This is a genomic window from Variovorax atrisoli (genome assembly GCF_014195185.1).
GTDB classification, from domain to species: domain Bacteria; phylum Pseudomonadota; class Gammaproteobacteria; order Burkholderiales; family Burkholderiaceae_C; genus Variovorax; species Variovorax atrisoli.
Window position 1 is genome coordinate 444,453 of sequence record NZ_JACIBG010000005.1, and the last position, 54,097, is coordinate 498,549.

57 protein-coding genes (2 of these 57 only partly in view) are annotated in these 54,097 nt (G+C 69.4%); 37 read left to right on the forward strand and 20 right to left on the reverse strand.

Translation table 11 applies throughout. The features are described from left to right. The 3 genes in view from FHY06_RS19855 to FHY06_RS19865 are tightly spaced (at most 34 nt apart) and all read right to left on the reverse strand, a layout consistent with a single transcriptional unit that may run on beyond the window. Positions 1-118, reverse strand: the 5' end (the start) of a protein-coding gene (locus FHY06_RS19855; protein ID WP_019653899.1) for a Smg family protein. 401 nt of this gene lie to the left of the window's left edge; only the first 118 of its 519 coding nucleotides appear in the window; the start codon lies at positions 116-118; its stop codon lies off the left edge, out of view. Between the two features lie 34 nt (positions 119-152). Beyond that, entirely contained in the window at positions 153-1,304 is a 1,152-nt protein-coding gene (dprA, locus tag FHY06_RS19860) for a DNA-processing protein DprA (RefSeq protein WP_019653900.1), read from the reverse strand. 34 nt (positions 1,305-1,338) lie between these two features. Then, positions 1,339-2,556: a LysM peptidoglycan-binding domain-containing protein gene (locus FHY06_RS19865; RefSeq protein WP_019653901.1), complete on the reverse strand. Its 1,218-nt coding sequence runs from the start codon at positions 2,554-2,556 to the stop codon at positions 1,339-1,341. Positions 2,557-2,715: 159 nt separating this feature from the next. Between FHY06_RS19865 and def the strand changes: the two genes are divergently transcribed. The 5 genes from def to FHY06_RS19890 all read left to right on the forward strand — a co-directional run bounded on the left by def (position 2,716) and on the right by FHY06_RS19890 (position 5,971). Further along, positions 2,716-3,234 carry a peptide deformylase gene (gene def / locus FHY06_RS19870; RefSeq protein WP_184606119.1) on the forward strand — a complete coding sequence of 173 codons (519 nt, stop codon included), beginning with the start codon at positions 2,716-2,718 and terminating at the stop codon, positions 3,232-3,234. A gap of 5 nt (positions 3,235-3,239) precedes the next feature. Next, positions 3,240-3,755 carry a hypothetical protein gene (locus tag FHY06_RS19875; protein WP_184606120.1) on the forward strand — a complete coding sequence of 172 codons (516 nt, stop codon included), beginning with the start codon at positions 3,240-3,242 and terminating at the stop codon, positions 3,753-3,755. Next, on the forward strand, positions 3,752-4,717 hold the full coding sequence (fmt, locus tag FHY06_RS19880) for a methionyl-tRNA formyltransferase (RefSeq protein ID WP_184606121.1): 966 nt from the start codon (positions 3,752-3,754) through the stop codon (positions 4,715-4,717). The genes FHY06_RS19875 and fmt overlap by 4 nt, the downstream gene beginning before the upstream one ends. Next, the gene (locus FHY06_RS19885) at positions 4,717-5,457 is read left to right on the forward strand and encodes an AzlC family ABC transporter permease (protein ID WP_019653905.1); all 741 of its coding nucleotides are present in this window, start codon (positions 4,717-4,719) and stop codon (positions 5,455-5,457) included. Before fmt ends, FHY06_RS19885 begins: the two co-directional genes overlap by 1 nt. 166 nt (positions 5,458-5,623) lie before the next feature. Beyond that, positions 5,624-5,971 (forward strand): branched-chain amino acid transport AzlD family protein, encoded by a 348-nt coding sequence (locus tag FHY06_RS19890; RefSeq protein WP_132754309.1) that lies wholly within the window; start codon positions 5,624-5,626, stop codon positions 5,969-5,971. A 100-nt stretch (positions 5,972-6,071) separates the two neighbouring features. Here the strand turns inward: FHY06_RS19890 and FHY06_RS19895 are convergent, their stop codons facing one another. The 6 genes from FHY06_RS19895 to FHY06_RS19920 are packed head-to-tail and all read right to left on the reverse strand — an operon-like array spanning position 6,072 to position 11,602. Next, on the reverse strand, positions 6,072-7,046 hold the full coding sequence (locus FHY06_RS19895) for a Bug family tripartite tricarboxylate transporter substrate binding protein (RefSeq protein WP_019653907.1): 975 nt from the start codon (positions 7,044-7,046) through the stop codon (positions 6,072-6,074). Between the two features lie 47 nt (positions 7,047-7,093). Then, entirely contained in the window at positions 7,094-8,056 is a 963-nt protein-coding gene (locus FHY06_RS19900; RefSeq protein WP_184606122.1) for an MBL fold metallo-hydrolase, read from the reverse strand. Beyond that, on the reverse strand, positions 8,053-8,265 hold the full coding sequence (locus FHY06_RS19905; RefSeq protein WP_019653909.1) for a DUF2783 domain-containing protein: 213 nt from the start codon (positions 8,263-8,265) through the stop codon (positions 8,053-8,055). The genes FHY06_RS19900 and FHY06_RS19905 overlap by 4 nt, the downstream gene beginning before the upstream one ends. After that, a complete protein-coding gene (locus FHY06_RS19910; protein WP_184606123.1) occupies positions 8,262-9,914 on the reverse strand; it encodes an FAD-dependent oxidoreductase in 1,653 nt (550 codons plus the stop codon). Before FHY06_RS19910 ends, FHY06_RS19905 begins: the two co-directional genes overlap by 4 nt. A gap of 13 nt (positions 9,915-9,927) precedes the next feature. Beyond that, on the reverse strand, positions 9,928-11,049 hold the full coding sequence (locus FHY06_RS19915) for an alpha/beta hydrolase family protein (RefSeq protein ID WP_184606124.1): 1,122 nt from the start codon (positions 11,047-11,049) through the stop codon (positions 9,928-9,930). Continuing rightward, positions 11,042-11,602: a VOC family protein gene (locus FHY06_RS19920; protein ID WP_019653912.1), complete on the reverse strand. Its 561-nt coding sequence runs from the start codon at positions 11,600-11,602 to the stop codon at positions 11,042-11,044. Before FHY06_RS19920 ends, FHY06_RS19915 begins: the two co-directional genes overlap by 8 nt. Positions 11,603-11,693: 91 nt before the next feature. Here FHY06_RS19920 and FHY06_RS19925 point away from each other — a divergent pair, with 91 nt between their 5' ends. The 3 genes from FHY06_RS19925 (at position 11,694) to pyk (ending at position 15,483) form a co-directional block, all read left to right on the forward strand. Continuing rightward, positions 11,694-12,602 carry a LysR family transcriptional regulator gene (locus FHY06_RS19925; RefSeq protein WP_145759607.1) on the forward strand — a complete coding sequence of 303 codons (909 nt, stop codon included), beginning with the start codon at positions 11,694-11,696 and terminating at the stop codon, positions 12,600-12,602. Between the two features lie 119 nt (positions 12,603-12,721). Further along, positions 12,722-13,915 carry a phosphoglycerate kinase gene (locus FHY06_RS19930; RefSeq protein WP_184606125.1) on the forward strand — a complete coding sequence of 398 codons (1,194 nt, stop codon included), beginning with the start codon at positions 12,722-12,724 and terminating at the stop codon, positions 13,913-13,915. Between the two features lie 119 nt (positions 13,916-14,034). Beyond that, positions 14,035-15,483: a pyruvate kinase gene (pyk, locus tag FHY06_RS19935; RefSeq protein ID WP_184606126.1), complete on the forward strand. Its 1,449-nt coding sequence runs from the start codon at positions 14,035-14,037 to the stop codon at positions 15,481-15,483. Positions 15,484-15,585: 102 nt separating this feature from the next. Here the strand turns inward: pyk and FHY06_RS19940 are convergent, their stop codons facing one another. Then, positions 15,586-16,602 (reverse strand): 1-aminocyclopropane-1-carboxylate deaminase, encoded by a 1,017-nt coding sequence (locus FHY06_RS19940; RefSeq protein WP_019653916.1) that lies wholly within the window; start codon positions 16,600-16,602, stop codon positions 15,586-15,588. Between the two features lie 156 nt (positions 16,603-16,758). On the opposite strand from FHY06_RS19940, the gene FHY06_RS19945 reads away from it, so the two are divergent. The 5 genes from FHY06_RS19945 (at position 16,759) to FHY06_RS19965 (ending at position 22,098) form a co-directional block, all read left to right on the forward strand. Further along, on the forward strand, positions 16,759-17,244 hold the full coding sequence (locus FHY06_RS19945) for an Lrp/AsnC family transcriptional regulator (RefSeq protein ID WP_126021137.1): 486 nt from the start codon (positions 16,759-16,761) through the stop codon (positions 17,242-17,244). Positions 17,245-17,288: 44 nt separating this feature from the next. Beyond that, positions 17,289-18,209, forward strand: a complete 921-nt coding sequence (locus FHY06_RS19950) for an alpha/beta hydrolase (protein ID WP_126183742.1) — start codon at positions 17,289-17,291, stop codon at positions 18,207-18,209. Positions 18,210-18,283: 74 nt separating this feature from the next. Next, entirely contained in the window at positions 18,284-19,348 is a 1,065-nt protein-coding gene (gene fba, locus FHY06_RS19955; protein WP_019653919.1) for a class II fructose-bisphosphate aldolase, read from the forward strand. A gap of 94 nt (positions 19,349-19,442) precedes the next feature. Further along, a complete protein-coding gene (locus FHY06_RS19960; protein WP_126183743.1) occupies positions 19,443-20,348 on the forward strand; it encodes a phosphoribosylaminoimidazolesuccinocarboxamide synthase in 906 nt (301 codons plus the stop codon). A 124-nt stretch (positions 20,349-20,472) separates the two neighbouring features. Beyond that, positions 20,473-22,098: a hypothetical protein gene (locus FHY06_RS19965; protein WP_184606127.1), complete on the forward strand. Its 1,626-nt coding sequence runs from the start codon at positions 20,473-20,475 to the stop codon at positions 22,096-22,098. A 9-nt stretch (positions 22,099-22,107) separates the two neighbouring features. Here the strand turns inward: FHY06_RS19965 and FHY06_RS19970 are convergent, their stop codons facing one another. Together FHY06_RS19970 and FHY06_RS19975 are read right to left on the reverse strand one after the other, a co-directional pair. Then, positions 22,108-22,557, reverse strand: coding sequence for an META domain-containing protein (locus FHY06_RS19970; protein ID WP_132754291.1), 450 nt, complete (start codon positions 22,555-22,557; stop codon positions 22,108-22,110). Positions 22,558-22,703: 146 nt separating this feature from the next. Beyond that, positions 22,704-23,624 (reverse strand): tetratricopeptide repeat protein, encoded by a 921-nt coding sequence (locus FHY06_RS19975; RefSeq protein WP_019653923.1) that lies wholly within the window; start codon positions 23,622-23,624, stop codon positions 22,704-22,706. 36 nt (positions 23,625-23,660) lie between these two features. Here FHY06_RS19975 and purE point away from each other — a divergent pair, with 36 nt between their 5' ends. The 3 genes from purE to FHY06_RS19990 are packed head-to-tail and all read left to right on the forward strand — an operon-like array spanning position 23,661 to position 26,415. After that, positions 23,661-24,212: a 5-(carboxyamino)imidazole ribonucleotide mutase gene (purE, locus tag FHY06_RS19980; protein ID WP_019653924.1), complete on the forward strand. Its 552-nt coding sequence runs from the start codon at positions 23,661-23,663 to the stop codon at positions 24,210-24,212. Beyond that, positions 24,209-25,417 (forward strand): 5-(carboxyamino)imidazole ribonucleotide synthase, encoded by a 1,209-nt coding sequence (locus tag FHY06_RS19985; RefSeq protein WP_184606128.1) that lies wholly within the window; start codon positions 24,209-24,211, stop codon positions 25,415-25,417. Before purE ends, FHY06_RS19985 begins: the two co-directional genes overlap by 4 nt. Beyond that, the gene (locus tag FHY06_RS19990) at positions 25,414-26,415 is read left to right on the forward strand and encodes an L-threonylcarbamoyladenylate synthase (protein ID WP_184606129.1); all 1,002 of its coding nucleotides are present in this window, start codon (positions 25,414-25,416) and stop codon (positions 26,413-26,415) included. The genes FHY06_RS19985 and FHY06_RS19990 overlap by 4 nt, the downstream gene beginning before the upstream one ends. A 107-nt stretch (positions 26,416-26,522) precedes the next feature. On the opposite strand, the gene FHY06_RS19995 is transcribed toward FHY06_RS19990, so the two are convergent. The 3 genes from FHY06_RS19995 to FHY06_RS20005 form a co-directional block, all read right to left on the reverse strand. Then, complete coding sequence (locus FHY06_RS19995; protein ID WP_184606130.1) at positions 26,523-28,127, reverse strand: alpha/beta hydrolase family protein; 1,605 nt, start codon at positions 28,125-28,127, stop codon at positions 26,523-26,525. 161 nt (positions 28,128-28,288) lie between these two features. Then, on the reverse strand, positions 28,289-29,710 hold the full coding sequence (gene dacB / locus FHY06_RS20000) for a D-alanyl-D-alanine carboxypeptidase/D-alanyl-D-alanine endopeptidase (protein WP_184606131.1): 1,422 nt from the start codon (positions 29,708-29,710) through the stop codon (positions 28,289-28,291). 7 nt (positions 29,711-29,717) lie between these two features. After that, positions 29,718-30,305: an NUDIX hydrolase gene (locus FHY06_RS20005; protein WP_184606132.1), complete on the reverse strand. Its 588-nt coding sequence runs from the start codon at positions 30,303-30,305 to the stop codon at positions 29,718-29,720. Positions 30,306-30,384: 79 nt separating this feature from the next. Between FHY06_RS20005 and FHY06_RS20010 the strand changes: the two genes are divergently transcribed. The 5 genes from FHY06_RS20010 to pyrF are packed head-to-tail and all read left to right on the forward strand — an operon-like array spanning position 30,385 to position 34,139. Beyond that, a complete protein-coding gene (locus FHY06_RS20010; protein ID WP_132754285.1) occupies positions 30,385-31,206 on the forward strand; it encodes a DeoR/GlpR family DNA-binding transcription regulator in 822 nt (273 codons plus the stop codon). An 8-nt stretch (positions 31,207-31,214) separates the two neighbouring features. Then, complete coding sequence (gene tsaB / locus FHY06_RS20015) at positions 31,215-31,931, forward strand: tRNA (adenosine(37)-N6)-threonylcarbamoyltransferase complex dimerization subunit type 1 TsaB (protein ID WP_184606133.1); 717 nt, start codon at positions 31,215-31,217, stop codon at positions 31,929-31,931. Between the two features lie 10 nt (positions 31,932-31,941). Further along, positions 31,942-32,484, forward strand: coding sequence for a ribosomal protein S18-alanine N-acetyltransferase (gene rimI, locus FHY06_RS20020; protein ID WP_019653932.1), 543 nt, complete (start codon positions 31,942-31,944; stop codon positions 32,482-32,484). Beyond that, a complete protein-coding gene (locus tag FHY06_RS20025; protein WP_184606134.1) occupies positions 32,481-33,284 on the forward strand; it encodes a uracil-DNA glycosylase family protein in 804 nt (267 codons plus the stop codon). Before rimI ends, FHY06_RS20025 begins: the two co-directional genes overlap by 4 nt. A 33-nt stretch (positions 33,285-33,317) precedes the next feature. Further along, positions 33,318-34,139, forward strand: a complete 822-nt coding sequence (gene pyrF, locus FHY06_RS20030; protein ID WP_019653934.1) for an orotidine-5'-phosphate decarboxylase — start codon at positions 33,318-33,320, stop codon at positions 34,137-34,139. 109 nt (positions 34,140-34,248) lie between these two features. On the opposite strand, the gene FHY06_RS20035 is transcribed toward pyrF, so the two are convergent. Further along, positions 34,249-34,983, reverse strand: coding sequence for a helix-turn-helix domain-containing protein (locus FHY06_RS20035; RefSeq protein ID WP_019653935.1), 735 nt, complete (start codon positions 34,981-34,983; stop codon positions 34,249-34,251). A gap of 145 nt (positions 34,984-35,128) precedes the next feature. On the opposite strand from FHY06_RS20035, the gene FHY06_RS20040 reads away from it, so the two are divergent. The 7 genes from FHY06_RS20040 to FHY06_RS20070 all read left to right on the forward strand — a co-directional run bounded on the left by FHY06_RS20040 (position 35,129) and on the right by FHY06_RS20070 (position 41,489). Then, positions 35,129-35,983 (forward strand): hypothetical protein, encoded by an 855-nt coding sequence (locus tag FHY06_RS20040; protein ID WP_184606135.1) that lies wholly within the window; start codon positions 35,129-35,131, stop codon positions 35,981-35,983. 14 nt (positions 35,984-35,997) lie between these two features. Next, entirely contained in the window at positions 35,998-37,956 is a 1,959-nt protein-coding gene (locus FHY06_RS20045; RefSeq protein ID WP_184606136.1) for an MFS transporter, read from the forward strand. Positions 37,957-38,081: 125 nt separating this feature from the next. Further along, complete coding sequence (locus FHY06_RS20050; protein ID WP_184606137.1) at positions 38,082-38,588, forward strand: YiaA/YiaB family inner membrane protein; 507 nt, start codon at positions 38,082-38,084, stop codon at positions 38,586-38,588. A gap of 29 nt (positions 38,589-38,617) precedes the next feature. Beyond that, a complete protein-coding gene (locus FHY06_RS20055) occupies positions 38,618-39,079 on the forward strand; it encodes a hypothetical protein (RefSeq protein WP_184606138.1) in 462 nt (153 codons plus the stop codon). Beyond that, a complete protein-coding gene (locus tag FHY06_RS20060) occupies positions 39,076-39,876 on the forward strand; it encodes a DUF2145 domain-containing protein (RefSeq protein ID WP_184606139.1) in 801 nt (266 codons plus the stop codon). The genes FHY06_RS20055 and FHY06_RS20060 overlap by 4 nt, the downstream gene beginning before the upstream one ends. 22 nt (positions 39,877-39,898) lie before the next feature. Further along, complete coding sequence (locus FHY06_RS20065; RefSeq protein ID WP_126183759.1) at positions 39,899-40,969, forward strand: zinc ribbon domain-containing protein; 1,071 nt, start codon at positions 39,899-39,901, stop codon at positions 40,967-40,969. 136 nt (positions 40,970-41,105) lie between these two features. After that, on the forward strand, positions 41,106-41,489 hold the full coding sequence (locus tag FHY06_RS20070) for a DUF3597 domain-containing protein (protein WP_019653942.1): 384 nt from the start codon (positions 41,106-41,108) through the stop codon (positions 41,487-41,489). Between the two features lie 133 nt (positions 41,490-41,622). On the opposite strand, the gene FHY06_RS20075 is transcribed toward FHY06_RS20070, so the two are convergent. Then, the gene (locus FHY06_RS20075) at positions 41,623-42,405 is read right to left on the reverse strand and encodes an SDR family NAD(P)-dependent oxidoreductase (protein ID WP_019653943.1); all 783 of its coding nucleotides are present in this window, start codon (positions 42,403-42,405) and stop codon (positions 41,623-41,625) included. Positions 42,406-42,518: 113 nt separating this feature from the next. On the opposite strand from FHY06_RS20075, the gene FHY06_RS20080 reads away from it, so the two are divergent. After that, positions 42,519-42,896: a hypothetical protein gene (locus FHY06_RS20080; RefSeq protein ID WP_026346306.1), complete on the forward strand. Its 378-nt coding sequence runs from the start codon at positions 42,519-42,521 to the stop codon at positions 42,894-42,896. Positions 42,897-42,905: 9 nt separating this feature from the next. Here FHY06_RS20080 and tgt read toward each other — a convergent pair whose 3' ends face one another. Beyond that, positions 42,906-44,078, reverse strand: a complete 1,173-nt coding sequence (gene tgt, locus FHY06_RS20085; protein ID WP_019653944.1) for a tRNA guanosine(34) transglycosylase Tgt — start codon at positions 44,076-44,078, stop codon at positions 42,906-42,908. Positions 44,079-44,083: 5 nt separating this feature from the next. Then, a complete protein-coding gene (gene queA, locus FHY06_RS20090) occupies positions 44,084-45,127 on the reverse strand; it encodes a tRNA preQ1(34) S-adenosylmethionine ribosyltransferase-isomerase QueA (protein WP_184606140.1) in 1,044 nt (347 codons plus the stop codon). 136 nt (positions 45,128-45,263) lie between these two features. Between queA and FHY06_RS20095 the strand changes: the two genes are divergently transcribed. Genes FHY06_RS20095 through recG form a run of 3 tightly spaced genes read left to right on the forward strand, consistent with a single transcriptional unit; the run spans position 45,264 to position 49,572 of the window. After that, positions 45,264-45,941, forward strand: a complete 678-nt coding sequence (locus tag FHY06_RS20095) for a DUF4166 domain-containing protein (protein WP_019653946.1) — start codon at positions 45,264-45,266, stop codon at positions 45,939-45,941. Continuing rightward, the gene (locus FHY06_RS20100; protein WP_184606141.1) at positions 45,938-47,428 is read left to right on the forward strand and encodes a TIGR01777 family oxidoreductase; all 1,491 of its coding nucleotides are present in this window, start codon (positions 45,938-45,940) and stop codon (positions 47,426-47,428) included. The genes FHY06_RS20095 and FHY06_RS20100 overlap by 4 nt, the downstream gene beginning before the upstream one ends. A gap of 11 nt (positions 47,429-47,439) precedes the next feature. Beyond that, a complete protein-coding gene (recG, locus tag FHY06_RS20105; protein ID WP_184606142.1) occupies positions 47,440-49,572 on the forward strand; it encodes an ATP-dependent DNA helicase RecG in 2,133 nt (710 codons plus the stop codon). A 36-nt stretch (positions 49,573-49,608) separates the two neighbouring features. Here the strand turns inward: recG and FHY06_RS20110 are convergent, their stop codons facing one another. Next, a complete protein-coding gene (locus FHY06_RS20110) occupies positions 49,609-50,319 on the reverse strand; it encodes a GntR family transcriptional regulator (RefSeq protein WP_019653949.1) in 711 nt (236 codons plus the stop codon). Positions 50,320-50,628: 309 nt separating this feature from the next. Between FHY06_RS20110 and FHY06_RS20115 the strand changes: the two genes are divergently transcribed. The 5 genes in view from FHY06_RS20115 to FHY06_RS20135 are tightly spaced (at most 22 nt apart) and all read left to right on the forward strand, a layout consistent with a single transcriptional unit that may run on beyond the window. After that, complete coding sequence (locus FHY06_RS20115) at positions 50,629-51,372, forward strand: DUF969 domain-containing protein (RefSeq protein WP_184606143.1); 744 nt, start codon at positions 50,629-50,631, stop codon at positions 51,370-51,372. A gap of 2 nt (positions 51,373-51,374) precedes the next feature. Further along, complete coding sequence (locus FHY06_RS20120) at positions 51,375-52,331, forward strand: DUF979 domain-containing protein (RefSeq protein ID WP_019653951.1); 957 nt, start codon at positions 51,375-51,377, stop codon at positions 52,329-52,331. A gap of 9 nt (positions 52,332-52,340) precedes the next feature. Continuing rightward, positions 52,341-53,027: a pyroglutamyl-peptidase I gene (pcp, locus tag FHY06_RS20125; protein ID WP_184606144.1), complete on the forward strand. Its 687-nt coding sequence runs from the start codon at positions 52,341-52,343 to the stop codon at positions 53,025-53,027. 22 nt (positions 53,028-53,049) lie between these two features. Continuing rightward, the gene (locus tag FHY06_RS20130; protein WP_184606145.1) at positions 53,050-53,814 is read left to right on the forward strand and encodes a LamB/YcsF family protein; all 765 of its coding nucleotides are present in this window, start codon (positions 53,050-53,052) and stop codon (positions 53,812-53,814) included. A gap of 5 nt (positions 53,815-53,819) precedes the next feature. Then, positions 53,820-54,097: the 5' portion of a 5-oxoprolinase subunit B/C family protein gene (locus FHY06_RS20135; protein ID WP_184606191.1), read on the forward strand. 1,285 nt of this gene lie beyond the right edge of the window; the window shows 278 of its 1,563 coding nt (coding positions 1-278); it begins with the start codon at positions 53,820-53,822; its stop codon lies off the right edge, out of view.

A 54,097-nucleotide genomic window follows, 5' to 3' on the forward strand; every position in this document is an offset into this window, starting at 1 on the left:
CGCGGATCTCCTCTGCCTCGAAGCCATGGGCACTGAGCTTGCGGCCCAACTGCTCGGGTTCGGGGCAGGCATCGCCGCGCCAGTAGTTCTCGTAGACAAAGACAAGCACTTCGAACATGGGCCCAATATAGCCGACGTTCGTGCAATGAAGGCTAAGTGGAAGCCACCCGCTGAAAGAGCCCGCCGGGCAACCGCGAAACATGCCCATCCAGTTCGAGCCCGAGCATCCTGGCCTGCAGCTCGGCGGCGCCCCAGCCGGTGCGGGCACTGAGCGCATCGAGGCTCACCGGTTCGAAGCCGAGGGCCTCCAGCAGCGGGTCTTCTGGCGAGGAGGTCGCGTTCGCCCCATTGCTGCTCGATGGAGCCGAAGCCGCGGCGACGCGTGGCGCGTGGAGCGGCGGCAGCTCCTCGAGGATGTCGTTCACCGATTCGACGAGCTTCGCGCCCTGCCGGATCAGCGCGTGGCAGCCGCGCGACTGCGGCGAGTGGATGGAGCCCGGGATCGCGAACACCTCCTTGCCCTGCTCCGACGTGAGCCGAGCGGTGATCAGCGAGCCCGACTGCAGTGCGGCCTCGACCACCAGCGTGCCGCGGGCCAGCCCGGCGATGAGGCGGTTGCGCCGCGGGAAGTTCTGCGTGAGCGGCGGCGTGCCCAGCGGCAACTCGCTCACGATCAGCCCCTGCAGCGTGATGCGGTGCGCGAGGTCGCGGTGCCGCGCGGGATAGACGCGGTCGAGTCCGGTGCCCACGACGGCCACCGTCGCGAGCCGCGGCTCATCGCCCGCAGCATCGAGCGCGCCCATGTGCGCTGCGCCGTCCACGCCCAGCGCGAGCCCGGACACCACGGGCAGCCCCGCCTCGCCGAGCGCGCGCCCGAAGCTGCGGGCGTTCGTCGCGCCCTGGGGCGTCGGGTTGCGGCTGCCCACGACGGCGATGCTGTGGCCGAGCTGCGTGAGGTCGAAGGCTGGCGCTCCGAGCACATAGAGCATCGGCGGCGGGTCGGCCATTTCGAGCAGGGAGGCGGGATAGCCCGGGTCGCCGAGCGTCACGACGCGGCGCGAGACCTTGTCGTCGCCCGCCTGCAGCCACTGCCACGTCAGGTCGATCTGCGCCTGCAGGCTGGGGGGCGGCTGCATCAGCGCCTCGGCCTGCGCATGCGAGACGACCTCGCGCAGCGCGGCATCGGGCTGGGTGAAGATCCTTTCGGGCAGCCCGAAAGCAGCGAGCAGGCGGCGCGCGGCACCGTCGCCGATGCCGGGCGTCAGCGAAAGCCGCAGCCAGCCTGCGAGTTCTGCGCGTTCCAAGCGAATTTGCGGGAAGAGAAGCCGGGTTCGCGGATCAGGGATTGACGAGGAAGTCGCCGGCGCGGGGAGTGTCGTTGATTTCGAGCACCAGCGCGTAGGAGACCTTCTCGAAGGTGCGGAAGACCATCAGCAGGCCGATGCGCTCGTTGGGCAGCTTGATGGTTTCCTTGCGCGCGCCGGTGCGGTCGAGGATGGTCTCGCCGTTCTTCAGGATCGCCAGCACGTGGCCGTTGTCGATGCCGTCGCGCGTGCCCTTGTTGATGGCCACCACCTGGTTCTGCGCCGCGAACTGCACCGCGTTGCCGTAGACCGAGATGATGCGGCCGTCGACCTGCGTGGAGGGCGCGCGCGGCACGTAGCTCAGCAGCTGGCGCGGCGGCTCGGGCAGCAGGCGGTCGCCGGCGCGCATCTCCTCGCGCGAGGCGATGATGTCGATGCTGGCGGGCACGACGGTGATGACATCCTTGTCCTCGACCGTCTCGATGGTGGTCGATTCGCCGCGCTGCAGGCGTGCCTTGCCCAGGTACTGCGCCTCGTAGCCGAGGATCTCGCCCGTGCCCGGGTCCTTCAGCGGCGTGGCGTTGCGGAAGATGCGGAAGTTCTGCACCGGGCCCGGAACCTCGACCAGCGGCGCCTCGGCGGTGCCGCGGGCGTAGGCCCGGTCGCCGCGCGACAGCAGCACGCGGCTGTCGTTGCCGGCCACGATGCGCGGCGCGGCCTCAAGCGTGCCGGCGTCGACCACGATGGGTTCGCTCAGGAAGGGCTCGATGATGCTCGGGTTGAGCGTGGGCAGCGCCATGCCGGCCAGCGAGTCGAAACGGGTGCGTGGTGACAGCTTGATGGTTCCGCCGTCGCCGCCCGGCCCGCCGCGGCGCATGCTCAGGCGCGCGCGGCCGCCCGTCTTGTCCAGGTAGAGCACCTGGCCGGGGTAGATCCGGTGCGGGTTGGCGATTTCATTGAGGTTCATGCCCCAGAGCTCCGGCCAGCGCCAGGGGCGCAGCAGGTAGAGGCGCGAGATGGCCCAGAGCGTGTCGCCCGACTTCACGGTGTATTCGTCGGGTGCGTTGGGCGCCAGTTCGCTCAGGGGAACGCCGGTCTGGGCGGTCTGCTGCGCGGTGGCGCGCTGCTGGGGCGTGACGGGGTAGTTCTGAGCCCAGGCCGTCGTGGCGCCGCAACTGCCGATCACCGCCAGGGCTGTCAGCGTGGCAAGGAAGGAGGGGCGCCGGCGTTCGGTGGGTCTGAGCTTTTTCATGTCTGATGGGTGAGCGCCGCGACGTATCGCTGCGCATACGAATCTCACAATTTGCTACGAATTCTGCGCTGAAGCCCTTGGGAGGGCAACGTTTTCGGCCTCCGCGGCCGCGTGTCGTCGCGGAATTGGCGAAAATAGCCACAACTTTCCCCCGATTTCATGGCCAAACGAAACATTCTGAGTTACCCGGACAAGCGCCTGCACACGGTGGCCAAGCCGGTGCAGGGCGTGGACGCGCGCATCAAGGCGCTGGTCGCCGACATGCTGGAGACCATGTACGACGCCAACGGCATCGGCCTGGCGGCCACGCAGATCGACGTGCACGAGCGCCTCGTCGTCATCGACGTCTCCGAGGAGCGCAACCAGCCCATCGTGCTGATCAACCCCGAGATCACCTGGGCCAGCGATGAAAAGATCGTGAACGAGGAGGGCTGCCTCTCGGTGCCCGGCATCTACGACGGCGTGCTGCGCTCCACCTCGGTGAAGGTGCAGGCGCTCGACGAGAACGGCGAGACGCGCACCATCGAGGCCGAAGGCCTGCTGGCCGTGTGCATCCAGCACGAACTCGACCACCTGCTGGGCAAGGTGTTCGTCGAGTACCTCTCGCCCCTGAAGCGCAACCGCATCAAGAGCAAGCTGCTGAAGCAGCAGCGCGAAGAAATGCGGGAGCGGGCTTGATCCCCATGAACGCGGGCCGACGCTCCGGCTCCCTCGCGGCACTGGCGCTCGTCGCGGCCGTGGGCCTGGGGCTGCTGGCCGGCTGTGCTGGCGAACCGACCCGCATCCAGCCCGGCACCTCGGCTGCCGACACCGTCCAGCGCCTGGGCGCGCCCACCGGCCGCTACCCGCTCTCGGGCGGCGGCGAGCGGCTGCAGTATTCGCGCATGCCGGCCGGCTTCGAGGTGGTCGACATCGACGTGGACGCCTCGGGCAAGGTCGTCTCGGTGACGCAGGTGCTCAACGAGGCGCGCTTCGGCCAGGACATCAAGGTCAACCAGTGGCGCCAGAACGACGTGATGGCCTTCTACGGCCGTCCGTATGAGATCACCCGCGTCAGCTCCTTCGACGGCGCCGTCTGGACCTGGCGCTACAAGGCCGTGAACGAGCGCCGCATGCTCTACATCTACATCGATCCGACCGGCGTGGTCCGGCGCTATCACACGGGGGACGATCTCGATTTCGATCGGATCCGCGATTGAGCCGCCTCAGAGTCGTCTTCGCGGGCACGCCCGAGTTCGCGCGCGTCGCGCTCGAAGCCATCGCCGCCGCCGGCCATGAGATCGTGCTGGTGATGAGCCAGCCCGACCGCCCCGCCGGCCGCGGCATGAAGCTGCAGGCCTCCCCCGTCAAGCAATGCGCCGTCGCCAACGGCTGGCCGGTGGCCCAGCCCCGCAGCCTGCGGCTGGACGGCAAGTACCCCGACGAAGCCGCCGCCGCCCGCGACACCCTGCTGGCGCTGAAGCCCGACGTGATGGTGGTCGCCGCCTACGGCCTGATCCTTCCGCAGTGGGTGCTCGACCTGCCCGTGCACGGCTGCCTGAACATCCATGCGAGCCTGCTGCCGCGCTGGCGCGGCGCCGCACCGATCCACCGCGCCATCGAGGCCGGCGATGCGCAGACCGGCATCACCATCATGCAGATGGACGCGGGCCTCGACACCGGCGACATGCTGCTGCGCGAGGCCGTCGACATCGGCGCGGGTGACAACACCGCCCGCCTTCATGACCGCCTGGCCGAACTCGGCGGCAGGATGATCGTCGAGGCGCTGGCCCGCATCGGCACGCTGACGCGCACGCCGCAGCCGGCCGAAGGCGTCACCTACGCCAGCAAGGTCGAGAAGCACGAGGCGCTGGTCGACTGGGCCCGGCCCGCCGACGCGATCGTGCGCCGCGTGCTGGCCTTCGATCCGTTCCCGGGCGCCAACAGCCCGCTCGACGGCGAGACCATCAAGCTCTGGGCCGCCCATGCCGAAAAGGCCCCCGCGGTTTCTCCAGCTGCGCCGGGCACGATCCTGGCCGTCGACCCCGCCGGCGTCACGGTGGCGGCGGGCGACGGATCGGCCGTCGTCCTCACCGAACTGCAGCGTCCCGGCGGCAAGCGCCTGCCGGTGGCCGACTTCCTGCACGGCTTCGACCTGAAGCCCGGGCAGGCATTCGGCTGATGTTCCTCTCGCAAAGCATCCGCAGCCGCCCCGAGTTCCGCGTCGGCGTGCGCGACATGACGCCCGTGGCGCTGGGCATCGGCGCCTGGGGGCTCATGACCGGCGTGGCCATGGTCAAGTCGAACATGAGCCTGGTCGAGGCCGTGGCGATGACGCTGCTCGTCTACGCGGGCAGTTCGCAGCTCGCGGCCATTCCGCTGCTCTTCGCCGGCGCGCCGGCCTGGGTGATCCTGGCCACGGGCTTCTGCGTCAACCTGCGCTTCGTGGTGTTCAGCCTGCACCTGCGCCCCTACCTCATGCACATGCCGCGCTGGCGCCGCATGCTGCACGGCTACCTCACCGCCGACATGAGCTACGCGCTCTTCACCAAGAAGTACCCCAAGCCGCCGCTGACCGTGGCCGAGCAGCAGGCGCAGGAGGCCTACCTCACCGGCAACTACTTCGTCACCTGGTGCGCCTGGATGGGCATGAGCCTGCTGGGCATCGCGCTGGCCAACTTCATCCCCCAGACGTGGGGCCTGAGCTTCGCCGGCGTGCTGAGCCTGGTGGCCATCGTCTGCTCGATGGCGACGACCCGCCTGCGCGTGCTGGCCGCGCTGATCGCCGGCGCCACGGCGGTCGCGGCCTACGCGCTGCCGCTGAAGCTCAACATCGTGGCCGCCATCGGCGTGGCCGTGCTGCTGTGCTTCTGGCTCGAGAAGCAGCTCGGGCTCGACCCTGGCGCGGAGGACGATAAATGAGCGCCGCCCGGCCGCCCGAAGGCGCTCGCCCCCTCCGTCCGGAGGGGAGGAGAAGCGACACGAAGTGCGCGGATCCTGGGGGAGGGCAACAAATGATCGCCGCCCGGCCGCCCGAAGGCGGGGGAGAATCGACACGAAGTGCGCGCAGCCTGGGGGAGGGCAGCGAATGAGCACTGCGAATGCGACCACCGACTGGTGGACCATGGGCGTGATCGTCGGCCTGGCGCTGGTCACCGTGCTCACGCGCTGCTTCTTCTTCATCCTCGACCGGCCCTGGGGCCTGCCCGAGTGGGCGCACCGCGCGCTGCACTACGCGCCGGCCGCCGCGCTTGCGGGCGTGATCGCGCCCGAGATCGTCATGACGCAGGGCCACCTCATCACCACGCTGCACGACGCGCGCCTGTACGCGGCGGTGGTCGGCGCCGCCTACTTCTACTGGCGGCGCGGCGTGCTGGGCACGATGCTCGCAGGGATGGCGGTGTACCTGCCACTGCACCTCGGACTGGGTTGGTAGGCGGCCGCCGCCGGGCCGCCCCAAGGCGGACCGCGCCTCCCCCTCGGGGGGTGGAGTTACACGCAGCGAAGCGAAGTGAAAAGCCGGGGGGCTCCGATTTCTAGTCGAGCTTCACGCCGGCCGCGACGATGATCTTGCCCCAGCGCTCGCTCTCGGCGCGCGAGAGCTTGTAGAAGTCCTGCGGCGTCCCGGGGAGCGCCTCGAAGCCGAAGTCCGCGAACAGCTTCACCACCTTCGGCGCCTTCATCGCCTTGTGCAGCTCGGCGTTGAGCCGCGCCACCGCTTCCGGCGGCATGCCGGCCGGGCCGATCAGGCCGTGGAAGGCATAGGCGTTGACGTCGCTGAAGCCGGCCTCGACGAAGGTCGGAACATCGGGCAGGGCGCTCGCGCGCTGCGGCAGCGCGATGGCCAGCACCCGCACCTTGCCCGACTTGATGATCGGCAGGCCCGAGGCCAGGTCCAGCATCATCGTCGGCACCTGGCCGCCCATCACGTCGGTCATGGCCGGCGCCGCGCCCTTGTACGGCACGTGCGTGATGGTCAGCCCGGCCTTCTGCTTGAAGAGCTCCATCGCCATGTGGTGCGGCGAGCCGTTGCCCGGCGAGGCGTAGCTCACCTTGTCCGGGTTGGCCTTCACGTAGCGCACGAACTCCGCCACGTTCTTCGCGGGAAAGTCCGGGTGCACCACCAGCGCCACCGGGAAGCGCCCGATGGTGCCGATGTAGGTGAAGTCGCTCGCGGGCTTGTACGGCAGCTTGGCGAACATGTGCTCGTTGAAGAGCAGCGCGGCGTTCTCGGCCTGCATGATGGTGTAGCCGTCGGGCCTGGCCTGCATCATCACGCCCACGCCGATGTTGGTGGAGGCGCCCGGCCGGTTGTCGATGATGAGCGGCTGCCCCAGCGATGGCTGCATCGCCTCGGCGAGCGTGCGCGCGAGGTTGTCGGTGCCGCCGCCGGCCACGTAGGGCACGATCCATTTGATCGGCTGGGTGGGGTAGGCCGCCGTTTGCGCCGATGCGAAGGTGGAAGTGGCCAGCGCGAGGGCCGCTGCCAGCAGGGGAAGAAATCGCTTCATCGTCTCTTGTCTCCGTTGCTCGTTTTGAAATCGGTCGGGCCGGCTTGCTAGCCGCGCAATGTCTGCCACAGCTCGCGGTCGCGCTCGGCGGTCCACACCACCGGGTGTTCGATGCCGCGCAGTTCGTCGTAGGCGCGCGAGACGTCGAAGGGCAGCACGTGCTGGAACACGGGCCAGTCGCCGAAGCGCGGCGTCATCGCCGCCTCGGCGCGCGCGAAGCAGCCCTTGAGCGTCTCGCCGGCTGCGATGCCGGCCTTCACGCTTTCCAGCAGCGTCGAGAGGAATGCCTTGGTGAGGCCGATGGCCTCGGTGCAGGCGGCCTCGTCCTGCAGCACCGCGCCGCGGCCGGGCACCAGCACGCGCGGCTTCAGCGCGGCCACGGCGTCGAGCGTGCCGGCCCAGTCGCCGATGTAGGCGTCGCCCGCGTACACGCCGCAGCGGTTCTCGACCACGTCGCCCGAGAAGAGCACGCCGCAGTCGGCCAGCCACGCGACCGCGTCGCCGCCCGAATGGCCGCGGCCCAGCGACATCAGCCGCAGTTCGCGGCCGCCGCCCAGCGGCAGCGTCATCTCGCGGTCGAAGACCTTCGTGGGCATGGTCAGGCCTGGTATCTCCTCGACGCCGGCGAACAGCCGCGGAAAGCGGCCGACCTCCGAGTCGAAGTCGGCCTGGCCGCGCGTGCGGATCCAGTAGAGCGTGCCGCTGCTGGCGACGATGTCGCGCACCTCGGCGAAGGCGCTGGCGCCCATCACCCGCACTGCGTGGTAGTGCGTGAGCACGATGGTGCGGATCGGCTTGTCGGTCACCGTGCGGATGGCAGCGAGGAAGTCGCGCGCCATGCGCGGCGTGGGGCGGGTGTCGATCAGCACCACGTGCTCGTCGCCGACGACGAAGCCGCAGTTGGGATCGAAGTCGCTGATGTAGCCGTAGGCGCCGGGGCCCAGCTCCTGCAGCCGGGGCTTCTGCTCGCGGGTGTCGGAGGCGGATGCGAAGGAAACGCTCGTGGTCATGGGGTGTCGTGGTCCGTCGTCGTGGGTTCTTCTTCGGCCGCCGCGCGGATGCACGCGAGCAGCACGTCCTGGTCGGCGCACTGGTTGGCCAGCAGCAGCACGAGGCGCGCGTTGAGGTCGGCGCTCTGCGCCTCGCTGCGGCCTTCGTGGGCGGCGAGCAGCGCGGCGTAGAAGCCGTCGGGATCGGGGATGCGGGGCTCGGTGATCATGGGGCGAGTTCGTTGGCGGCCAGTGCGGTGCGCACGGCGCGGGCGATGGCTTCGGGCGTGGCGTTCGGCAGCACGGCGGCGCGGTAGGCGTCGGGCCGCACGAGGACGAAGCTGCCTGCGTCGCCCGCGCCGAGATGGCTCGCGAGCTTTTCGTCGGCCTGCAGCGTGGGCAGGCCGCTGTCGCCGCCCACGGCCAGCAGGCGCAACGGCAGCGACGCGATGGCATCGAGCGCCGCTCTCGACTGCTCGCGCGTCGGCGCGAACCACAGGCCGATGCACTCGGTGCCTTCGGCCAGCAGTTGCATCAGCGTGGTCTCGCGGCCATCGGCCAGGCGCAGCGGCAGGTTCTGCACAGAGCGCGCGCCCTCGGGCAGCACCGCCGCGGGCGGATAGTCGTTGGCCACCGACATCCGGCCGGTGTTGACCAGCGCCCGCGCGAAGGGATGGCGCGCCGCCAGCGCCACCACCGCACGGCGCAGCGTGTGCTCGGCGGGCGAGCGCGGCGCGAGGAAGCGTGCCGATCGGCTCGTCACCTGCAGGTTCTGCTTCGCGGCGGGCTGGCGCTCGGCGTCGTAGCTGTCGAGCAGCGCCTCGCCGGCCCTGCCCTGCGCGACGAGCGCGAGCTTCCAGCCGAGGTTGGCCGCGTCCTGGATGCCGCTGTTGCCGCCGCGTGCGCCGAAGGGGCTCACCACGTGCGCCGCGTCGCCGATGAAGAACACGCGGCCGTGGCGGAAACTGTCGAGCAGGTGATCGCGGTAGCCATAGGGGCCGATCCAGACGAACTCGAACTCCACGTCCGGCCCGAGCTGCTCGCGCAGCCGCGCGCCCGCCACCTCGGGCTTGCTGATGTAGGCGGTGTCGCAGTCCTCGGGCATCTGGTAGTCGATGCGCCACACGCCATCGGCCATCAGGTGCTGCCACACGCCGCGGCCTTCGTTGAAGGGCGCGTCCACCCAGGTCCAGCGCTCGGTGGGCAGCGGCTTCCTGAAGCGCACGTCGCTGATGCACCAGCGGTCGGTGCTGCGCGAGGAGTGCGCGTCGATGCCCATCTGCGTGCGGATCGTGCTGTTGGCGCCGGTGGCGTCGATCAGCCGGTCGGCCTCGATGGTGTAGCTGCCGGCGGGCGTCTCGACTTCCAGGCGCACGCCGTCGGCGAGCTGCTCCACGCGGGTGAGGCGGTTCTTCCAGCGCAGGTCGGTCAGCCCCAGTTCGATGATGCGCTCGACCAGGAACCACTCGACGTAGAACTGCTGCAGGTTGACGAAGGGCGGCTGCTTCGAGACGCTGTTGGCCTGCAGGTTGAAGTTGTAGACCTCCTGCTCGCCCGAGAAGGTGCGCCCGAACGACCAGGTGATGCCCTTGGCCGCGATGCGCTCGTAGATGCCCAGGCGCTCGAAGATCTCCAGGCTCTTCTGCGCATAGCAGATGCCGCGCGACGATGCGCCGCGCACGCCGACGGTGTCGTCCTCGTCCAGCAGCACGGCGCGCACGCCGCGTTGCGCGAGGTCGCAGGCCAGCGTGAGGCCCGAGGGGCCGGCGCCGACGATGACGATGGGATGCCGCACGGGCTTCGTGCTGCCCAGCTCGGGCGGCGGCGTGAAGGGCCAGACCGGCAGCTCGTAGGCCGGTGCGAAAGCGAAGTTTTCCATGGTGGCTCTGCGGCTACAGCGCGTGCGCGAACTCGGCGATGGCGTCCGCCGCCTTCGGGATCAGCTCCGGCTGCCCCGCGAGGTAGTGGTTGCCGCCGACGATGTCGACGTTGCGGATGCGCGGCCCGCCCGCCGCCATCCAGGCATCTCGCGTGCTCGGGAAGGTCGACTGGTCGCCCGTGTAGGTCAGCAGCAGTTTCGGCACCGTGGTGCGCGCGAGGTTGGTCGGACCGTCGGCCTGCGAGCGCGACGACCACTGCGAGAGAAAGGCCGTGAGCGACGTGGTGCGTCCCATCGCGTTGGCCGAGTAGTTCACCTGCCGCGCGTCGCCCCAGACGCTGCCGGGCAGGCGGTCGTTGGGATCGAGCGAGAGGTCGACGCAGCGCGGATCGGCATGCGTGCGGTAGACGATGAAGGTCTGGTCGCGCGGTGCGCCGGGTGTGCCGCGCAGCAGCGCGAGGCGGTCGAGGCACCACTGCTCGATGCGATCGAGCCGTGCCTTCTGCGCGGCGCCGAAGCGCGCGAGGAAGTCGCGCTCGTAGGGCACGCGGTGGCGCGCGTCGTACATGTCGAGCTCGGGGTCGACCGAGAGCGGGTCGTGCTCGTCGGTGACAGAGGGGTCGATCCAGTCGCGCATCAGCCGGGTGCGGCCCAGGTGCGCGGCGCACAGGGCGATGCCGTCCACGGGCGGCAGGTCGTCGGGGTGCAGGTGCGTGGGGTCGCCGTCGGGCAGGTGCGTGGCGGTGAGCTTCTCGGCCTGCGCCTGGTAGAAGGCCGAGAGCGCGGCGCCGCCGGAGTTGCCGACGAGGAACACCTTCTCGTAGCCGGCGGCGCGCAGGTACTGCACGCCCGCGCCCAGGTCCTGGATGGCGCGCTCCATCAGCAGCACGGTGTCGTTGCCCACGAAGCGCGAGTTCAGGCCCATGCAGCAGATGCCGCGCTCGGCCAGCGGGCCGATCAGGTAGTGGCCCATGAAGTTGCTCGTGGGGTGCATCACGATGGCGGCGATCTTCTTCGGGCCCTGCGGCGCGCGGTAGGCGCCGTAGATGCGCGGGCGCAGCAGCTGCAGGCCCGACTGGCTCTCCATGGCCGCGCCGGGCTTCACGTCGATGACGGCGAGTTGCAGCTCAGGCATTCGACGCATCCTTCGCAGCGGCGGCGCGCAGGCCGGCCTTGCGCTCGGTCCAGGCGTCGAGTTCGGCGCGCGCGCGCAGCGCATGCGCGTCCATCTCGGCCTGCGGCACGGTCGGCGTGGTCAGCTCCACGCGGATGCCGTTGGGGTCGAAGAAGTAGATCGATTCGATGATGTGGTGGTCGGTCACGCCCAGCACCTCGACGCCCGCGCCTTCGAGCCGTGCCTTGGCGGCCAGCAGGGCGGCCACCGAATCGACGCGCAGCGCGATGTGGTTCACCCACGAAGGCGTGTTGGGCGAGGGCAGCGCCGCGACGTCGTCGCCGAGGTCGAAGAAGGCGATGAACGAGCCGTCGCGCATGCGAAAGAAGATGTGCACGTACGGGCAGTACTCGCCGGTGCTGGGCACGTGATCGCTCTTGATGACGTGGGCCAGCGGCAGGCCGAGCAGGTCTTCGTAGAAGCGGCGGGTTTCCTCGCTGTCGCGGCAGCGCCAGGCGAAGTGGTGCAGCCCGTGGATGGGCGGTGGGGGTGCCGTGGTGGCAGTCGTCGGCATGGCTCGTGTCTCCGGTGAGCCGGTATTGGGCGATGCCGCGTCTTATGATGCAATCGAAATTAATTCATCGATTGATGAAATAACCGTATATATGAACCTCACCCTGCGCCAGCTGCGCGCCTTCGCCGCTGTGGCCGACACCGGCAGCTTCACCGCCGCGGCGCAGCAGCTGCATCTCACGCAGTCGGCGCTCAGCGTGCTGGTGCGCGAACTGGAGCGCGAGATGGGCGTGCAGCTGCTCGACCGAAACACGCGCCGCGTGCAGCTGTCGGAGGCAGGGCGCGAGTTCCTGCCCTCGGTGCACCGGCTGCTGGGCGACCTGGCCGGCGCGGTGGCCGGCGTCACCGATTTGCGTGACAAGAAGAAAGGCTTGCTACGGCTTGCCGCGCCGCAGCTCATGGCCTGCACCCTGATGCCGCGCGTGATCGCGCTCTACCGCGAGCAGTACCCCGACGTCGACGTGCGCCTGGCCGATACGCTGCCCGAGCATCTGCTGGCGGGCGTGACGGCCGGCGACGTGGAGCTGGCCGTGGGTCAGGACGTGGCGGTCGACGACGCCATCGAGCGCCGCACGCTGCTGCGCGACCGGCACTGGCTGATCTGCCCGCCGGGCCATGCCTTCGCCAATCGTCGCAAGGTGCGCTGGCACGAGCTCGGCCCCTACACCTTCATCGCGCCCACGCGCGACTTCCGCCAGCGCGTGCTGCCCGAGCTCGCACCCGCCGAGCGCGAGTACATGCTGCGCCCCGCCACGCAGGAGGTGTCGTACATGACCACCGCGCTGGGCATGGTCGCCTCGGGGCTGGGGCTGACCGTGTGCCCCACGTACTCCGCGCCGCTGGTGCGCGCGCACGGGCTGCAGATGGTGCGGCTGGAGTCGCCCGACTTCCATCGCGAGGTGTGCGTCTACAGCGCGGCGCGGCGCTCGCTGTCGCCGGCGGCGGCGAGCTTCGTCGAGGTGCTCGAAGGCTTCGCGCGGGAGCAGCAGCAAAAGGACTGACCGCCGCATCCGGTGGGGGAAAAGCATCGACGCGCGGCAACAGGCGCGTAGAGGCGGCGATGGGGCCAAAACTACAATGCAGCCGATCCCCGTCTCCCAATCTTCTCCAGGTTTCTCCAATGAACGTCATTCGATTCACCGACCTCTGCGCGCAGGGCAAGGCCGCCGGCCAGCGCGTCTTCATCCGTGCCGACCTCAACGTGCCGCAGGACGACGCCGGCAACATCACCGAAGACACGCGCATCCGCGCCTCCGTGCCCTGCATCAAGCTGGCGCTGGACGCAGGTGCCGCCGTGATGGTCACTTCGCACCTGGGCCGCCCGACGGAGGGCGAGTTCAAGCCCGAGGACTCGCTGGCGCCCGTCGCCAAGCGCCTGGGCGAACTGCTCGGCCGCGAAGTGCCGCTGGTCTCCAACTGGGTCGACGGCGTCGACGTGAAGCCCGGCCAGGTGGTGCTGCTCGAGAACTGCCGCGTCAACAAGGGCGAGAAGAAGAACGACGAAGGCCTGGCCCGCAAGCTGGCCGCGCTCACCGACATCTACGTGAACGACGCCTTCGGCACCGCGCACCGCGCCGAGGCCACCACCTACGGCATTGCGCAGTTCGCCAAGGTGGCCGCGGCCGGCCCGCTGCTGGCGGCGGAGATCGACGCCATCACCAAGGCGCTGGCGCAGCCGAAGCGGCCGCTGGTGGCCATCGTGGCGGGTTCCAAGGTGAGCACCAAGCTGACCATTCTGAAGAGCCTGTCGGCCAACGTCGACCAGCTCATCGTGGGCGGCGGCATCGCCAACACCTTCATGCTGGCCGCGGGCCTGAAGATCGGCAGGTCGCTGGCCGAGCCCGACCTGGTCGACGAAGCCAAGGCGGTGATCGACGCCATGCGCGCGCGTGGCGCCGACGTACCGATCCCGGTGGACGTGGTCACGGCCAAGACCTTCGCGGCCGACGCGGCCGCCACCGTCAAGGACGCGAGCGACGTGGCCGACGACGACCTGATCCTCGACATCGGCCCCAGGACGGCCGCCCAGCTCGCCGCGCAGCTGCGCGAGGCCGGCACCATCGTCTGGAACGGCCCCGTGGGCGTGTTCGAATTCGACGCCTTCGCGGGCGGCACCAAGGCCATCGCGCAGGCCATCGCCGAGAGCAGCGCGTTCTCGATCGCAGGCGGCGGCGACACGCTGGCGGCCATCGCCAAGTACGGCATCGAGAAGCAGGTCGGCTACATCTCGACCGGTGGCGGCGCCTTCCTGGAAGTGCTGGAAGGCAAGACCCTGCCGGCCTTCGAGATCCTGTCGAAGCGGGCTGCCGGCTGAACGAGCGGGTGGGGCCGCCCGGGCCTCGGCCCGCGGCCCATCGAGGAAAAACCCATGGGTGACTTCCGTCCGACACACAAACTGTATACAGTAGCGAATACAAAACGGAGACTACCCTCATGAGCACGGACCGCATTCCCCGCCACGCCACCAAGATCGTCGCCACCCTCGGTCCGGCATCCAGTTCGCCCGACCTGCTGGAGAAGATGATCCAGGCCAAGGTCAGCGTGGTGCGGCTGAACTTCAGCCACGGCACGGCGCAGGACCACATCGACCGTGCCTCCATGGTTCGCGAAGCCGCCCGCAAGGCCGGCCGCGAGGTGGCCATCATGGCCGACCTGCAGGGCCCGAAGATCCGCGTGGGGAAGTTCGCGCAGGGCAAGGTCTGGCTCGAGCCGGGAGCCAAGTTCGTGCTCGATGCCTCGCGCACCGAACTGGGCGACGTCGATGCCGTCGGCCTCGACTACAAGGACCTGCCGCGCGACGTGAAGCCCGGCGACAGGCTGCTGCTGAACGACGGTCTCATCGTGCTGACCGTCGACGCCGTCAAGGGCGAGGCGGTGCACACGACCGTCAAGCTCGGCGGCGAGCTCTCGAACAACAAGGGCATCAACAAGCAGGGCGGCGGCCTCACCGCGCCCGCGCTGACGGCCAAGGACATGGAGGACATCAAGACCGCGATGAGCTTCCAGGCCGACTACGTGGCCGTGAGCTTCCCCAAGAACGCCACCGACATGGAAATGGCCCGCCAGCTGTGCAACGTGGCTGCCGCCGAGTACGGCCACAAGCCCGGCATGATCGCCAAGATCGAGCGCGCCGAGGCCATTCCGAAGCTCGAAGAGATCCTGCGTGCCAGCGACGGCATCATGGTCGCGCGCGGCGACCTCGCGGTCGAGGTGGGCAACGCGGCGGTGCCCGCTCTGCAGAAGAAGATGATCCGCATGGCCCGCGAGATGGACAAGGTGGTGATCACCGCGACCCAGATGATGGAGTCGATGATCACCAACCCCGTGCCCACCCGCGCCGAGGTCAGCGACGTGGCCAACGCCGTGCTCGACGGCACCGACGCCGTCATGCTCTCCGCCGAGACCGCCTCGGGCCGCTATCCGCTAGAGACCGTGCAGGAGATGAGCCGCATCTGCGAAGCCGCCGAGGCCGCCGAAGACAAGCAGCTCGACGCCGACTTCAGCGGCCAGAGCTACAGCCGCATCGACCAGTCGATCGCCATGGGTGCGCTCTTCACCGCCCACCACCTGGGCGCCAAGGCCATCGTGGCGCTCACCGAGTCGGGCTCCACCCCGCTGTGGATGAGCCGCCACCGCGCGCACATCCCCATGTACGCGCTGACCTCGCGGCTGTCGACGCAGCGCAAGATGGCGCTCTACCGCAACGTGCGCCCGCTGCTCATGGACTCGGAAAGCGATCGCGACACCGCGCTGCTGCAGGCCGAGAACCACCTGAAGAAGCGCGGCATCGTGCAAAGCGGCGACGTCTACGCCATCACCTGCGGCGAGCCGATGGGTGCCCCGGGCGGCACCAACATGCTGAAAATCTGCAGAGCGAGTTGAGCAAACCCCCAGGCTTCGCGCACTTCGTGTCGCTGCGCCAACCCCCTTGCAGGGGGCAACACCTGCGGCCCGGCAGAGCCGGTTCCGCGGTGTTCCTGGAACTTATCCGTTCCTGAAAAGGAAGCTGTAGGCGTTCAGGGCGGGCACGCCGCCCAGGTGCGCGTACAGCACTTTCGAGCCCGCCGGGAATTCGCCCAGGCGCACCTTCTCGATCATCCCGTGCATCGACTTGCCCTCGTACACCGGGTCGGTCAGCATGGCCTCGAAGCGCGCGCTCAGGCGGATGGCTTCAAGCGTGCCCTCGTTGGGCAGGCCGTACTCGGGGCCGCCGAAGCGGCGGTCGAGCACGATGTCCTTCTCGGTGATGTCGCGGCCCAGCTCCACCAGCTCGGCCGTGTTCTTCGCGATGCGCAGGATCTGGTCGAAGGTCTGCTGCGGCTTGGCCGAAGCGTCGATGCCGATCACGCGGTCGGCGCGGCCGTCGGCGGCGAAGCCCACCACCATGCCGGCCTGCGTGCTGCCCGTGACCGAGCAGACCACGATGTAGTCGAACTTGAAGCCCAGTTCGGCCTCCTGCTGGCGCACTTCCTCGGCGAAGCCGACGAAGCCCAGGCCGCCGCGCGGATGCTCCGAGCAGCCCGCGGGAATCGGGAACGGCTTGCCGCCGGCCTGGCGGACGCTCTCCATGGCGTCTTCCCAGCTCTTGCGGATGCCGATGTCGAAGCCCGCTGCGTCCAGGCGCACGTCGGCGCCCATGATGCGTGACATCTCGATGTTGCCGACCCGGTCGTACACCGCGTCGGAGTAGTTGACCCAGTTCTCCTGCACCAGCACGCACTTCATTCCGAGGTGCGCCGCCACCGCAGCCACCTGCCGCGTCTGGTTCGACTGGATGCCGCCGATGGACACCAGCGTGTCGTAGCCACCTTCGAGCGCCTCGGGAATCAGGTATTCGAGCTTGCGCGTCTTGTTGCCGCCGAAGGCCAGGCCGCTGTTGCAGTCCTCGCGCTTGGCATAGAGGTCGACCTTGCCGCCCAGGTGGGCGCTCAGGCGCTTGAGCGGCTGGATGGGCGTGGGGCCGAAGGTCAGCGGGTAGCGGGGAAACTTCTCGAGGTTCATGGCGGCAGTTCCAGGAAATGGAGGAAAGAAGGAGGGGTGTCGAAGCCTCCATCGTAGGAACAATGCCGCACAACGTGCTTGCGAAGTTTGTTGGATCTGTCAGAGAAAAAGAGGCAATATCGGGGAAGTGAATGCTTTCATTCCGACGAAAACTAGATGAGCACAACAAAATTGCGTGACACCCCGGAGCTCGACCGCACCGACCGCGCCATCCTGCGCACCATGCAGCGCGACGCCTCGCTGTCGAACGTGGCGCTGGCCGCCAAGGTCAACCTGAGCCCGGCCGCCTGCCTGCGCCGCGTGGAGCGGCTCAAGGCGGCGGGCCTCATCAAGGGCATCGTCGCGCTGCTCGACCCCGACGCGCTCGACGCCAGCATGCTGGTGATGATCGGCGTGGTGCTCGACCGCTCCACGCCCGATTCCTTCTCCGACTTCGAGAAGGCCGCCCAGAAGGTCTCGGGCTGCCTCGAATGCCACGTGGTCTCGGGCGAGTTCGACTACTTCATGCTCGTGCGCACCCGCGACAACGACAGCTTCAACCGCCTGCACGCGGAGCAGCTGCTGTACCTGCCGGGGGTGCGCCAGATCCGCACCTTCGTCGTGCTCAAGCAGGTGCTTTCGACCACGCAGCTGCCTGTCTGACACAACCGGCGAAACCGCCGTCCGGCTGTCTGCGTACAGCACGGATGATTCTTCCCTCCCCCGCGTCATTCCTCCGGCGCCGCGGCGCCTTCGTCCTCACCCTCGCCTCCGCATTGCTTTCGGCCTGTTCGCCGGTCAAGGTGCTCAACGGCCTGGTGCCCACCGACACCTACCGGTTCGAAGGCGGCATCGCCTACGGGCCGGCGCCGCACCAGCTGCTCGACGAATACCGGCCGCTGCCGTCCAACGCGCCGGCGCCGGGCGCGCGGCCGCTGGTCGTGTTCTTCTACGGCGGCACCTGGACGACCGGCGACCGCGCCAGCTACAGGTTCATGGGCGAGGCCCTGGCCGCTCAGGGCGCCGTGGTGCTCGTGCCCGACTACGGGCTGTCGCCGGCCTTCACCTATCCCGCCTTCGTGCGCGACAGCGCACTGGCCGTCAAGTGGGCGCTGGACAACGCGGCGCGCCTGGGCGCCGACCCGAAGCAGGTGTACGTGATGGGCCACAGCTCCGGTGCCTACAACGCCGCGATGGTGGCGCTCGATGCGCGCTGGCTCGGCGAACTGGGCGCCAGCCCGAAGCAGCTCGCGGGCTGGATCGGCCTGGCGGGACCCTACGACTTCCTGCCCATCGGCGACCCGCAGGTGAAGACCGCGTTCAACTGGCCGGACACGCCGCGCGACTCGCAGCCCCTGGCGCACGCCGGCCCCGCCTCGCCGCGCACCCTGCTAATGGCGGCCTCCAGGGACAACCTCGTCTACCCCGACCGCAACACCCTGCGCATGGCCGCGGCGCTGCGGGAAGCGGGCGTGCCGGTCCAGGTCAGGCTGTTCGACAACCTGAGCCATGCGACGCTGGTGGGCGCCTTCGCCACGCCGGCGCGATGGCTGGGCGGGCCGGTGCTGCCGCCGGTCGTGGATTTCCTCGGACTGGCGTCGGTCCTGTCCCACAAGGGTGCTCGGTAGAATTGCGGCAGTCTTTCCCGCCTTTTCGTCTTCTACTTTTTTCCCTTTTTTCCAATTCCCGCGAGGTATTTCCCATGGCACTCGTCTCGATGCGCGAACTGCTCGACCATGCCGCAGCCAATGGCTACGGCATTCCGGCCTTCAACGTCAACAACCTCGAACAGGTCCAGGCCGTCATGGAGGCCGCCAAGGAGACCGGCGCCCCCGTCATCCTGCAGGCCAGCGCAGGCGCCCGCAAATACGCCGGCGAAGCCTTCATCAAGCACCTGATCCAGGCCGCCATCGAGCAGTACCCGAACATCCCGCTGGTCATGCACCAGGACCACGGCCAGAGCCCGGCCATCTGCCAGGGCGCCATCGACCTCGGCTTCTCCTCCGTCATGATGGACGGCTCCCTGCATGAAGACGGCAAGACGCCCGCCTCCTTCGACTACAACGTCGACGTGACCCGCAAGGTCGTGCAGCTGGCGCACAAGGTCGGCGTGACCGTCGAGGGCGAGCTGGGCTGCCTGGGCTCGCTCGAGACCGGCATGGCCGGCGAGGAAGACGGCATCGGCGCCGAAGGCGTGCTCGACCATTCCGCGCTTCTGACCGACCCCGAGGAAGCCGCCCAGTTCGTCAAGGCCACGCAGCTCGACGCGCTGGCCATCGCCATCGGCACCAGCCACGGCGCCTACAAGTTCACCCGCAAGCCCACCGGCGACATCCTGTCGATCCAGCGCGTGAAGGAAATCCACGCCCGCCTGCCCAACACCCACCTGGTGATGCACGGCTCGTCGTCGGTGCCGCAGGACCTGCTGGAGATCATCCGCAAGTACGGCGGCAACATGAAGGAAACCTACGGCGTGCCCGTCGAGGAAATCCAGGAAGCCATCAAGTACGGCGTGCGCAAGATCAACATCGACACCGACATCCGCCTGGCCATGACCGGCGCGGTGCGCAAGTTCATGGCCGAGAACCCCGAGAAGTTCGACGCCCGCGAATGGCTCAAGCCCGCGCGCGAAGCCGCCAAGCAGATCTGCAAGCAGCGCTACATCGAGTTCGGCTGCGAAGGCCAGGGCGCCAAGATCAAGGGCGACAGCCTGCAGGTGGTCGCCGCCAAGTACGCCAAGGGCGAACTGGCCCAAGAAGTGATCTGATCACATCCCCTTGAGCCGACGGCCACCGTTCGCGGTGGCTTTTTTCTGCGCGCACAATCCGAACTCCGCTATCCCGTTTCACCGCACCAGCCCCATGACCACCGTCCACACCTCCTCCATCCAGAGCCTGCCCCTGCTTGCGCGCGGCAAGGTGCGCGACAACTACGCCGTCGGCGAAGACCGCATCCTGATGGTCGCGAGCGACCGGCTCAGCGCCTTCGACGTGATCATGGGCGAGCCCATTCCTGGCAAGGGCGAGATCCTCACGAAGATGGCCCTTTGGTGGTTCGACCGCCTCGGCCAGATCTGCCCCAACCACCTGACCGGCGAGGCGCCCGAGAGCGTGGTCACCGAGGCCGAGGTGCCCCAGGTCACCGGCCGCTCGATGCTGGTCAAGCGCCTGAAGCCGATCCCGGTCGAGGCCGTGGTGCGCGGCTACCTGGCCGGCAGCGGCTGGAAGGAGTACCAGGAATCGCGCGCGGTCTGCGGCGTGCCGCTGCCCGAGGGCCTGACCAACGCGAGCAAGCTGCCGCGCCCCATCTTCACGCCCGCCGCCAAGGCCGCAGTGGGCGAGCACGACGAGAACATCAGCTACGACCGCGTGGTCGAGATCGTCGGCCCCAAGCTGGCCCAGCAGATCCGCGACACCAGCATCGCCATCTACGAGACCGCCGCGCAGATCGCCCTGGCCAAGGGAATGATCATCGCCGACACGAAGTTCGAGTTCGGCCTCGACGAGAACGGCACCCTGGTGCTGATGGACGAGGTGCTCACCCCCGACAGCTCGCGCTACTGGCCGGTCGAGGGCTACCAGGCCGCGCTGGCGTCCGGCGCCAATCCGCCGAGCTACGACAAGCAGTTCGTGCGCGACTGGCTCGAGGGAACGAAGATCAACGGCAAGCCCTGGGACAAGACGCCCCCGGCGCCGCGCCTGCCCGCCGAGGTCATCGAGAAGACCGCGGCCAAGTACCGCGAGGCGCTGGAGCGGCTGACGGGCTGAGGCTGAAGCAAGGGCTGCCCCCAGCCGGGTAGTCCATCCCGGGCGCCTTGTCGCCACGGGAAAAGGGGATGTCCAAACGTCCCCGCCTCGCCATCATGTGCGCCAAGAACATGAGGGGCGGGAAATGGAAACCAGCAAAGGCGTTCATGGTTGGCAGCGCTGCGTGGCGGCGGCGCTCGTTCTGGCCGTTGCGGGCTGCAGCAGCATCGATCCGTACCAGCGCAGCAAGCGCGCCGACGTACCGATCAACCAGCTCGGGTATGAGGAAGTCACTCTTGCCAACGCCAGGCCCCTTGCCGGCAACCTGCAAGGCGCGCTGGGCGCGCTGAAAGACCAGCGCCGCGAATGGTTCGATTCCCTGTCGGCGCAGGCGCGCGTTCGCACCATGACGCAGCTCGGCCTGCTGGGCGTGACGGCCGCGGCGCTGTATGGGGGGCTGAAATCCGGTGTCACCAGCGATCGCGAAAAGACCCGGCTCGCCATGGCCGGCGCGGTCGGCTTTACGGCCTATTCGGCCAGCAACTGGTTCGTCAATCCCAATCAGGAGAAGGCTTACGTCGAAGGCGTTCTCGGACTGACCTGCGCGATGCTGACTATCGAACCATTGCGGCTGGAGGTCGAGAGCTTCGACAGGATGTGGGCCGAGAAATACCGCCTGACGCAGGCCATCAACAGGCTCGATGCGGAGTTGCTCCGGGCTCAGGCTGTCTTGCGCTATGCCCGTGACAGCGAACTGCCGCAGGCGCATGTGCGTCGCGAGGCGGCCTCGGCCTTGTGGCGCGCGCGCAAGACCCTGGCATCCAGCGAGCAGCTGTATTCCCAGCTTGGGAACAGCGGAGTCATCCTGATGCGGGAGGGTGATCTGGTCTTTGCCCGCGTGGCGGCGCATATCAACGCGGCCAACAAGACGATATCCAGCCCTGATGAGTTGGTCGCACAAGCCACGGGGATCATCGGCAAGTTCCGGGCGGTCAAGATTGACACTGCAAACGAGAGCACCCAGGGAGACTCCGAAGGCGCGGGCAGGCCAGCAGTTGATACCGCTGCCGGGAAGAAGCCGGATGGCGATGCGGGCTTTGCCGGCAAAGACGAAGAGATGCTCGAGCAAGAGCCGGCGGCTACGTCCACAGCCACTGCGAAGAAGGCGCAGTTGCTGGCGCAGTTGGCCGCGATTCAGAAAAAGGAGTCCGAGGACGCCTCTGCGCAAGCCCAGAAGAATCTGAAGGTGTCTCAGGCAGCACTCAAGCGCGCCAAAGCTGCTGAAGCGGTCGCCGCCACCGCCGCGAACAGAAAGGTGATCGATGCTTGCAAGGCAGCAGGCCGCCGCGACTGCGGGCCTCTGGAGGCCGATGCCATCGCTGTTTCTCTCGCCGCCGGCACAGCAGAGATTTACGCTGCAAGGCGCCCCTTGAGCAATCGCCTTCTGACTTTCAACGATGCGCGCAAGGCAGCGGCCCGAAATCCGGGCTGTGCCGGCGGCAGCAGTGCCATGAGCGTTTCACCGGCCGAGGACGCAAAGGTCAAACCCGGTCAGCGGTATCTCATCACCGTGAACGGTGTCGCCAAGCCGCCTCTGGCGTCGGTCAAGGGGCCGGCAACCCTGGAAATTCTTGTCTCCGGTCCCAACCAGTACACCGTGCGCGTCATGGTGAAGGCCGACGCAAAGGGTACGGTGGACGTCAGCATCTCCGACCAGGGGCTCACTACCGAGGAGATCCAGCTGACGGTCGACACGCCAGCCGCCAAGTAGCCGGCGCCCTCAGCGCCCCCCGCCGCTGTTCAGCAGCGCCACCGTCCGCCCGCTCGCATCCAGCAGCGCCAGCCGGGTCGGTCCGGCCAGCCGGTAGCTGGTGGTGCTCTGCAGGGCGGAAATGAACTGCGCCTCGTTGGCACCGCGTGTCGGGTCGGTGCAGGCCATGCGGGTGGAGGCAAGCTGGCCGATCTTCAGGGCGACCCCGGTGCGTGTGAAGGTGCCGGAGATGCGGTTGCAGCCGCCCGAGCCGCTCACGCGTCCGCTGCTGCGGTCGAATTGCACCTGGGCGCCGCTGCCCGGCTGCACCGGTTCATCGCCCAGCTGCACCAGCTGCCAGGCCGGGCCTTCGATCGGCTCGTCGAGGCTGATGCCGCTGCCGCAACCGGCCAGCGTGGCCAGCAGCGCCGTGGCGGCAAGGGCGGGGAGGAGCGCGGTGCGGCGGGCGAAGGAGCGCATGGCCAGTGTTCCTTTTTCGAACTGCAACAAGTTGAATCGGGCGTGATCGTATGCGACGGCGCCTGGCCCGCCAATGCCGCTCGCCAGCCCTGCGGCCATGAAAAAAGCGGCCCGGGGGCCGCTTTCCTGGAAGGTCTGGAGGGAAATCAGCTCAGCACGATGCTGCTGAGCCGGCGGCGGTAGCTGGCCACCACCGGATCGTCCGGCGGGATCTGCCCGTCGGCGACCTTCACCTTCGGCGGCTCGATGATCTCCAGGATGGCGATGTAGGTCTTGCGGGCGAGGTCCTCGCTCCAGGTCTTGTCGCGCATCAGGATGTCGAGCAGCTCGTCCATGGCGTCGGTCCAGCGCTGGGCGGCCATGAGGAGGCGGGCGCGGCCGAAGCGGGCGTCGAAGTCGCGCTTGTTGGCAGCGATCTTCGCGTCGAAATCGGCGATCGAGGGGGCGGCGCCGGCCGGCGGCGCTGCGAAATCAATAGCATCCATCCAGCGCTGCAGCGCGTCGAAGCGGCGCACCAGCGAGGTCTTGGCGATGACCGGGGCAAAGGCGACCTTGGCGTCGTCGACGCGGCCTTCCTGCAGCAGCAGCTTCACGTAGTCGAAGCGGGCGTCGTCGTTGGCCGGGTCGGTGGCCACCGCGTGCTGCAGCTTCTCGAGCGCGCCTTCGGTGTCGCCACCGGCCAGCGCCTCCTGGGCAGCGGCTTCCTGCGAGGCGGCCTCGGCCTCGTCGGCGCCGGGCACGTGCTTGTCGAGGAACTCGCGGATCTTCTCGGCCGGGATGGCGCCGACGAAGCCGTCCACCGGCTGGCCGTCCTTGAACATCACGCAGAAGGGGATGCTGCGCACGCCGAACATCTCCGACAGCTGCGAGGAGATCTGCGGCACCTTGTCGGCGTCGAGCTTGGCCAGCGTGAAGCGCCCGCCGTACTCGACCTCGAGCTTTTCGAGCACCGGGCCGAGCTGCTTGCAGGGGCCGCACCATTCGGCCCAGATGTCCAGCAGCACCGGTGTGGCGACCGAGGCTTCGATCAGTTCGGCCTGGAAATTTTCGAGAGTGATGTCGATCATCGGAACCAGCTGGGGGTGAAACGTAAAATTGAAACCATGAACGAAACCATTCAGGTCGGTGTAGTGATGGGCTCGAACTCCGATTGGGAGACGATGCGCAACGCGGTCGAGATTCTCCAGCAATTCGGAATCGGGCACGAAGCCAGGGTGGTCTCGGCCCACCGGATGCCCGATACGCTCTTCGAATATGCCGAAAGCGCCGCCGGGCGCGGCCTTGCCGCGATCATCGCCGGCGCGGGCGGCGCGGCCCACCTGCCGGGCATGCTGGCCTCGAAAACCACGGTGCCGGTGCTCGGCGTGCCGGTGGCCAGCCGCCATCTGCAGGGCGTCGATTCGCTCTACAGCATCGTGCAGATGCCCAAGGGCGTGCCGGTCGCCACCTTCGCCATCGGCAATGCCGGCGCGGCCAACGCGGCGCTGTTCGCGGTGTCGATGCTGGCGGTGAACGACCCGGCGCTGCGCGCGAAGCTCGACGCCTTCCGCGCCGCGCAGACGGCGGCCGCCGAGGCCATGACCCTGCCCCCGCCGCCCGCCGGCGAGGCAGCGCCCGTATCTCCCTTCTCGCCGCAAGGCGGGGGTGCCCTGTGAGCGGCCGCAACGGCGACCTGCCGATCCTCCCGGGCGCCACGCTCGGCGTGCTCGGCGGCGGACAGCTGGGGCGGATGTTCGTCCACGCCGCCCAGCGCATGGGCTATTTCACCGCGGTGCTCGACCCCGACACCGACAGCCCCGCCGGCCGCGTGAGCCATCACCACATCCATACCGACTACGACGACGTCGACGGCCTTGCCCGCCTGGCCGGCCTGGCCGACGCGGTGACCACCGAGTTCGAGAACGTGCCCGCGCCCTCGCTGGAGCATCTCGCAGTGGCGCGCCCGGTGTCGCCCGCCGCGCCGGCCATCGCCATCGCGCAGGACCGCATCGCCGAGAAGGCGCACTTCACCCGCTGCGGCGTGCCCTGCGCGCCCTACGCCGTCATCGAAACGGCCGCGCAGCTCGCCGCCATCGACGACAACCTGCTGCCCGGCATCCTCAAGACCGCGCGCCTGGGCTACGACGGCAAGGGCCAGCAGCGCGTGAAGACGCGCGACGAGCTGGTCGAGGCCTGGCAGGCCGCGGGCTGCGTGCCCTGCGTGCTCGAGAAGATGCTGCCGCTCGAATTCGAGTGCTCGGTCATCCTCGCGCGCGGCCGCGACGGCCAGATCGTGCACTTCCCGCCGCAGCGCAACCTGCACCGAGACGGCATCCTGGCCGTGACCGAGGTGCACCCGCAGAACATGCCCAAGACGGTGGCGCAGGGCGCCATCAACTCGGCCAAGAGCATCGCCAACGGCCTCAACTACGTGGGCGTGCTGTGCGTCGAGTTCTTCGCGCTGGCCGACGGCTCGCTGGTCGTCAACGAGATGGCGCCGCGCCCGCACAACAGCGGCCACTACACCATGGAAGCCTGCGACGTGTCGCAGTTCGAGCTGCAGGTGCGCACGCTCGCCGGCCTGCCGCTGGCGGCGCCGCGCCAGCACAGCCCGGCGATCATGCTCAACCTGCTGGGCGACCTGTGGTTTCCCGCCGGTGCCGACGGCAAGTCCGACAGGGCGGTCTCGCCGCGCTGGAGCGAAGTGCTCGCGCTGCCCGGCGCCCACCTGCACCTCTACGGAAAGATCGAACCCCGCCGCGGCCGCAAGATGGGCCACCTCACGCTGACCGGCGCCACGCTCGAGGCGGTTCGCGCCACGGCCTCGCAGGCCGCGCTGCTGCTGGGCCTGCCGGCGGTGAGCACCGCCGACCTCGCATGATCCTCGACGGCCGCACCCCCGAAGCCATCGCCGAGGCGGCGCGCGTGCTGCGCGCGGGCGGGCTGGTGGCCTTCCCGACCGAGACGGTGTACGGCCTGGGCGCCGACGCCAGCAGCGACACCGCGGTGGCCGGCATCTTCGAGGCCAAGGGGCGGCCGTCGGACCATCCGCTGATCGTCCACGTGGCGGCCGGCACCAAGGGCACCGAATCGCTCTCGCGCTTCGCCCAGCCGCTGCCGGACTTCGCGCAGAAGCTGGTGCAGGCCTTCTGGCCCGGCCCGCTCACGCTGATCGTCACGCGCCAGCCCGGCGTGGGCGCGGCGGCGGCCGGCGGGCAGGACACCATCGGCCTGCGCTGCCCCTCGCACCCCGTGGCGCAGGCGCTCCTCGAAGCCTGCGCCGAGCAGGGCGTGCCCGGCCTCGCGGGGCCGAGCGCCAACCGCTTCGGCCGTGTCAGCCCGACCACCGCGCAGCACGTGCACGACGAGTTCGGCGACGAGCTGCTGGTGATCGACGGCGGCCCCTGCGACGTGGGCATCGAGTCGACCATCGTCGACTGCAGCCGCGGCGCGCCCGTGCTGCTGCGCCCCGGCCTCATCACCCGCGCGCAGATCGAGGCCGCCTGCGGCGAGAAGCTCGCCGATCGCGAAGTGCTCGAAACGCCCGACCCGCGCGCCTCGGGCACGCTGGAGGCGCACTACGCGCCCAACGCCAAGGTGCGGCTGATGGATGCCAAGTCGATCCAGACCGGCCTCGACGTGCTCGGCGCGAACGCCGCCCACATCGCCGTATGGTCGCGCACCGCGGTGCGCAGCCGCTCGCAGCGCGTGCTGCTGCGGCGCATGCCCGACGACGCGGCGGCCAGCGCGCAGCTGCTGTTCGCGGTGCTGCGAGAGTTCGACGCACAGGGCGTGAAGCTGATCTGGGTGGAGACGCCGCCCGATACGCACGAGTGGGAAGGCGTGAAAGACCGCTTGCAGCGCGCGTCAATGGCCTGACCCCCAGGCTTCGCGCACTTCGTGTCGCTACGCCCACCCCCTTGCAGGGGGCAACACCAGCGGCCCGGCAAAGCCGGTTCCGCGGTGTTCCTGGAATGGCTCTTCGTTCAGCCTCCGGCTGCGAGCACGCCCTGGAAGAAGCCACGGGCCGACGCCAGGCAGAAGGGCGGCGCCAGCGTGCCGTGGTACGCCAGCGTGACGGCCTGGGCCTTGTCCGATGCGCTGCCCGAGGTGTTCTGCGCGAGCAGCGCCTTGGCCTGCGCGAAGCCGGCGCGGGCAGTGGAGTAGGCGTCGATGGCTGCCGAATCCTCCAGGTCGACCACGGAGAGCAGGCTGGACGGCATGCCCTTGGCGCGGAAGTAGCCCGAGGTGGCGCGAGTGCTCGCGAAGTTCACCGTGGGGTCGTTGGCGCCGCCGCACATCAGCATCGGCCGGGTCGGCACCCAGTTGCGCAAGTCGTTGGCGACGGCGGCCTTGCGGAAGCCCGTGGAGGGCTTGCAGTCCAGCGGCGATGTGGTTCTCAGCGAAGCGGCCGTGGGCGGCAGCGCGTTGCCGGGGCAGGGGTTGCCCTGGATGTCGCCGGCAGCCTGCGTCAGGAAGCTCTGCTTGATGAGGTTGTTGGGCCCGTAGAAGATCGAAAGCTCCGGGCTCACCGGACCCGGCTTGGCGTCCGCCGGGAAAAGCGCGAGCTGAGGCAGCTTGCCGCTGGAGAACAGCGTGCCGGGCGATGCGCTCGGCAGCAGCGTGTCGATGCCGCTGGCGTACTGGGCCTCGTACACGTCGCTGGTCGAGCCGTAGACGTTGCCGAACTGCTGCTGCCAGCTGGTCGACAGCAGCGGCACGAACAGCGTGGCGCCCAGCGCCGGCCAGCCCAGGTAGGTGTAGTCGGTCAGCAGGCTGATGGCAGAGGGCGCCGACAGCGGCGCCGAGGCCGTCACCGGTTTCCCCGTGGCCTGCATCTCGCGATGCGCCGCCATCGCCACGTAGCCGCCCTGCGAATAGCCGGTGATGAAGAGCGAGCCGGCGTCGTTCGCGCCGATGCCGGAGAAGGTCTTGCGCGCCGCGGTGAGCGCGTCGACCATGTCCTTGCCCTGCTGGTCGCCGTCGAGGTACGGGTGGTAGGGCAGCGTCGACTTGTCGTAGCCCGCGTAGTTGGGCGCCACCACGATGTAGCCCTGCGCCGCGAACATGGCGGCGACCATCAGGCCCTCGCCGGCGGCGGCCTGGCTGCTGTCGGTCCATTTCGCGAGGTTGTAGGCCTTGGCGGCGGTGGTGCCGTGGGCATAGAGCACCACCGGGCGCTGGCCGCTGCAGGCGACGTCGGAGCCGGTGGGCACCATGATGGCGGCGGTGGCGTTGGTGGCCTCGTTCTTCGCGCCGATGGTGCGGTATTCGAGGTAGCGCAGGTCCACGCCGCACTTGGGCGTGCCCGCCACCTGAAGCAGCGCCTTGCCCTGGTCGCTGGCCTGCAGGCTGGCGGTGAACTGGGAGGCTGTCAGCGCGGCAGTCTTCTCGGGCGGGTCGTTGACCACCGAGCCGCGGCCGTTGTCCACGGCTGGCGGCGGAACGCCCACCCCGATGCCGATGCCTCCTCCACCCCCGCCGCCACCACCACAGGCTGCAAGCAGCAGCAATGTCGCGGCGCTTGCCACGGCCGTGAAGGCGGCGGTCTTGCGCATGGGGCTGGAGGGCAGGCGGTGCGGCTGGTTCAAGGCATGTCTCCTGCGCCGGCGGGGCGCTTGGCTTGTATGGAATCGAACGACCGTCCGATTCTGTGCAGCGGCATGTCCGCGCGCAAGCGGGCGTTTGCCCTCAGAAGATTTCAGTACTCGGCGCCATGGGCGGGGCCGCCATGGGCCCGCGCGCTCTGCCCTCAGTTGTCCTGCGAGGCCCAGTCGACCAGCGCGTCGAAGGCCGCGCGCGCGGCGCCGGCGTTCTCGCCGTTGGCGATGGCCACGAGCACGTAGCGGCGCCCGCTCGCGCCATCCACGTAGCCGGCCACGCCCGAGGCGTCGCGCAGCGTGCCGGTCTTCAGGTGCGCCGAGCCGCCGGAGCGCATCGTGCGCTTCTTCAGCGTGCCGTCCACGCCCATGGCGGGCAGCGAGGACATCAGCTCCGGCATCACCGGCGAGCGCCATGCCACCTGCAGCATCTTGCCGAGCGCGGCGGCGCTGATGCGCTCGTCGCGCGACAGGCCCGAGCCGTTCTCGAACACCGGCTGGGCCTCGCCCGTGCCGATGCGGTCGCGCCACCACTGGCCCAGCGCCGCCCGCGAGGCCTCGAAGGTGCCGCGGTTCTTCTGCGCCAGCCCGATGGTGAGGAACAGCTGCTGCGCCATCACGTTGTTGCTGTACTTGTTGATGTCGCGGATCACCTCGGCCAGCGGCGGCGACTCGAACTCGAAGGCCGGCTTCAGCCCCGCCGGCACGCGCCCCTCGCGCATCTGCCCGCCGACGCGCCCGCCCATCTCGGCCCACATGCCGCCGATGGCGCGCATGGCATAGGTGCGCGGGTCGCCGTAGGCCACGGCCCAGCTCTTCTCGCCGCAGCCGCCGGGAAAGCCGCCGTTGAAGCGGATGCGGTTCACGTCGGAGAAGTCGGCGCGCAGCGTGCCGCGCCAGTCGCCGCATTCGCCGGGCACCAGCGCCACGGTCTGCGGCATCGCCACGCTGGCCAGCGGGGGCTCGTAGCTCACGCGTGCGATCTGGCCCGCGCGGTCGGGCGCGAAAGTCATGTTGACCGACTTGAAGTTCACCAGCAGCGCGTCGGGCGAGGCGTTGTAGGGGCGCAGCGGCTCGCCGTCGAAGGCGGCGGGGTCGCCCTCCACCGTGGTCTCGAAGGCACTGCGGTCGAGGATGATGTCGCCGCTCACCGTGGTGATGCCCAGGCCCTGCACGTGGCGCAGCAGCAGCCACATGCGCTCCAGCACCAGCTTCGGATCGCCCTGGCCCTTGATGTAGAGGTTGCCGTTGAGCACGCCGTTGTTCACCGTGCCGTCGACGTAGACCGGCGTGGTCCAGCTGTAGGCCGCGCCGAGCATGTCGAGCGCGGCGTAGGTGGTCACCAGCTTCATGATCGACGCCGGGTTCACCTGCGCCTGCGTGCGCCAGGCCAGGCGCGGCTGGCGCGTGCCGTCGGCCTCGGCGACCAGCATGGTCACCGACTCGCGCGGCACCTTGGCGCGGGCGAGGGCGGCTTCGACCTGGGTGGGGAGGGCTTGCTGGGCGAATGCGCCGGCCGGGGCCAGCGTGGTGAAGATCAGGGCGCAGGCCGCGCGACGAAAGGCGAAGGGCATCCGCCCATTATCCCGGCGGGAAGACGTGCAGCCTGGCGTGATACAGCAGCATCACCGTCTTGGCGTCCGCGACGCGGCCGTCGGCCACCATGGCCAGCGCCTCGTCGATGCCGAGCTCGAGCACCTCGATGTCTTCGCCCTCCTCGGCCAGCCCGCCGCCTTCGCCGACGCGCATCGACGACTCGTAGGGCGCGATGAAGAAATGCAGCTTCTCGGTCACCGAGCCCGGGCTCATGAAGCACTCGAAGATCTTGCGCACCTCGCCCAGCCGGTAGCCGAGTTCCTCCTCGACCTCGGTGCGGATGCGCTCCTCGGGCGCCGCGTCGTCCAGCAGGCCGGCGGCGGCCTCGATCAGCAGGTCGTCGTGCCCGTTGACGAAGGCCGGATAGCGGAACTGGCGCGTGAGCAGCACGGTGCGCCGCTGGAGGTCGTAGGGCAGCAGGGTCGCGCCGTTGCCGCGGTCGTAGGTCTCGCGGTGCATGCGCTGCCACTGGCCGTCGTTGCGGCGCCAGTCGAGGGCGGTGGTGCGCAGCGTGTACCAGTTGTCGGAAAGCAGGGTGACTTCGTGCACCCGGACGCGGTCTTGGATGGTCATGGCGGCCAGTATGCGTGCGAATTCGTGCAATAACAAGAAAAATCGTGCAAAAGGCGGCGCAAGCCGATACCATCGCCGCATGCTCACCAGCCAGCGCAAGCAACACATCCTCTCGGTCCTGCGACGCGACGGCAACGTCGTCGCCAAGTCGCTCAGCGAAGAACTCGGCCTGTCGGAAGACACCATCCGCCGCGACCTGCGCGAGCTGGCGGCCGAGGGCCTGCTGCAGCGCGTGCACGGCGGCGCGCTGCCGCTGGCGGCGGCCGAGGCCGACTTCGCCGGCCGCCAGCAGCTCGCGCCCGACGAGAAGATCGCCATCGGCCGCGCCGCCGCGCGCCTGGTGAAGCCGGGGCAGGTGGTGTTCATCGACGGCGGCACCACCGCCGTGCAGCTTGCGCGCCACCTGCCGGCGAACCTGCAGGCCACGGTGGTCACGCACAGCCCGTCGGTGGCGGTGGAACTGGCCTCGCATGCGGGCATCGAGGTGGTACTGATCGGCGGGCGGCTCTTCCGGCATTCGATGGTGGCGGTGGGCTCGGCGGCGATGGCGGCCATCTCGCGCATCCATGCCGACACCTATTTCATGGGCGTCACCGGCGTGCACGCCGAGGCCGGGCTGACCACCGGCGACCTGGAAGAGGCCGAGATCAAGCGTGCGCTGATGGCCTCGGCGGCCGAGACGGTGGTGATGGCCTCGTCGGAGAAGATCGGCGCGGCGTCGGCCTGGGTGGTCAATCCGGTGGCGTCGGCCGGCACGCTGCTGGTTTCGCCGCAGGCGCCGGCCGCGGCGCTGGTGCCGCTGCGCCGGGCGGGGCTGGCGATCCTGCGCAGCGACGATGCCGATGGCGGCAAACCTGCCGATACCGCAGGCGGGGCTTCGGAATTGCCCGGCGCTCGATAATCGCAGGGATGTCTCCCGTCTCGCCCAAGCTGCTCGCCTTCGATACCAGCACCGAACACCTCTCCGTGGCCGTGCTGCATGGCGACAGGCTGCTGGCGCACGACGGCGCCGGCGGCGCGCAGGCCTCCAGCACGCTTCTTCCCGTGATCCGGCAGCTGCTGGGCGAAGCCGGCCTTGCGCTGGCCGAGCTCGACGCCATCGCCTTCGGCCGCGGCCCGGGCTCCTTCACCGGACTGCGCACCGCCTGCTCGGTGGCGCAGGGCCTGGCCTATGGCGCCAAGGTGCCGCTGCTGCCGGTCGACACCCTGCTCGCGGTGGCCGAGGAGGCGCGCCACGCCTTCTGTGCGCAGCAGGTGGTGGCAGCGCTGGACGCGCGCATGGAGCAGGTCTATGCCGCGCGCTACGACTTCGCGGCGCACGGCCCGCTTGGCCAGCCCGAAGGCGGCGAGGAGCCGCTGCTGCTGGCCCCCGAGGAACTCGAAGTGCCCGCCGGCTGGGCGCTCGCCGGCAATGCCTTCGCCGCCTACGGCGAACGCTTGGCCCCTGCCGCGGCCCGCCACGAGGCGCTGCCGATGGCCGCCGCCATGCTGCGGCTGGCGCCCGCGCTGCTCGCCGCCGGGCGCACCGTGCCGGCCGCGCAGGCCTGGCCGCTGTACGTTCGCGATAAAGTGGCGCAAACCACCGAAGAGCGCGCCGCCATCAAGGCTGCCGCCGCAGCACGCTAGTCACCCACGCATGAGCGCCGTCCTCCAGCCCGTCGAAGCCCGCCTCGAACCGCTCACCGTCGAGCGGATCGACGCCGTCTGCGCGGTCGAGCAGACGGCCTACAGCCATCCCTGGACGCGCGCCAACTTCACCGATTCCATGGCCGTGGGCTACCACTGCCAGTGCCTGCTGGCCCCCGGCGTGGCGCCGGGCGTGAACTCGCCGGTCACGCAGCTGGGCGAGACGCTGATCGGCTACTTCGTCGCCATGAAGGGCGTCGACGAGGTGCACCTGCTGAACATCACCGTGGCGCCGGCCTTCCAGCGCCAGGGCTGGGCGCCGCTCATGCTCGAGGCGCTGGGCGGCTGGTCGCGCGCCGAGGGCGCGCAGTGGCTCTGGCTCGAAGTGCGCCAGAGCAACCAGCGCGCGCTCGACATCTACCTGCGCCAGGGCTTCCGCAGCGTCGGCGTGCGCAAGGGCTACTACCCGGCGCATGGCGGCAAGCGCGAGGACGCGGTCGTCATGAGCCTGCGGCTGAACGAGAGCCCCACCGCCTGGGGAGGCCTGCGATGAGCGCCGCGGTACAGACGCTGAGGCTGGACGCCCGCCAGCGCGCCATGCTCGACGAGATGGGCGTGAAGGTCTGGTGGCCCGTGCCCGAGGCGGTCGAAGCGGCTGCCGCGCCCGAGGCTGCGGCGCCCGTCGAGGAAGAAGTGCCCGTCGTCGACGAGCTCCCCGAAGCCGAGATGCCCGTGGCCGCGCCGCCGCCGCCTGCCGCGAGGCCCGTCGCCGCGCCGGTGCAGGCGCCCGCGCCGGCTCCCCGTGCCTCCGCACCGGTCACCCAGGGCGCGGCCGTGCTGGTCGAAGCGCCCTGCCGCCTCTATGCCGATGCCGGCGCCGCCGACTCCGTGCAGGGCGGCTGGCTGGTCGTCGCCGACATGCCGCCCGAGGCCGACGGCCGCCACGGCGATCCCTTCGCGGGCGACGCCGGCCGCCTGCTCGACAACATGCTGCGCGCCCTGAAGCTGCACGACGGCAGCACACCGGTGCACCTCATGCGCACCCACCGCGGCGTGGCCTCGGGCCAGCCCGGCAGCCCGCGCGCCATGGACGAGGCCTTCGGCGAGCACGCGGCGGCCGTCGCCCCGCGCGTCGTGCTGGCCATGGGGCCGCTGGCGGCCCAGAGCCTGATGCGCAGCGGCGACCCGCTGGGCAAGCTGCGCGGGCGCACGGTGCCGCTGGACGGCGTGGAGGGCGCCTCGGTGGTCGCCACCTACCACCCGGCGTACCTGCTGCGCAATCCGGCCGACAAGGCCCGTGCCTGGGCCGACCTCTGCCTTGCCGCCGAGCAGCATTCCCCCACCCCGAACTGAGGGGCGCGGACGGCCCGCCTAAAATCGGGCCTCATGACTTTTCTCGACAAGCTGGCCGCCGCACAGCAAAAAAACGGTTCTTTGCTTTGCGTGGGGCTCGATCCGGAGCCTGCCCGGTTCCCGGGTCAGCTCAAGGGTGACGCCACCCGCATCTACGATTTCTGCGCTCGCATCGTCGACGCCACGGCCGACCTGGTCATCTCCTTCAAGCCGCAGATCGCCTACTTCGCCGCCCATCGCGCCGAAGCCCAGCTCGAGAAGCTCATGGAGCACATGCGCCGCAACGCGCCCCATGTGCCCGTGATCCTCGACGCCAAGCGCGGCGACATCGGCTCCACCGCCGAGCAGTACGCCCTCGAAGCCTTCGAGCGCTACGGCGCCGACGCGGTGACGCTGTCGCCTTTCATGGGCTTCGACTCGGTGGCGCCATACCTCAAGCACGAGGGCAAGGGCGCCTTCCTGCTGTGCCGCACCAGCAACCCCGGCGGCTCCGACCTGCAGGGCCAGCGCCTGGCGGACGTCGAAGGCCAGCCCTTCCTGTACGAACACGTCGCCAAGCTGGCGCAGGGGCCGTGGAACCTCAACGGCCAGCTCGGCCTGGTGGTGGGCGCGACCTACCCCGCCGAGATCGAGCGCGTGCGCGAACTCGCGCCCACGGTGCCGTTGCTGATCCCCGGCGTCGGCGCCCAGGGCGGCGATGCCGTCGCCACGGTGCGCGCCGGCTGGCGCCCCGATGCACCGATCGTCGTGAACTCGTCGCGCGCGATCATCTACGCCTCGTCGGGCGACGATTTCGCCGAAGCGGCCAAGACTGCCGCGCGCACCATGCGCGACACCCTGGAATCAGCCAAATAGGGCTCGCCCCCAGGCTGCGCGCACTTCGTGTCGCGCACGCCTTCCCCCTACCGGGGGCAACACCCAGAGGCCCGGCGGAGCCGGTTCCTCGGTGTTCCTGGATTGAGCCTCATGCTCTACGGAGCCGCGTGAAAGCTTCGAACTCCCAGTTCCGCATCCCCAGCAGCAGCGTGTAGCCCTCGCGGTCCTTGGCGGCCAGTTTCTGGTCGGTCTGGTGCTGTTGGGCGAAGTCCTGCGCCACGCGCTGCAGGCGTTCCAGGAAGGCGGGCGCCAGCGAGCGGCTGATCTGGCCGTGCACCAGCAGCAGGCCCTCGGCCGGGCCGTCGAAGCCGCCCTTGTAGTAGTCGAGCACCACGTTCTCGCGGAAGAACTCCATCACCGGCCCGTGCGGGCGCCAGCGGAAGGTCTTGGCGAGCTTCAGGCGATACCGGTTGAGCGGGCGCAGCTCGATGATGCCGATGCGGTCGAGCTGGGCCAGGAAGCCGATGCACTCGGCCTCGCTCACGCGGTAGGCCGCCACGATCTGCTCCAGCGTCCACTGGCTCAGCACGCTGATGGCCACCAGCAGCAGCTTCTTGTCCTTGACCACGGCTTTTTCCTGCTCGTGCGTCAGCTCCTTCAGCAGCGGCTGGGCGTCGGCCACGCGGCGCGCCAGCTCGGCGAAATCGATCTTCAGCGCCCGGCAGATGGCGTCCACGCGCGACAGCGGCATGTCGCTCTTGGCCAGCATGCGCTTGACGCTGGATTCGGCCATGTCGAGCGAGCGCGCCAGATCGGCGTAGGTCATGCGGGCGTTCTTGAGTTCGTTCTTGAGGGCTTGGACGAGATCGACGGTGGTACTCATGGGCCGGAAGCGTACACGGGCGTCGGCAAGTATCAATTGGAGATACCACCGGGTGTGAATTAGTGCCTCGTATCGATTCTCGATGCCTCTGGAGGGGTGCGGACCCTAAATTCCGCGCCAGTTCAGACCACCACCGAGGACCGCCATGCTTCTGCCCTCCCTCAGCCGCCGCGAACGCGGGCTGCTTTTCACCTTCGCGCTTCTCGCGCTGATCGGCTTCTTCGGCCCCGAGCTGCCGGCCGCCGACGTCGCCATCGCCTCGGTGTTCGCCGACAACCGCGCCTGGCACGGGCTGCCCAACGCGATGGACGTGCTGAGCAACATCCCCTTCGTGGTGATCGGCCTGTGGGGCCTGTACCGGCTCAACCGCATCGACCGCTCGCACCAGGAGGCGCTGTCGCAGTTTCCGCTGGCCCCGCCGGCCAGCGACCCGCCGGACAACACGCTCGACTGCGCGTGGCTTTTCTTCGCCGGCCTGATCGCCACCGCCGCCGGCTCGGCCTTCTACCACCTCATGCCCGACGGCCCCCGGCTCGCCGCCGACCGCGCCGGCATGGCGGTGGCCTTCGCCGGGCTGATCGGCGTGGCGGTCTGCGAACGGGTGAGCCAGCGCGCCGGCTGGCCGGCCGCCTGGTTCGTGCTGACGGCCGGTCTGCTGTCGGCCGAGGTGTTCCAGGAGACGGGCAACGTCATGCCCTGGGCGCTGGTGCAGTTCGGCGGCATGGCGCTGGTGCTGACGCTGGCGCTCGCCACGCCGATGCGCAAGTCGGTGGGGCTGAGGCTGGGCTGGATCATCTTCTTCTACGTGCTGGCCAAGGGCTTCGAGATGGCCGACCACCAGATCTACGAATTCACGCAGCAGACGGTGTCGGGCCACACGCTCAAGCACCTGACGGCCTCGTTCGCCGGACTGCCCGTGGTGTTCGCGCTGCGCAAGCTGGAGATGCGCTGGCAAGCCGCGCTGCGGCACAATCCGGGCGCCGCCGCCGTGGCCGCATGAGGAGCACTCTTCGAATGACAAATCCCGCCGCCGCAGCCCCGGCCACGCCCGTGGCTCACGAGGAGAACGCCCACGCCAACCAGTTCGCGCTCCTCGGGCAGCGGCGCTTCGCGCCCTTCTTCTGGACCCAGTTCGCTGGCGCGGCGAACGACAACCTCTTCAAGTTCGCCTTCACCGTGATGGTGACCTACCAGCTCCAGCTGAGCTGGATGCCGCCTTCGATGGCGGGCCTGGTGATCGGCGCTCTCTTCATCCTGCCCTTCCTGCTGTTCTCGGCCACCTCCGGCCAGCTCACCGACAAGTTCGACAAGACGAAGATGATCCGCTTCGTCAAGGACCTCGAGATCGTGATCATGCTGATCGCCGCCTGGGGCTTCGTCACGGCCAATGCGGTGGTGCTGCTGGCCTGCGTGTTCCTCATGGGGCTGCACTCGACGCTGTTCGGCCCGGTCAAGTTCGCCTACCTGCCGCAGGTGCTCGACGCGCGCGAGCTCACCGGCGGCAACGGCATGGTCGAGATGGGCACCTTCGTCGCCATCCTGCTCGGACAGGTGGCGGGCGGCCTGCTGGTGGCCCTGCCGAACGTCGGCCACACGAGCGTCGCCCTGGGCTGCGTGCTGCTGGCGCTGGTGGGCCGGGGCGTGGCGCAGGCCATTCCGCGCGCGCCGGCCACCGATCCGGGCCTGGTCATCAACTGGAACCCGGTCAGCGAGACCTGGCGCAACCTCAAGCTCGCGAATGAGAACGTGGTGGTGTTCCGCTCGCTGCTGGGCATCTCGTGGATGTGGTTCTTCGGCGCGGTGTTCCTGAGCCAGTTCCCGAGCTTCGCCAAGGAAGTGCTGCACGGCGACGAGCAGGTGGCCTCGCTGCTGCTGGTGGTGTTCTCGGTGGGCATCGGCGTCGGCTCGCTGCTGTGCGAGACGCTCAGCCGCCGGCAGGTGGAGATCGGCCTGGTACCGCTGGGCGCCATCGGCATGAGCGTGTTCGCGATCGACCTGTACTTCGCCTCGCGCGGCCTGCCCAAGGTGGCCGAGATGGGCATCGGCACCTTCGTCCACCAGCCCGCGCACTGGCGCGTGATGGCCGACCTCGCGCTGCTGTCGCTGTTCGCGGGGCTCTACAGCGTGCCCATGTACGCGCTGATCCAACTGCGCAGCCAGCCCACGCACCGTGCGCGCATCATCGCGGCGAACAACATCCTCAACGCGCTGTTCATGATCGGCAGCTCGGTCATCGCGGGCGCGCTGCTGGGCGCGGGATTCACCATTCCGCAGATCTTCCTGTTCACCGGCATCGCCAACGCGGTGGTGGCGTTCTACATCTTCATGCTGGTGCCCGAGTACCTGCTGCGATTCGTGGCCTGGGTGCTGTCGCGCTTCGTCTACCGCTTCGACATCCGTGGCGAGACGCACATCCCCACCGAGGGCGCGGCCGTGCTGGTGTGCAACCACGTGAGCTTCATCGACGCGGTGCTGCTGATGGCGGCGAGCCCGCGGCCGATCCGCTTCATCATGGATCACCGCATCTTCAGGGTGCCGGTGCTGGGCTGGCTGTTCAAGCTGGCCAAGGCCATTCCCATCTCGTCGCAGAAGGAAGACCCGGCCGCCTACGAGGCCGCCTTCGCCAAGGCGCAGGAAGTGCTGCGCGAGGGCGACCTGCTGGCCATCTTCCCCGAGGGCGCGATCACGCGCGACGGTGAACTGCAGCCTTTCAAGGGCGGCGTGATGAAGATCCTCGAGGGCGCGCGCGCCCAGGGCATCGAGCCGCCGGTGGTCCCGATGGCGCTGATCAACCTCTGGGGCTCGTACTTCAGCCGCATCGAGCTGCGCGGCGGCGAGCGCGTGGCCATGGCCAAGCCCTTCCGCCGCGGCTTCTTCAGCCGCGTGGGCCTGAACGTCGGCGCCCCGGTGCCGCCGGCCGAGGTGCAGCCCGAGGGGCTGCGCCAGCGCGTGGGCGCCCTGCTGGCCTCCTGAACCCCTGAAAAGTATCGCTTGCGGATACCGGCGGCGCCGGAAACCGCAACCGGTGCAAGCATTCAAGCCTCGCGGTGCGGAAGCGAACCATCATTCGCTCACCTTCACTACGCCGCGAGGCATCCATGCAACCCTTCTCATCGACCACGACCGTCTTCATCCAGCGCGACACGCGAGCCTGGCATTTCCAGGCCTGGGCTTCGTTCGCGATCGCCGTGTTCCTGTGCGCCACCGGCCTGAGCTGGCTGCCGGGCGAGGCGCTGGACCGGGCGTTCATGGTGATGGGCTACGTCTTCTGCCTGAGCACGGCCTTCATGCTGTCGAAGTTCGTGCGCGACAGCCAGCAGGCCGCCGAGCGGGGCTCCGAAGCGTCGCGTGACGTGCCGATGTGGAAGCTGGTCGTCTGGGGCAGCTTCTTCGTCGCGATGGGCCTGACCGGCTGGGGCCTCGTGCGCATGGAGATCAACGACGCCTACAAGGCCTTTCTGGGCGTGAGCTGGCTGTTCCTCATCAGCTCGGCCTTCACGCTGGCCAAGACGCTGCGCGACCGCCACGAGGCCGACCTGGCCGAAGCCCGCTTGCAGGGCCGCCGGATGGCGCGCGCCGAAGCCGCCGCTGCTGCCGCCGAATGACTCACGCACCCGAAGAACGGAGACTCATCATGATCAGGAAGTCGATTGCCGCCGCCCTCGTCGCCGCCAGCACTGTCTTCGCCGGTATCGCGGTTCCCCTGCAAGCCCAGGCCCAGAGCGATGCCTCGCTCGCCCTCTCGCTGATGCCGGTGGCGTCGGTGGTGGTCGCGGGCTCCGCCGTCGGGGCTTCGGCCACCACGGCGGTCGCGCTGCCCGCCGCGCTCTCGGTGGGCGGCTCGACCCTCGCCGTGGTCGCGGTCGAGGGCTCGGTGGACGGCACGGTGTACGTGCTCGAACGCGCCTCCGACGGCGCGCGCGCCAGCATCAAGGTCGCCGGCCGCGCGGCCGATGGCGCCTCGAAGGCCGTGGGTACCAGCGTCCTCGTCACCGTGATCGGCTCGGGCGTCGTGCTGTCGGCGGCCGGCGAGGTGCTGGCCTTCGTGCCCAACGCCATCGGCCGCGCGCTGCTGCACAACGAGAGGTTGTCGTGAATCGCGCGCTGGTCCCGCTGCTCGCGCTGGCGGCTGCGGTGGCCTTGTTGCCGATGCAGGCCCAGGCCGGCCGCTCCTGCGAGCAGATCCGGCCCACGCCGGCCGTGATCGCCAAGGGCATGCAGCTGGCCGAGCGCACCTCGCAGGCGCTCGACGCCAGCGGAGCCCGCGTGGTGATCCTCGCGCGCGCTGGACAGGACCTCGGCAAGTACGGCCTGCGCTATTCGCACCTGGGCTTCGCCTACAGGACCGAGGCCGGTCCGTGGCGCGTGGTGCACAAGCTCAACCAGTGCGGCACGGCGGTGGCCGAGGTCTATCGCCAGGGGCTCGGGGAGTTCTTCCTCGACGACCTCTGGCGCTATGAGGCCGCATGGGTCGTGCCCACGCCGGAGGTGCAGGCGCGGCTGCTGGCCGCACTGAACGAATCGCCCGTGCGCATCGTGCGGCTGCACACGCAGCCCTACAGCATCGTGAGCTACGCGTGGGGCCGCAAGTACCAGCAGTCGAACCAGTGGGCCATGGAAACCATGGCCGCCGCGATGGAACCCGCCACCATCGCCGACCGCGCGCAGGCGCAGGCGTGGATGCAGTTCAAGGGCTACGAGCCCACCACGCTGAAGCTCGGGCCGCTCACGCGGCTGGGCGGCCGCGTGGGTTCGGCCAATGTGGCCTTCGACGATCATCCCAACGACAAGCGTTTTTCGGATCGCATCGAGACGGTCACGGTCGATTCGGTGTTCGCCTGGATGCCGCGCGCCGGCCTGGGCGCGGCGCCGGTGACGCTGAAGCTCCAGTGAGAAGGAACAAGGAGAAAACAACATGAGCAAGTCCCTGAGACTTTCCGAGAAATGGTTCCGCCGCGGCCTCTGGCTGGTGGCGCTGGTGTTCGCGAGCTTCCTCATCGGGCTCGGCAGCACCGTGGTGAGCGACCTGCCGCAGGTCGAGCGGGTGCGCCAGCTCGACGACTTCATCGACAAGCAACGGGCCGAGCCGCTGCGCGCCACCATCAAGGCATCGGAGGCTGCCGAGCTGCAGGCTGCGCGCGAGCTCGACCAGATCCAGCTGCAGCTCAACGCCGCCCAGCAGGCCAGCCGCAATGCGCGCGAGACCTTCGCCAACTGGCTTTCCACGCGGCGCGCCACCGCGCTGCCCGACCAGGACGCCGAGCTCATCGCGCGCACCAAGGCGCTCGACGCCTTCAAGCAGAAGGAGGAAGAGCTGCAGCGCAAGGTCAACGCGCAGCAGCAGATCACGCTGGATGCGCGCCAGGGCGAGCAGCGCGCACGCATCGCGCTTTCGGAGCTGGAGCGCGATGCGCAGATCAAGCTGGAGGCCGAGTACCGCCGCGTGGAGCTGCGCGTGTTCGCCTACCGGCTGGCGCTCACGCTGCCGCTGCTGGTGGTGGCGGGCTGGCTCTTCGTCAAGAAGCGCAAGAGCACCTACTGGCCCTTCGTGTGGGGCTTCATCTTCTTCGCGCTGTTCGCCTTCTTCGTCGAGCTGGTGCCCTACCTGCCGAGCTACGGCGGCTACGTGCGCTACGTGGTGGGCATCGTGCTCACGGTGCTGGTGGGGCGCTACGCCATCGTCGCGCTCAACCGCTATCTCGCGCGGCAGAAGCTGGCCGAGCAGCAGCCCGACCAGGTGCGCCGCGAGGAACTGAGCTACGACACCGCGCTCGCGCGACTGGCCAAGAGCGTGTGCCCGGGCTGCGAGCGGCCGGTGGACCTGAAGAACAACGAGATCGACTTCTGCCCGCACTGCGGCATCGGCCTGTTCGACCATTGCGGCAATTGCGATACGCGCAAGAGCGCGTTCTCCAAGTTCTGCCACGCGTGCGGCACCTCGGCCGCGAATCGCGTGCTGCCGCCTCTCGGGACGGCGAAGGCGTAGTCTGCGAATTCGGTCACGGCGCGCGGAAGCTTCGACACGTCATGTAGCGGACATGCCGCGGGGCCGTGCTACAAACCCCGGCTGCGACACAAGTGTTGCCGCAGACTTCCAGCCAACCCTTCGACGGAGCACAAGCATGAGCATTTTTGGCAGCATCCTTTCCAAGATCTTCCCGGGCGCCAAAGCCGCTGAGGCCCCGGCACCAGCCCCCGCGGCTCCAGCCGATGCACCGGCGCCCGCCGTGGCCGCGCCGCCGCCGGCCATTCCGCTGGGCGACGTGGCCGCCGTGCTCGACGCGATGCCGGGCTCGAAGAACCTGAACTGGCGCACCTCCATCGTCGACCTGATGAAGCTGCTGGGCCTGGACAGCAGCCTCGAAGCCCGCAAGCAGCTGGCCGCCGAGCTGAGCTACGGTGAAGACACCAGCGACAGCGCCAAGATGAACATCTGGCTGCACCGCCAGGTCATGACCAAGCTGGCCGCCAACGGCGGTACGGTTCCGGCTGAGTTGCGGGACTGAGCACACCCCCGGGCTGCACGCACTTCGTGTCGCTGCGCCAACCCCCTTGCAGGGGGCAGCACCTTCGGCCCGGCGAAGCCGGTTCCGCGGTGTTCCAGAACAGAAAGCCTCGCGCAATGCGCGAGGCTTTTTTTCAGGTCCAGCCCGCGTCCACCACGTAATCCTGCGCGGTGCACATGCGCGAATCGTCGGCCGCGAGGAAGAGCGCCATCGCCGCGATGTCCTCCGCCATCACGCGCCCCGGCAGGCACTGCGCCGCATCGATCTCCGCGGCCGACTCGGGCTTGACCCACAGCCTGATCTGCCGCTCGGTCATCACCCAGCCCGGCACGATCGAGTTCACGCGGATGTTCTGCTTGCCCAGGTCGCGCGCCAGCGAGCGCGTGAGGCCGCGCGCCGCGGCCTTGCAGGCCTGGTACACCGGGTAGCCCCTGCCCTTCATCATCCAGCTGATCGAGCCGAAATTGATGATCGAGCCGCCGCCCAGCGCGCGCATGTCGTCGGCCACCGCCTGCGCTGCGAAGAACTGGTGCTTGAAGTTGACGGCCACGAGGCGGTCGAAGTCCTCGTCGGTCACGTCGGCCATCTCGTGGCGGCGGTCGTTGGCGGCGTTGTTCAGCAGCACCGACACCGGCCCGAAGCGCTGGCGCACCGAGTCGATGGTGGCCGCGAGGGCGGCCGTGTCGGTCACGTCGCAGGGCAGGAAGAGCGCCGGGTGTTCGCCCTGCAACTGCGCCGCGAGCGCATTGCCGGCGGCGCTGTCGAGATCGCAGAAGCCCACCTTCGCGCCCTGCGCATGGAAGGCCCGCACCAGCCCTTCACCGATGCCGCTGGCGCCGCCGGAGATGAACACGGTGCGTCCGGCCAGCGAGGGATAGCGGGCGGTGTAGGGCGAAAGTTGTGATGCGTCGGTCATGGGGATGCAGCAACGGCGTTGGAGACGGACGGCAAGCGTAGCGGATAGCGGCCGGCCGTTGTATGGCTTCCGGCGAATGGGCGGCGCGCACGTGCGTGGCTACGCTTGCTTCCATGAAGACGAAGACCCTCCCCGGCCGCCGCACCCTCGTTGCGCTCGCGATGCTCGTTCCCGCCGCGCTGGCGGTGCGCTCGGTTCGGGCGCAGGGGGCAGCGCCGGGTGTCCAGCTCTTCAAGGTGGTCTCGCCGCGCGACGAGGTGATCGTCGGCGCCGACGCCGCGCTGCTCGGCGCAGGCTCGGGCCCCGCCGTGGAACGGCTGGCGACCCAGCTCGCCGCCAAGGGCCAGCTCACGCTGTGGCAGTACGCATCGAGCAAGGACGCAGGCGGCGCACTGGTGCAGGCGCCGCTCAGGCAGATCGTGGTGTTCAAGAACGATGCGCTGCGCATCGAGCCCTACGCCACGCCGCTGCCGATCCTTCCGCTGAAGTGAGGCGAAGCCTCAGACGCCTCGTGCGCGCTCCGACTTGAAGCGCGCGCGGAACTCGGTGAACGTGCCCGCGTCGAGCGCCTCGCGGATCTCGCGCATCAGGTTCAGGTAGTAGTGCAGGTTGTGGATGGTGGTGAGCATCGGCCCCAGCATCTCGCCGCAGCGGTCGAGGTGATGCAGGTAGGCGCGGCTGAAGCCTTCGCGGCCACCGTCGTTCCAGCTCACGCCCGAGGTGCCCGCGCAGGCATGGCATGTGCAGCTCGGGTCGATGGGCTGCGGGTCGCTCTTGTGGCGCGCGTTGCGCATCTTCAGGTCGCCGAAGCGGGTGAAGAGCGTGCCGTTGCGCGCGTTGCGCGTGGGCATCACGCAGTCGAACATGTCCACGCCGTCGGCCACGCCCTGCACCAGGTCTTCGGGCGTGCCCACGCCCATCAGGTAGCGCGGCTTGTTCGCGGGCAGCCGGTGCGGCGTGTGGCCCATGATGTGCAGCATCTCTTCCTTGGGCTCGCCCACGCTCACGCCGCCGATGGCGTAGCCGGGGAAGTCCATGTCGACCAGCGCCGCGAGCGACTCCTCGCGCAGGTTCTCGTACATGCCGCCCTGCACGATGCCGAAGAGCGCGTTCGGGTTCTGCAGGCGCGAGAACTCGGCCTGGCAGCGCTTGGCCCAGCGCAGGCTCAGCTCCATCGAGATGCGCGCCTCGGCCTCGGTCGTGATGTGGCCCTTGGTGTCGTAGGGCGTGCACTCGTCGAACTGCATCACGATGTCGCTGTTGAGGATGGTCTGGATCTGCATCGAGACCTCCGGCGTGAGGAAGAGCTTGTCGCCGTTGACCGGCGACGCGAACTTCACGCCCTCCTCGCTGATCTTGCGCATCGCGCCCAGCGACCACACCTGGAAGCCGCCCGAGTCGGTGAGGATGGGCTTGTCCCACTTCTCGAACTGGTGCAGCCCGCCGAAGCTGGCCATCACGTCGAGGCCCGGGCGCATCCACAGGTGGAAGGTGTTGCCTAGGATGATCTGCGCGCCCATCTCTTCCAGGCTGCGCGGCATCACGCCCTTGACCGTGCCGTAGGTGCCCACGGGCATGAAGATCGGCGTCTGCACCTTGCCGTGGTTGAGCGTGAGCGTGGCGCGTCGCGCGTGGCTGTCGGGGTCGGTCTTGAGGAGTTCGAAGTTCAGCATGTCGTTCAGTCCTGGTTGCGTGCCAGCAGCATGGAATCGCCATAGCTGAAGAAGCGATAGCGTTCGGCGATGGCATGGGCGTACAGCCCCATCACCCGCTCGTAGCCAGCGAAGGCCGAGACCAGCATCATCAGCGTGCTCTTGGGCAGGTGGAAGTTGGTCACCAGCAGGTCGACGTGCTCGAAGACGAAGCCCGGCGTGATGAAGATGCGCGTGTCGCCCGCGGCCTCGCCGCTCTTGGCCCACGATTCGAGCGTGCGCACGGTGGTCGTGCCCACGGCCACGATGCGCCCGCCGCGCGCCTTGCAGTCGGCAATCGCGTGCTGCGTCGACTCGGGCACCTCGTAGCGCTCGGCGTGCATCGTGTGTTCTGAAATGTTCTCGGTCTTCACCGGCTGGAAGGTGCCGGCGCCCACGTGCAGCGTGACGTTGGCGCGCTGCACGCCGTTCGCCTCCAGCTCGGCCAGCAGGCCTTCGTCGAAGTGCAGGGCGGCGGTGGGCGCGGCCACCGCGCCGGGCACGCGCGCGAACACGGTCTGGTAGCGGCTCTCGTCCTCGGCCGAGTCGGTGTGGGTGATGTAGGGCGGCAGCGGCACGTGGCCGCAGCGTTCCATCAGCATGTAGGGGTTCTCGCCGGTGTCGCTCTCGAAGGCGAAGCGGAAGAGGGCGCCGTTCTCGTCCGGCCAGCGGCCCAGCAGCGTGGCGCGGAAGCCGCCGACCATCTCCAGCGTGGTGCCCACGGGCGGCTTCTTGCTCACCTTCATGTGCGCCACCACTTCCTGGCCCTGCAGCACGCGCTCGACCAGCAGCTCGAGCTTGCCGCCGGTCGGCTTCTCGCCGAAGAGGCGGGCCTTCACCACGCGGGTGTCGTTGAAGACCAGCAGGTCGCCCGGCCGCAGCAGAGAGGGCAGGTTCCTGAAGATGCGGTCGACCGGTGCGGGCCCCGTGCCGTCGAGCAGGCGGGAGGAGGTTCGTTCGGGGGCCGGGTGTTGTGCCACCAGCTCGGGCGGCAGGGCGAAATCGAAATCGGAGAGCGTGAAAGCGCGCATGTGCTTGAGGGCCGGACGGGCCCGTTCCAAGAAAGACGGGAAGCGGTGGGACGCGGGGGAGGGCCCGATTGTCCCATGCCGCGAAAGCCGGCCATTTCCGCGGGCTTCGCGGGGTTGTCCGAGGCAGAATCGGCGGATGGTCGATTCACTAGCCGCGCGTGTTTCTTCAGCTTCGTCGCCCGGTCCCTCCGAGGGGGAGCTCTTCAAGAAGATCCTCGGCGCCGCCTGGCTGGGCCTGCACCCCGACATCCGCCGCCGCTTCGACAAGAACCCGTCGCCGGGCAAGGCGCTGCACTACCTGGGCTCGCTGAGCGAACTGCGCTGCTCGCGCTTCGGCAAGCTGCTGGGACACATCACGCAGCCGATGATCCAGGGCGCGCTGATTCCCTACAGCGACGCCGACTTCCCCGTGGAAATCCAGGTCTACGCCAGGCCGCAGGACCCGGCCATCTACAAGCAGCGCATCTACCGCCTGCACGGCCGCAGGCCGATCCAGTTCACCAGCTTCATGCGCGAGAGCGAGCGCGGCGAGGTGCTGGAGTACGTGGGCATGGGGCTGGGCATGAAGCTGGTGCTGAGCGTGGAGAACGGCAGCCTGCATTTCCAGAGCGACGGCTACTTCTGGGAGGTTTTCGGCTGGCGCATCCCGCTGCCGGGGGTGCTCACGCCCGGCAAGACCTTTCTCTGGCACCACAACGAGACGCCGGAGCGCTTCAACATCCGCATCGAGATCCGCCACTGCCTGATGGGCACGACCTTCACCCAGGTCGGCGTGTTCGAGGAGATCGCCGAGCCGAAGGCGGTGCCCGCATGATCGACACGCACCTGCTCGCGCTGCAGCTCATGGCCGCGCAAGGCGCGCTCGGCGCCTTCGACACGCTCTACCACCACGAGGGCACCGAGGCGCTGCCGCGGCGCGGCACGGCCGGGCGCGAGCTGGCGATCCACGCGACGCGTTCGTCGATCTACTGCGCGCTCTTCATCGGCCTGTCGTCCTGGGCCTGGCACGGCGCCTGGGCCTGGGTGCTGCTCGCGGTGTTCGGCGTCGAGATCGTGCTCACGCTGTGGGACTTCGTGGTCGAGGACCGCAGCCGCCTGCTGCCGCCGACCGAGCGCGTGACGCACACGGTGCTGGCCATCAACGCGGGTGCCTTCATCGCGCTGCTGGCGATGAGCGCGACGGACTGGGCCGCCCGGCCGACCGCGATGGTGTGGCAGCCGCAGGGCTGGCTCGGCGCCTTCCTCGCGCTGTGCGGCGCGGGCGTGGGCCTCTCGGGCCTGCGCGATGCCTTCGCGGCGCGCGCTCTCTTCAGGCGCGGCGAGCAGGAGCAGGCGCGCGATGCACAGGCGCCGGTGCGCTTCGGATCGAAACCGCAGCGCGTGCTGGTGACGGGCGGCACGGGCTTCATCGGCCAGCTGCTCGTGCGCCACCTGGTGGCCGACGGTCATGCCGTGACGGTGTGGACGCGCGATGCACGGTCGGCCGCGTGGAACTTCGGCGGCGCGGTGCGCTGCGTGCAGTCGCTCGACGAAGTGCCGGCGGCCGACGACATCGACGTGGTCGTCAACCTCGCGGGCGCGCGCATCCTGGGCATGCGCTGGAGCGAGCGGCGCCGGGCGCAGCTGCTGCAAAGCCGCGAAGGGCTGACGCAGCAGCTGGTCGCGTGGATCGCGGCGCGGCCGCGCAAACCCTGGCTGCTGCTGTCCGGCTCCGCCATCGGCTACTACGGCGTGCAGCCGCAGGGCGACGTGCGCGAACTCGCGGAAGACGCGCCGCCGCAGCCGATTTTCATGTCGCAGCTGTGCCAGCGCTGGGAGCAGGCGGCGCAGGCGGCGGTGGCGCACGGCGTGCACGTGGCCTGCATGCGCTTCGGCTTCGTGCTGGGCCACCAGGGCTCGCTGCCGCAGCTGCTGCTGCCGATCTCGCTCGGCTTCGGCGGGCGGCTCGGCAGCGGGCGGCAGTGGCTGTCGTGGGTGCATGTGCACGACCTGATCCGCGCGATGGCGCACGTGTGGACCCTGACCGAAGACGCTGCGGCACCCCCGGCCGCGCAGGCGTTCAACTTCACCGCACCCGGCGCCCTGAGCCAGGAGGAGTTCACCCGCGTCGCCGCGAGCGTGCTGCACCGGCCCTGCTGGATGCCGACGCCGGCCGCGCCCGTCAAGCTGCTGCTCGGCGAGCAGGCCGACCTGCTGCTCGAAGGCCAGCGCGTGGTGCCGGCGCGGCTGCTGCAGTCGGGTTTCCGCTTCATGTTCCCCGACGCCCGCAGCGCCTTGACGGACCTTTGCCGGCCACGCTAGAAGACTCGCCCGTGCCCGCCAAGAAAGCCCCGATTCCCACCGCCGAAGCCACGGCCGCCGCGCCGGCGAAGCCGTCGCCGCCGGGCTCCGGCCTGAGCCAGGTCCAGCGTGCGCTGCGCAAGCTCGGCCTCGTGCGCGACATCGACTTCGCGCTCTACCTGCCGATGCGCTACGAGGACGAGACGCGCATCGTGCGCATCGCCGACACGCGCGATGGCGACATGGCGCAGGTCGAGGGCGTGGTCACCGAATGCGAGGTGGTGTACCGCCCGCGCCGGCAGCTGATCGCGACCATCGACGATGGCAGCGACACCTGCCAGCTGCGCTTCTTCAACTTCTACCCCTCTCAGCAGAAGCAGCTCGCGGTGGGCGCACGTGTGCGCGTGCGTGGCGAGATGCGCGGCGGCTTCGTGGGGCGGCAGATCATGCATCCGACGGTGAAGGCGGCCGGCACCGCGCTGCCGAATGCGCTCACGCCGGTGTACTCGACGGTGGCCGGCCTCCCGCAGCCGGTGCTGCGGCGCGAGGTGCGCTCGGGCCTGGCGCGCGCGGTGCTCGACGAGACCGTTCCCGTGCAGATCGGTTTCCGCGGCGCGTGGAACCTGCGCGATTCGCTGACTTTCCTGCACTACCCGACGCCCGACGTGGCGATCGCCACGCTCGAAGACCACAGCCATCCCGCCTGGCAGCGCATCAAGGCCGAGGAACTGCTCGCGCAGCAGCTCTCGCAGCTGCAGGCGCGGATGGAGCGCGCGGCGCAGCGCGCTCCGGTGCTGCCGCCCGCTGCGCCCGAACCCGATGCGGCCTCGCTGCACTCGCAGCTGCTCGCCGTGCTGCCCTTCGGCCTCACGGGTGCGCAGCAGCGCGTCGGCGAGGAGATCACGCGCGACCTGGGCCGCGAGATCCCGATGCACCGCCTGCTGCAGGGCGACGTGGGCTCGGGCAAGACCGTGGTGGCCGCGCTCGCGGCGGCGCGCTGCATCGACGCGGGCTTCCAGTGTGCGCTGATGGCACCCACCGAGATCCTCGCCGCCCAGCACTTCGGCAAGCTCGTCGGCTGGCTCGATCCGCTGCTGGCCGCGCGCGGCCAGCGCGTGGCGTGGCTCACGGGCAGCCAGAAGAAGAAGGAGCGCGACGAGATGTCGGCGGCCGTTGAAAGCGGCCAGGCCGCGCTGGTCATCGGCACGCACGCGGTCATCTCCGAGAAGGTGCGCTTCAAGAGCCTTGCGCTGGCGATCATCGACGAGCAGCACCGCTTCGGCGTGGCGCAGCGGCTGGCGCTGCGCGGCAAGGCGGAAGGGCACCTCGAGCCCCACCTGCTCATGATGAGCGCCACGCCCATCCCGCGCACGCTGGCGATGAGCTACTACGCCGACCTCGACGTCTCCACGCTCGACGAGCTGCCGCCGGGCCGCACGCCCATCGTCACCAGGCTGGTGGCCGACCACCGGCGCGACGAGGTCATCGACCGCATCCATGCGCAGATCGCGCAGGGCCGGCAGGTGTACTGGGTCTGCCCGCTGATCGAGGAGAGCGAGGCCGTCGACCTGCGCAACGCCACGGAGACGCGCGACGAACTGGCCGAGACGCTGGGCGAGCCCATCCAGGTCGGCCTGCTGCATTCGCGCATGCCCACGGCCGAGAAGCAGGCGGTGATGGCGGCCTTCACCGCCAACGAGATCCAGGTGCTGGTGAGCACCACGGTGATCGAAGTGGGCGTGGACGTGCCCAACGCCTCGCTGATGGTGATCGAGCATGCCGAGCGCTTCGGCCTCTCGCAGCTGCATCAGCTGCGCGGCCGCGTGGGGCGCGGCGCGGCGGCCTCGGCGTGCGTGCTGCTCTATGCGCCGGGCGACAGCGGCCGCGTCGGCGAGGCGGCGCGCGCGCGGCTCAAGGCGATGGCCGAGACCAGCGACGGCTTCGAGATCGCGCGGCGCGACCTCGAGATCCGCGGCCCCGGCGAATTCCTCGGCGCGCGCCAGTCGGGCGCGCCGCTGCTGCGCTTCGCCGACCTCACGACCGACACGCTGCTGCTCGACTGGGCCCGTGAACTCGCGCCGGTCATGCTGCGCAAGCACCCCGACCTCGCGCAGCGGCACATCGACCGCTGGCTGGGCACCAAGGCCGAGTACCTGAAGGCCTGAACCCGCTACGCCTGCGGGCGTAGCTGGCGCCACGCCCTAGCTGTCGATGCCGCCCTCGGGCATGCTGCGCGCATAGACCGCCAGCACGATGCGCTCGGAGTGCACCAGGTAGTCGTTGAGCGCGGCCGAGCCCTCGGCGAACTTGCCGGCCTCGATGAGCTCGAGCAGCTTCATGTTCATGTCGACGTAGGGCGCGTGCAGGAACTCCGGGTCCTTCAGCAGGCCGAAGGCCAGCCGCAGCTCGACCAGGATGTGCGCGAACAGGTTGTTCAGCCGCTCGCTGTCGGCCAGCTCCACGATGGCCATGTGGAATTCCATGTTGGCCGTGCCCACGCCCAGCCAGTCGCCGGCCTCGCGGCACTTCAGCGCCATCTCGACCGCCTCGCGCATGTGCTTCTTGGCCGGGTGGCGCGGGTAGGCCTGCGCCAGCGCCTGGCATTCGATGAGCCGGCGCACGCGGTAGATGTCGATGATCGACGCGATGCTCGGCACAGCCACGAACACGCCGCGGTTGGGTGCGTGCTTGAGCAGCCCTTCCTTGGTCAGCGTGCGGAACACCTCGCGCAGGGTGTTGCGCGAGATCTCGAAGCTGTCGGCCAGCGCGGCCTCCGACAGCCGCTGCCCCGGCGAGAACTCGCCTTTCACGATCTTCTGGCGGATCAGCTCCGCGACCCGGTCATTGAGCGTCTGTGCGCCCGCAGCGGCTGCGGGCGGGGCGGGAGAGGTCGTGGAGGCCGGAGGAGTCATGCCGAAAGCGCAGGGCAAGGGAGAGCGGGGTGGAGGGCGGTGAACCCGGCCGTTTGTAGCAGGTTTTCCCGGGCCGGCCGCTCAAGGCCGGGCCCCGCCGCATGCACCAGACGGCGGCGCGCTCAGGGTTTTCATGGAGCCATGCGGGCACCTTTGTTGGGCACACTTGCATAAATTGTTCAACAATTTACTGGAAATGAGTGATTCAGTGGAAATGGATTGCTCATTCATTGGCACGCAGTTTGCAAGAAGCGGCCTGCCGGAGCTCCCGGCGCAAGGTGTCTCCGAATCACCCAACGAAAGACCAACATGACTCCTGACATCCCTCACCTCTGGCCGCTGATCGGCGTCGCCGTGATCATTGCGGGCTTCGTCCTGCGCTTCAATCCGATGCTGGTGGTGATCGTCACCGCCGTCGCCACGGCGGCGGCGGCCGGCTTCGGCCCGATGACGATCCTCACGGCCATCGGCAACGGCTTCATCAAGACGCGCAACCTGCCGCTGATCATTCTTCTGCCGCTGGCGGTGATCGGCCTGCTCGAGCGCCACGGCCTGCGCCAGCACGCGCAGAACTGGATCAGCCGCATCAAGTCGGCCACCGCCGGGCGCCTGCTGATCGTCTACCTGGCCGCGCGCGAACTCACCGCCGCCATGGGCCTGACCAGCCTGGGCGGCCATCCGCAGATGGTGCGGCCGCTGCTCGCGCCGATGGCCGAGGGCGCCACCGAGACGCGCTACGGCAAGCTGCCCGATCGCATCCGCCACAAGCTGCGCGCCTATGCGGCGGCCACCGACAACGTGGGCCTGTTCTTCGGCGAGGACATCTTCGTGGCCTTCGGCGCCATCGTGCTGATGACCACCTTCCTGCACGAGGCCGGCATCGACGTGGAGCCGCTGCACGTCGCGATGTGGGGCATCCCGACGGCCATCGCCGCCTTCATCATCCACGCCTGGCGCCTGCGCCGGCTCGACCAGGCGCTGGCGCGCGAACTCGACGGCAAGCCTGAAGTGCCCGCGGTTCCCTCGGTGCCCGCAACCCAGGAAGGCCGCTGATCATGATCCTCTCGATCCAGCACCTCTACATCCTGGTCGGCCTGATCCTCGCGATCACGGCGGTCATGACGCTGGCCGACCGCCAGCATCCCAAGCGCTACACCAGCGCGCTCTTCTGGGGCCTCTATTCGCTGGTCTTCCTGGTGGGCGACAAGCTGCCGCCCGCGCTGGTGGGTGTGGGCGCCATCGCCATGGCCGTCATCGCCGGCATGCGCGGCGTAGGCGCGGGCAAGCACAACGAGCCGACGCCCGCCCAGTACGAGGCCAGCGCCAGGCGCCTGGGCAACAAGCTCTTCATGCCGGCGCTGGCGATCCCGCTGGTCACCGTGATCGGCACGGTGCTCGTGAGCAAGGTCAAGATCGGCGACGCCTTCCTGCTCGATCCCAAGAACACCACGCTGGTGAGCCTGGGCGTGGGCTGCGTGGCGGCGCTGGCGCTGGCCTGCTGGCTGACGCGCGAGACGCCGGTGCAGGGCATGCGCGAGTCGCGCCGCCTGACCGACGCGCTGGGCTGGGCCGTGGTGCTGCCGCAGATGCTGGGCATGCTGGGGCTGGTGTTCTCCGACGCGGGCGTGGGCAAGGCGGTGGCGTACGTCACCACCAGCTACATCAACATGGACATCCGCTTCGTCGCGGTCGCGGTCTACGTGCTGGGCATGGCGCTCTTCACCATCATCATGGGCAACGGCTTCGCGGCTTTCCCGGTCATGACGGGCGGCGTGGGCGTGCCGGTGCTGGTGGGCGTGTACCACGGCGACCCGGCGGTGATGGCGGCCATCGGCATGTTCTCGGGCTACTGCGGGACGCTGATGACGCCGATGGCGGCCAACTTCAACATCGTGCCGGCGGCGCTGCTGGAGCTGCCCGACAAGAACGCGGTGATCCGCGTGCAGATACCCACCGCGGCCACGCTGCTGGTGGTCAACATCTTCCTGATGTACTTCCTGATGTTCCGCTGAGGCCCCTGCATGACCACCGATGACAAGGCACCCCGGGTGCTGGTCGCGGGCTTCGAGCCGTTCGAGAACGATCCCGTCAACCCCGCGTGGGAGATCGCCCGCGCGCTCGACGGCTGGCGCTGCGAAGGCACCGTGGTGCAGGCGCTGCAGCTGCCCTGCGTGTTCGGCCGCTCGATCCACGTGCTCGACGCCGCCATGGCAAGCATCGTGGAGAGCGGCAGGCCGATGCCGCTGGTGCTGTGCATCGGCGCCGCCGGCGGACGCACCGAGATCTCGCTGGAGCGCGCCGCGCTGAACATCGACGACGCGCGCATTCCCGACAACGCCGGCCGCCAGCCCATCGACACCGAGGTGGTGCCCGGCGGGCCCGCCGCCTACTTCACGGCGCTGCCGATCAAGGCCATGGTGCGCGACATGCGCGCGGCGGGGCTGCCCGCGGCAGTGTCCAACAGCGCCGGCACCTTCGTGTGCAACCACATCTTCTACGCGCTGATGCACCGCCTCGCGAGCTGGCCGATGCTGGCGCACACGCGCGGCGGCTTCGTCCACGTGCCCTACCTGCCCGAGCAGGCCGCCTCCAAGCCGGGCGTGGCGAGCATGGCGCTGCAGACGCAGGTGGAAGCCTTCCGCGTGGCGATCCGCACCGCGCTGCTCGTGCGCGACGACGTGCGGGAGACGGCGGGCCGCCTCCACTGACCGACCTACTGAAGACCGAACGATGAACATCGACTTGAACAGCGACCTCGGCGAGAGCCTGGGCGCATGGCGCATGGGCGACGACGCCGCCATGCTTTCCCTCGTGAGCAGCGCCAACGTGGCCTGCGGCTTCCATGCCGGCGACCCGGCCGGCATCCTGCGCACGCTGCGCCAGGCGAAGGAGCGCGGCGTCGTCATCGGCGCGCATGTGGCCTACCGCGACCTCGTGGGCTTCGGCCGCCGCAACATGGACGTGGAGAGCGCCGACCTGCGCGCCGACGTGATCTACCAGATCGGCGCGCTCAAGGGCCTGGCCGCCGCGGCCGGCACCACGGTGCGCTACGTGAAGCCGCACGGCGCGCTCTACAACACCATCGCCCACGACGAGCGCCAGGCGCGCGACGTGATCGCCGCCATCCGCGAGATCGACGCCAGCCTCGTGCTGGTGGCGCTGGCGGGCTCTCCGCTGCTGGGCTGGGCGCGCGACGCGGGCCTGCGCGCGGTGGCCGAGGCCTTCGCCGACCGCGCCTACACGCCCGGGGGCACGCTGGTGTCGCGCCGCGAACCCGGTGCGGTGCTGCACGACGCCGAGGAGGTGGCCGCGCGCATGCTGCGGCTGGCTTCCGAAGGCGTGGTCACGGCCATCGACGGCAGCACGGTGCGCATCGAGGCCGAGTCGGTCTGCGTGCACGGCGACAGCCCCGGCGCTGTGGAGATGGCGCGCCGGGTGCGCGCGCTGCTGGAACAGTCGGGCGTGGCGATCCGCTCCTTCGTGGACGCCGCATGACGACGATGCGCTTCCTGCCGGTCAACCTGAATGCGGTGCTGGTCGAGCTCGAAGACCTGCCGCAGACCCTCGCGCTGCTGGCCTCGCTGCGCGCCGAGCCCATCGCGGGCATCGAGGAACTGGTGCCCGCGGCGCGCACGCTGCTCATCACCTTCAGGCCGGCGGCCATCGCAGCCGACGAGCTCGCGCGGCAGGTCGGCGCGCGCAGCCTCGACGCGAGCGAGGCGCGCAGCGAAAGGCGCATCGAGATTCCCGTGCGCTACGACGGCGAGGACCTGGCCGA

Excerpts from the sequence above, each read along its gene's own strand:
- FHY06_RS19990 (WP_184606129.1), top strand. The coding sequence starts at position 25,414 with ATGATCCTCGACGGCCGCACCCCCGAAGCCATCGCCGAGGCGGCGCGC.
- purE (WP_019653924.1), top strand. The coding sequence starts at position 23,661 with ATGAACGAAACCATTCAGGTCGGTGTAGTGATGGGCTCGAACTCCGAT.
- FHY06_RS20040 (WP_184606135.1), top strand. The coding sequence starts at position 35,129 with ATGCTTCTGCCCTCCCTCAGCCGCCGCGAACGCGGGCTGCTTTTCACC.
- tgt (WP_019653944.1), bottom strand. The coding sequence starts at position 44,078 with ATGCTGAACTTCGAACTCCTCAAGACCGACCCCGACAGCCACGCGCGA.
- FHY06_RS20110 (WP_019653949.1), bottom strand. The coding sequence starts at position 50,319 with ATGACTCCTCCGGCCTCCACGACCTCTCCCGCCCCGCCCGCAGCCGCT.
- FHY06_RS19905 (WP_019653909.1), bottom strand. The coding sequence starts at position 8,265 with ATGATCACCGAGCCCCGCATCCCCGATCCCGACGGCTTCTACGCCGCG.
- FHY06_RS20130 (WP_184606145.1), top strand. The coding sequence starts at position 53,050 with ATGAACATCGACTTGAACAGCGACCTCGGCGAGAGCCTGGGCGCATGG.
- dacB (WP_184606131.1), bottom strand. The coding sequence starts at position 29,710 with ATGCCCTTCGCCTTTCGTCGCGCGGCCTGCGCCCTGATCTTCACCACG.
- pcp (WP_184606144.1), top strand. The coding sequence starts at position 52,341 with ATGACCACCGATGACAAGGCACCCCGGGTGCTGGTCGCGGGCTTCGAG.
- fba (WP_019653919.1), top strand. The coding sequence starts at position 18,284 with ATGGCACTCGTCTCGATGCGCGAACTGCTCGACCATGCCGCAGCCAAT.
- FHY06_RS19965 (WP_184606127.1), top strand. The coding sequence starts at position 20,473 with ATGGAAACCAGCAAAGGCGTTCATGGTTGGCAGCGCTGCGTGGCGGCG.
- FHY06_RS19920 (WP_019653912.1), bottom strand. The coding sequence starts at position 11,602 with ATGCCGACGACTGCCACCACGGCACCCCCACCGCCCATCCACGGGCTG.
- rimI (WP_019653932.1), top strand. The coding sequence starts at position 31,942 with ATGAGCGCCGTCCTCCAGCCCGTCGAAGCCCGCCTCGAACCGCTCACC.
- FHY06_RS19885 (WP_019653905.1), top strand. The coding sequence starts at position 4,717 with ATGTTCCTCTCGCAAAGCATCCGCAGCCGCCCCGAGTTCCGCGTCGGC.
- FHY06_RS19865 (WP_019653901.1), bottom strand. The coding sequence starts at position 2,556 with ATGAAAAAGCTCAGACCCACCGAACGCCGGCGCCCCTCCTTCCTTGCC.
- FHY06_RS20070 (WP_019653942.1), top strand. The coding sequence starts at position 41,106 with ATGAGCATTTTTGGCAGCATCCTTTCCAAGATCTTCCCGGGCGCCAAA.
- FHY06_RS20075 (WP_019653943.1), bottom strand. The coding sequence starts at position 42,405 with ATGACCGACGCATCACAACTTTCGCCCTACACCGCCCGCTATCCCTCG.
- pyk (WP_184606126.1), top strand. The coding sequence starts at position 14,035 with ATGAGCACGGACCGCATTCCCCGCCACGCCACCAAGATCGTCGCCACC.
- pyrF (WP_019653934.1), top strand. The coding sequence starts at position 33,318 with ATGACTTTTCTCGACAAGCTGGCCGCCGCACAGCAAAAAAACGGTTCT.
- FHY06_RS20005 (WP_184606132.1), bottom strand. The coding sequence starts at position 30,305 with ATGACCATCCAAGACCGCGTCCGGGTGCACGAAGTCACCCTGCTTTCC.
- FHY06_RS19930 (WP_184606125.1), top strand. The coding sequence starts at position 12,722 with ATGAACGTCATTCGATTCACCGACCTCTGCGCGCAGGGCAAGGCCGCC.
- FHY06_RS20010 (WP_132754285.1), top strand. The coding sequence starts at position 30,385 with ATGCTCACCAGCCAGCGCAAGCAACACATCCTCTCGGTCCTGCGACGC.
- FHY06_RS19875 (WP_184606120.1), top strand. The coding sequence starts at position 3,240 with ATGAACGCGGGCCGACGCTCCGGCTCCCTCGCGGCACTGGCGCTCGTC.
- FHY06_RS20045 (WP_184606136.1), top strand. The coding sequence starts at position 35,998 with ATGACAAATCCCGCCGCCGCAGCCCCGGCCACGCCCGTGGCTCACGAG.
- FHY06_RS20100 (WP_184606141.1), top strand. The coding sequence starts at position 45,938 with ATGATCGACACGCACCTGCTCGCGCTGCAGCTCATGGCCGCGCAAGGC.
- FHY06_RS19900 (WP_184606122.1), bottom strand. The coding sequence starts at position 8,056 with ATGACCACGAGCGTTTCCTTCGCATCCGCCTCCGACACCCGCGAGCAG.
- FHY06_RS19895 (WP_019653907.1), bottom strand. The coding sequence starts at position 7,046 with ATGAAGCGATTTCTTCCCCTGCTGGCAGCGGCCCTCGCGCTGGCCACT.
- FHY06_RS19915 (WP_184606124.1), bottom strand. The coding sequence starts at position 11,049 with ATGCCTGAGCTGCAACTCGCCGTCATCGACGTGAAGCCCGGCGCGGCC.
- tsaB (WP_184606133.1), top strand. The coding sequence starts at position 31,215 with ATGTCTCCCGTCTCGCCCAAGCTGCTCGCCTTCGATACCAGCACCGAA.
- FHY06_RS20035 (WP_019653935.1), bottom strand. The coding sequence starts at position 34,983 with ATGAGTACCACCGTCGATCTCGTCCAAGCCCTCAAGAACGAACTCAAG.
- FHY06_RS20025 (WP_184606134.1), top strand. The coding sequence starts at position 32,481 with ATGAGCGCCGCGGTACAGACGCTGAGGCTGGACGCCCGCCAGCGCGCC.
- def (WP_184606119.1), top strand. The coding sequence starts at position 2,716 with ATGGCCAAACGAAACATTCTGAGTTACCCGGACAAGCGCCTGCACACG.
- FHY06_RS20095 (WP_019653946.1), top strand. The coding sequence starts at position 45,264 with ATGGTCGATTCACTAGCCGCGCGTGTTTCTTCAGCTTCGTCGCCCGGT.
- FHY06_RS19910 (WP_184606123.1), bottom strand. The coding sequence starts at position 9,914 with ATGGAAAACTTCGCTTTCGCACCGGCCTACGAGCTGCCGGTCTGGCCC.
- FHY06_RS19970 (WP_132754291.1), bottom strand. The coding sequence starts at position 22,557 with ATGCGCTCCTTCGCCCGCCGCACCGCGCTCCTCCCCGCCCTTGCCGCC.
- FHY06_RS20115 (WP_184606143.1), top strand. The coding sequence starts at position 50,629 with ATGACTCCTGACATCCCTCACCTCTGGCCGCTGATCGGCGTCGCCGTG.
- FHY06_RS19975 (WP_019653923.1), bottom strand. The coding sequence starts at position 23,624 with ATGATCGACATCACTCTCGAAAATTTCCAGGCCGAACTGATCGAAGCC.
- queA (WP_184606140.1), bottom strand. The coding sequence starts at position 45,127 with ATGCGCGCTTTCACGCTCTCCGATTTCGATTTCGCCCTGCCGCCCGAG.
- FHY06_RS19925 (WP_145759607.1), top strand. The coding sequence starts at position 11,694 with ATGAACCTCACCCTGCGCCAGCTGCGCGCCTTCGCCGCTGTGGCCGAC.
- FHY06_RS19940 (WP_019653916.1), bottom strand. The coding sequence starts at position 16,602 with ATGAACCTCGAGAAGTTTCCCCGCTACCCGCTGACCTTCGGCCCCACG.
- FHY06_RS19945 (WP_126021137.1), top strand. The coding sequence starts at position 16,759 with ATGAGCACAACAAAATTGCGTGACACCCCGGAGCTCGACCGCACCGAC.
- FHY06_RS19950 (WP_126183742.1), top strand. The coding sequence starts at position 17,289 with ATGATTCTTCCCTCCCCCGCGTCATTCCTCCGGCGCCGCGGCGCCTTC.
- FHY06_RS20120 (WP_019653951.1), top strand. The coding sequence starts at position 51,375 with ATGATCCTCTCGATCCAGCACCTCTACATCCTGGTCGGCCTGATCCTC.
- FHY06_RS20055 (WP_184606138.1), top strand. The coding sequence starts at position 38,618 with ATGATCAGGAAGTCGATTGCCGCCGCCCTCGTCGCCGCCAGCACTGTC.
- FHY06_RS19890 (WP_132754309.1), top strand. The coding sequence starts at position 5,624 with ATGAGCACTGCGAATGCGACCACCGACTGGTGGACCATGGGCGTGATC.
- FHY06_RS20065 (WP_126183759.1), top strand. The coding sequence starts at position 39,899 with ATGAGCAAGTCCCTGAGACTTTCCGAGAAATGGTTCCGCCGCGGCCTC.
- FHY06_RS20050 (WP_184606137.1), top strand. The coding sequence starts at position 38,082 with ATGCAACCCTTCTCATCGACCACGACCGTCTTCATCCAGCGCGACACG.
- FHY06_RS20080 (WP_026346306.1), top strand. The coding sequence starts at position 42,519 with ATGAAGACGAAGACCCTCCCCGGCCGCCGCACCCTCGTTGCGCTCGCG.
- FHY06_RS19960 (WP_126183743.1), top strand. The coding sequence starts at position 19,443 with ATGACCACCGTCCACACCTCCTCCATCCAGAGCCTGCCCCTGCTTGCG.